The 57122-nt window shown below is 73.7% G+C and carries 48 protein-coding genes and 4 pseudogenes (2 of these 52 only partly in view); 33 read left to right on the top strand and 19 right to left on the bottom strand.

The window, feature by feature from the left end; genetic code table 11:
* From OG559_RS04535 to OG559_RS04520, 4 genes and pseudogenes are all read left to right on the top strand, one after another.
* Window positions 1–964: the 3' portion of a phosphate acyltransferase PlsX gene (locus OG559_RS04535; protein ID WP_405116381.1), read on the top strand. It extends 35 nt beyond the left edge of the window; the window shows 964 of its 999 coding nt (coding positions 36–999); its start codon lies off the left edge, out of view; its stop codon occupies window positions 962–964.
* Between the two features lie 103 nt (window positions 965–1067).
* A pseudogene (gene rnc, locus OG559_RS04530) lies at window positions 1068–1793 on the top strand (ribonuclease III); the annotation flags it as partial.
* A 196-nt stretch (window positions 1794–1989) separates the two neighbouring features.
* Complete coding sequence (gene mutM / locus OG559_RS04525) at window positions 1990–2847, top strand: bifunctional DNA-formamidopyrimidine glycosylase/DNA-(apurinic or apyrimidinic site) lyase (RefSeq protein WP_405112771.1); 858 nt, start codon at window positions 1990–1992, stop codon at window positions 2845–2847.
* A gap of 181 nt (window positions 2848–3028) precedes the next feature.
* Window positions 3029–4528 carry an MFS transporter gene (locus OG559_RS04520; RefSeq protein ID WP_405112769.1) on the top strand — a complete coding sequence of 500 codons (1500 nt, stop codon included), beginning with the start codon at window positions 3029–3031 and terminating at the stop codon, window positions 4526–4528.
* Between the two features lie 77 nt (window positions 4529–4605).
* On the opposite strand, the gene OG559_RS04515 is transcribed toward OG559_RS04520, so the two are convergent.
* Both OG559_RS04515 and OG559_RS04510 read right to left on the bottom strand, forming a co-directional pair.
* Window positions 4606–5451 carry an endo alpha-1,4 polygalactosaminidase gene (locus tag OG559_RS04515; RefSeq protein ID WP_405112767.1) on the bottom strand — a complete coding sequence of 282 codons (846 nt, stop codon included), beginning with the start codon at window positions 5449–5451 and terminating at the stop codon, window positions 4606–4608.
* 143 nt (window positions 5452–5594) lie between these two features.
* Window positions 5595–6896, bottom strand: coding sequence for a CAP domain-containing protein (locus OG559_RS04510; RefSeq protein ID WP_405112765.1), 1302 nt, complete (start codon window positions 6894–6896; stop codon window positions 5595–5597).
* A 355-nt stretch (window positions 6897–7251) separates the two neighbouring features.
* Here OG559_RS04510 and OG559_RS04505 point away from each other — a divergent pair, with 355 nt between their 5' ends.
* The 3 genes from OG559_RS04505 to OG559_RS04495 all read left to right on the top strand — a co-directional run bounded on the left by OG559_RS04505 (window position 7252) and on the right by OG559_RS04495 (window position 11989).
* Window positions 7252–7446, top strand: a complete 195-nt coding sequence (locus OG559_RS04505; protein WP_396669800.1) for a hypothetical protein — start codon at window positions 7252–7254, stop codon at window positions 7444–7446.
* A gap of 308 nt (window positions 7447–7754) precedes the next feature.
* Entirely contained in the window at window positions 7755–11369 is a 3615-nt protein-coding gene (smc, locus tag OG559_RS04500) for a chromosome segregation protein SMC (protein ID WP_405112763.1), read from the top strand.
* Window positions 11369–11989: an HAD family hydrolase gene (locus OG559_RS04495; protein ID WP_405112761.1), complete on the top strand. Its 621-nt coding sequence runs from the start codon at window positions 11369–11371 to the stop codon at window positions 11987–11989. Before smc ends, OG559_RS04495 begins: the two co-directional genes overlap by 1 nt.
* A 25-nt stretch (window positions 11990–12014) precedes the next feature.
* Here OG559_RS04495 and OG559_RS04490 read toward each other — a convergent pair whose 3' ends face one another.
* The 3 genes from OG559_RS04490 to OG559_RS04480 form a co-directional block, all read right to left on the bottom strand.
* The gene (locus OG559_RS04490; RefSeq protein WP_405112759.1) at window positions 12015–12536 is read right to left on the bottom strand and encodes a DinB family protein; all 522 of its coding nucleotides are present in this window, start codon (window positions 12534–12536) and stop codon (window positions 12015–12017) included.
* 308 nt (window positions 12537–12844) lie between these two features.
* Entirely contained in the window at window positions 12845–14350 is a 1506-nt protein-coding gene (locus tag OG559_RS04485; protein WP_405112757.1) for an N-acetylmuramoyl-L-alanine amidase, read from the bottom strand.
* A 230-nt stretch (window positions 14351–14580) separates the two neighbouring features.
* A complete protein-coding gene (locus tag OG559_RS04480; protein WP_405112755.1) occupies window positions 14581–16296 on the bottom strand; it encodes an alkaline phosphatase D family protein in 1716 nt (571 codons plus the stop codon).
* Window positions 16297–16442: 146 nt separating this feature from the next.
* On the opposite strand from OG559_RS04480, the gene ftsY reads away from it, so the two are divergent.
* From ftsY to OG559_RS04440, 8 genes are all read left to right on the top strand, one after another.
* A complete protein-coding gene (ftsY, locus tag OG559_RS04475; protein WP_405112753.1) occupies window positions 16443–17633 on the top strand; it encodes a signal recognition particle-docking protein FtsY in 1191 nt (396 codons plus the stop codon).
* A 7-nt stretch (window positions 17634–17640) separates the two neighbouring features.
* Window positions 17641–18504 (top strand): aminoglycoside phosphotransferase family protein, encoded by an 864-nt coding sequence (locus OG559_RS04470; RefSeq protein ID WP_396669809.1) that lies wholly within the window; start codon window positions 17641–17643, stop codon window positions 18502–18504.
* A gap of 496 nt (window positions 18505–19000) precedes the next feature.
* Window positions 19001–20413, top strand: coding sequence for an ammonium transporter (locus tag OG559_RS04465; RefSeq protein ID WP_396669810.1), 1413 nt, complete (start codon window positions 19001–19003; stop codon window positions 20411–20413).
* A 25-nt stretch (window positions 20414–20438) separates the two neighbouring features.
* The gene (locus OG559_RS04460) at window positions 20439–20777 is read left to right on the top strand and encodes a P-II family nitrogen regulator (RefSeq protein WP_387017112.1); all 339 of its coding nucleotides are present in this window, start codon (window positions 20439–20441) and stop codon (window positions 20775–20777) included.
* Window positions 20778–20792: 15 nt separating this feature from the next.
* Window positions 20793–23240, top strand: coding sequence for a [protein-PII] uridylyltransferase (locus tag OG559_RS04455; RefSeq protein WP_405112750.1), 2448 nt, complete (start codon window positions 20793–20795; stop codon window positions 23238–23240).
* Between the two features lie 193 nt (window positions 23241–23433).
* Complete coding sequence (gene ffh, locus OG559_RS04450; protein WP_405112748.1) at window positions 23434–24993, top strand: signal recognition particle protein; 1560 nt, start codon at window positions 23434–23436, stop codon at window positions 24991–24993.
* A 67-nt stretch (window positions 24994–25060) separates the two neighbouring features.
* Entirely contained in the window at window positions 25061–25225 is a 165-nt protein-coding gene (locus OG559_RS04445) for a hypothetical protein (protein ID WP_405112746.1), read from the top strand.
* Window positions 25226–25243: 18 nt separating this feature from the next.
* On the top strand, window positions 25244–26329 hold the full coding sequence (locus tag OG559_RS04440; protein ID WP_405112744.1) for an amidohydrolase family protein: 1086 nt from the start codon (window positions 25244–25246) through the stop codon (window positions 26327–26329).
* On the opposite strand, the gene OG559_RS04435 is transcribed toward OG559_RS04440, so the two are convergent.
* Window positions 26295–26894 (bottom strand): TetR family transcriptional regulator, encoded by a 600-nt coding sequence (locus tag OG559_RS04435; RefSeq protein WP_405112742.1) that lies wholly within the window; start codon window positions 26892–26894, stop codon window positions 26295–26297. The two genes, OG559_RS04440 and OG559_RS04435, sit on opposite strands and share 35 nt — an antisense overlap.
* A gap of 185 nt (window positions 26895–27079) precedes the next feature.
* Here OG559_RS04435 and proS point away from each other — a divergent pair, with 185 nt between their 5' ends.
* Entirely contained in the window at window positions 27080–28486 is a 1407-nt protein-coding gene (proS, locus tag OG559_RS04430) for a proline--tRNA ligase (protein WP_405112740.1), read from the top strand.
* 70 nt (window positions 28487–28556) lie between these two features.
* Here the strand turns inward: proS and fxsT are convergent, their stop codons facing one another.
* The 7 genes from fxsT to OG559_RS04395 form a co-directional block, all read right to left on the bottom strand.
* Window positions 28557–31547: an FxSxx-COOH system tetratricopeptide repeat protein gene (gene fxsT / locus OG559_RS04425; RefSeq protein WP_405112738.1), complete on the bottom strand. Its 2991-nt coding sequence runs from the start codon at window positions 31545–31547 to the stop codon at window positions 28557–28559.
* 135 nt (window positions 31548–31682) lie between these two features.
* A complete protein-coding gene (locus OG559_RS04420; protein ID WP_405112736.1) occupies window positions 31683–32927 on the bottom strand; it encodes an FxsB family cyclophane-forming radical SAM/SPASM peptide maturase in 1245 nt (414 codons plus the stop codon).
* Window positions 32924–33160 carry a hypothetical protein gene (locus tag OG559_RS04415; protein ID WP_405112734.1) on the bottom strand — a complete coding sequence of 79 codons (237 nt, stop codon included), beginning with the start codon at window positions 33158–33160 and terminating at the stop codon, window positions 32924–32926. Before OG559_RS04415 ends, OG559_RS04420 begins: the two co-directional genes overlap by 4 nt.
* Window positions 33161–33395: 235 nt before the next feature.
* Window positions 33396–36803: an SAV_2336 N-terminal domain-related protein gene (locus tag OG559_RS04410; protein WP_405112732.1), complete on the bottom strand. Its 3408-nt coding sequence runs from the start codon at window positions 36801–36803 to the stop codon at window positions 33396–33398.
* Window positions 36803–37732, bottom strand: a complete 930-nt coding sequence (locus OG559_RS04405) for an AAA family ATPase (protein WP_405112730.1) — start codon at window positions 37730–37732, stop codon at window positions 36803–36805. The genes OG559_RS04410 and OG559_RS04405 overlap by 1 nt, the downstream gene beginning before the upstream one ends.
* A gap of 117 nt (window positions 37733–37849) precedes the next feature.
* On the bottom strand, window positions 37850–39784 hold the full coding sequence (locus tag OG559_RS04400; protein WP_405112728.1) for a trypsin-like peptidase domain-containing protein: 1935 nt from the start codon (window positions 39782–39784) through the stop codon (window positions 37850–37852).
* Window positions 39785–39797: 13 nt separating this feature from the next.
* Complete coding sequence (locus OG559_RS04395) at window positions 39798–40142, bottom strand: CU044_2847 family protein (protein WP_405112726.1); 345 nt, start codon at window positions 40140–40142, stop codon at window positions 39798–39800.
* A gap of 142 nt (window positions 40143–40284) precedes the next feature.
* Between OG559_RS04395 and OG559_RS04390 the strand changes: the two genes are divergently transcribed.
* The 11 genes and pseudogenes from OG559_RS04390 (at window position 40285) to OG559_RS04340 (ending at window position 47241) form a co-directional block, all read left to right on the top strand.
* The gene (locus tag OG559_RS04390) at window positions 40285–40932 is read left to right on the top strand and encodes a DUF402 domain-containing protein (RefSeq protein WP_405112724.1); all 648 of its coding nucleotides are present in this window, start codon (window positions 40285–40287) and stop codon (window positions 40930–40932) included.
* Window positions 40933–41205: 273 nt separating this feature from the next.
* Window positions 41206–41703, top strand: coding sequence for a 30S ribosomal protein S16 (rpsP, locus tag OG559_RS04385; protein WP_405112721.1), 498 nt, complete (start codon window positions 41206–41208; stop codon window positions 41701–41703).
* Between the two features lies 1 nt (window position 41704).
* A complete protein-coding gene (locus OG559_RS04380) occupies window positions 41705–41938 on the top strand; it encodes an RNA-binding protein (protein ID WP_405112718.1) in 234 nt (77 codons plus the stop codon).
* Complete coding sequence (gene rimM, locus OG559_RS04375) at window positions 41938–42495, top strand: ribosome maturation factor RimM (protein WP_405112715.1); 558 nt, start codon at window positions 41938–41940, stop codon at window positions 42493–42495. The genes OG559_RS04380 and rimM overlap by 1 nt, the downstream gene beginning before the upstream one ends.
* 19 nt (window positions 42496–42514) lie before the next feature.
* Window positions 42515–43303 carry a tRNA (guanosine(37)-N1)-methyltransferase TrmD gene (gene trmD / locus OG559_RS04370; RefSeq protein ID WP_405112713.1) on the top strand — a complete coding sequence of 263 codons (789 nt, stop codon included), beginning with the start codon at window positions 42515–42517 and terminating at the stop codon, window positions 43301–43303.
* Window positions 43304–43444: 141 nt separating this feature from the next.
* A complete protein-coding gene (gene rplS, locus OG559_RS04365) occupies window positions 43445–43801 on the top strand; it encodes a 50S ribosomal protein L19 (RefSeq protein ID WP_161687914.1) in 357 nt (118 codons plus the stop codon).
* Between the two features lie 196 nt (window positions 43802–43997).
* Window positions 43998–44866 (top strand): annotated as a pseudogene (lepB, locus tag OG559_RS04360) (signal peptidase I).
* A gap of 9 nt (window positions 44867–44875) precedes the next feature.
* Entirely contained in the window at window positions 44876–45511 is a 636-nt protein-coding gene (gene lepB, locus OG559_RS04355; RefSeq protein WP_405112711.1) for a signal peptidase I, read from the top strand.
* A 61-nt stretch (window positions 45512–45572) separates the two neighbouring features.
* Window positions 45573–46115 (top strand): NUDIX hydrolase, encoded by a 543-nt coding sequence (locus tag OG559_RS04350; RefSeq protein ID WP_405112708.1) that lies wholly within the window; start codon window positions 45573–45575, stop codon window positions 46113–46115.
* Window positions 46109–46921 (top strand): ribonuclease HII, encoded by an 813-nt coding sequence (locus OG559_RS04345; protein ID WP_405112706.1) that lies wholly within the window; start codon window positions 46109–46111, stop codon window positions 46919–46921. The genes OG559_RS04350 and OG559_RS04345 overlap by 7 nt, the downstream gene beginning before the upstream one ends.
* Window positions 46918–47241 (top strand): DUF2469 domain-containing protein, encoded by a 324-nt coding sequence (locus tag OG559_RS04340; protein ID WP_007075222.1) that lies wholly within the window; start codon window positions 46918–46920, stop codon window positions 47239–47241. Before OG559_RS04345 ends, OG559_RS04340 begins: the two co-directional genes overlap by 4 nt.
* Window positions 47242–47257: 16 nt before the next feature.
* On the opposite strand, the gene OG559_RS04335 is transcribed toward OG559_RS04340, so the two are convergent.
* Window positions 47258–47455: a hypothetical protein gene (locus OG559_RS04335; protein ID WP_405112704.1), complete on the bottom strand. Its 198-nt coding sequence runs from the start codon at window positions 47453–47455 to the stop codon at window positions 47258–47260.
* A gap of 308 nt (window positions 47456–47763) precedes the next feature.
* Here OG559_RS04335 and OG559_RS04330 point away from each other — a divergent pair, with 308 nt between their 5' ends.
* Window positions 47764–48390 (top strand): murein hydrolase activator EnvC family protein, encoded by a 627-nt coding sequence (locus OG559_RS04330; protein ID WP_405116377.1) that lies wholly within the window; start codon window positions 47764–47766, stop codon window positions 48388–48390.
* 117 nt (window positions 48391–48507) lie between these two features.
* Here OG559_RS04330 and OG559_RS04325 read toward each other — a convergent pair whose 3' ends face one another.
* Both OG559_RS04325 and OG559_RS04320 read right to left on the bottom strand, forming a co-directional pair.
* Window positions 48508–49689 carry an aminotransferase class V-fold PLP-dependent enzyme gene (locus OG559_RS04325; RefSeq protein ID WP_405112702.1) on the bottom strand — a complete coding sequence of 394 codons (1182 nt, stop codon included), beginning with the start codon at window positions 49687–49689 and terminating at the stop codon, window positions 48508–48510.
* Window positions 49690–49762: 73 nt separating this feature from the next.
* Complete coding sequence (locus OG559_RS04320; RefSeq protein WP_405112700.1) at window positions 49763–50815, bottom strand: tyrosine recombinase XerC; 1053 nt, start codon at window positions 50813–50815, stop codon at window positions 49763–49765.
* Between the two features lie 687 nt (window positions 50816–51502).
* Between OG559_RS04320 and OG559_RS04315 the strand changes: the two genes are divergently transcribed.
* Together OG559_RS04315 and OG559_RS04310 are read left to right on the top strand one after the other, a co-directional pair.
* Window positions 51503–52897, top strand: a complete 1395-nt coding sequence (locus tag OG559_RS04315) for a hypothetical protein (protein WP_405112698.1) — start codon at window positions 51503–51505, stop codon at window positions 52895–52897.
* Window positions 52898–52996: 99 nt separating this feature from the next.
* Entirely contained in the window at window positions 52997–53269 is a 273-nt protein-coding gene (locus tag OG559_RS04310) for a hypothetical protein (protein ID WP_405112696.1), read from the top strand.
* 46 nt (window positions 53270–53315) lie between these two features.
* On the opposite strand, the pseudogene OG559_RS04305 reads toward OG559_RS04310, so the two are convergent.
* Window positions 53316–54108 (bottom strand): annotated as a pseudogene (locus OG559_RS04305) (DNA-processing protein DprA); the annotation flags it as partial.
* Window positions 54018–54326, bottom strand: a pseudogene (locus OG559_RS04300) (ATP-binding protein); the annotation flags it as partial. The pseudogenes OG559_RS04305 and OG559_RS04300, both read right to left, overlap by 91 nt.
* A gap of 5 nt (window positions 54327–54331) precedes the next feature.
* Here OG559_RS04300 and OG559_RS04295 point away from each other — a divergent pair.
* From OG559_RS04295 to OG559_RS04285, 3 genes are all read left to right on the top strand, one after another.
* A complete protein-coding gene (locus OG559_RS04295) occupies window positions 54332–55048 on the top strand; it encodes a hypothetical protein (protein ID WP_405112693.1) in 717 nt (238 codons plus the stop codon).
* Between the two features lie 203 nt (window positions 55049–55251).
* The gene (locus tag OG559_RS04290) at window positions 55252–55533 is read left to right on the top strand and encodes a hypothetical protein (RefSeq protein ID WP_405112691.1); all 282 of its coding nucleotides are present in this window, start codon (window positions 55252–55254) and stop codon (window positions 55531–55533) included.
* Window positions 55534–55629: 96 nt separating this feature from the next.
* Window positions 55630–56376, top strand: coding sequence for a TIGR02391 family protein (locus OG559_RS04285; RefSeq protein ID WP_405112688.1), 747 nt, complete (start codon window positions 55630–55632; stop codon window positions 56374–56376).
* 22 nt (window positions 56377–56398) lie between these two features.
* Here OG559_RS04285 and OG559_RS04280 read toward each other — a convergent pair whose 3' ends face one another.
* Window positions 56399–57122: the 3' portion of a hypothetical protein gene (locus tag OG559_RS04280; RefSeq protein WP_405112686.1), read on the bottom strand. 167 nt of this gene lie beyond the right edge of the window; only the last 724 of its 891 coding nucleotides appear in the window; its start codon lies beyond the right edge, outside the window — the gene reads right to left on this strand; its stop codon occupies window positions 56399–56401.

The raw sequence follows: 57122 nt of genomic DNA, 5'->3' as shown, positions 1-57122 counted from the left end.
CCTCGGCGGGGACGATGCTCCCGCCGTCGTGGTTGGCGGCGCTCTGTATGCCATGCGTGCCGACCCGGACCTGCACCTCCTGCTCGTCGGCCCCGCCGAGGTCGCCGACGGGCTGATCGGTGCCCTCGACCCGGTGCAGCGCACCCGGATCACGGTCCGGCCGGTGCGGGCCGCCGTCGGCATGGCCGACCACCCCGTCGCCGCCCGCGGCGACAGCACCGTGCGGGCGGCGGTCACCGCCGTCCGCGACGGGACCGCCGACGCGGTGGTCTCCGCCGGCGCCACCGGCGCCACCGTCACCGCCGCCGCACTGGGTCTCGGCCGCTGGCCACACGTGCGACGGCCGGCGCTGGTGGCCACCCTGCCGGCGGTCGCCGGCCCGGTGGTGCTGCTCGACGTCGGCGGCTCCCTGGAACCCGGCCCCGCCACGCTGGCCCGACACGCCGTGCTCGGTGCGGCCTATGCGGCCGTCGCGCACGGGGTGGCCGAGCCCCGGGTCGGATTGCTGTCCGTGGGGACCGAGGCAGGCAAGGGGGACCGGCTGCGGCGCACCGCCGATTCGATGCTCGCCGCCGTGTCGCTGCCCCACGAAGCGCGCTACGTCGGCCTCGTCGAGGGGTACGACATCGCCTCCGGCGCGCGCGCCGACGTGGTGGTGACCGACGGCTTCACCGGCAACGTGCTGCTCAAGGCGATCGAGGGCGCGTACGCGATGGCCGGCGGGCCGCCCGCCGGCGGCGGTGTCCCCCGGGCGGCGGCCCTGCTGGGGGTGGCCGGGACGGTGGTCGTCTGCCACGGCGCGGCCCGGGAGGACGATGTCGCCTCCGGCATCGCCCTCGCCGCCCACCTGTGGCGTCGGCGGGCCACCGAAACGGTCTCCGCGCTGCTCGATCGTGCTCCGCAAACCCCCGCCCAGCCCGGTGACCACGCCGATCGCACCACCGACACCGAGGTGAGCCTGTGACCGCCTGTCCCGTCCCGGCCCGACCGGCCGCGTGCTCCGCGCCGGCCCCGGGGGGCCCGCCGCGCGCGGCCCGCCCGGTCGCGAACGAAGAGGTAACCGCATCATGACCAACGACAAGCGGCGGCGGGCCCCCGTCGGCCACCTGGAGTCCGCCTTCGGGGTCTCGCTGAACCCGGAACTGCTGGAGCGGGCCCTGACCCACCGCTCGTACGCGTACGAGAACGGCGGCCTGCCCACCAACGAGCGGCTGGAGTTCCTCGGCGACTCGGTGCTCGGCGTGGTGATCACCGCCGCGCTCTTCCACAACCACCCCGATCTTCCCGAGGGGCAGCTCGCGAAGCTGCGGGCGAGCGTGGTGAACATGCGCGCGCTCGCCGAGGTGGCGCGTGGCCTGGGCCCGGACGGGCTGGGCGCGTACCTGCTGCTGGGCAAGGGCGAGGAGAGCACCGGCGGCCGGGACAAGGCGAGCATCCTCGCCGACACCCTGGAGGCCCTGCTCGGCGCGATCTACCTCCAGTACGGCCTCGACACCGCCGCCATCGTGATCCACCGGCTGTTCGACCCGCTGATGGCCGAGTCGGCCGGTCGGGGCGCCGCGCTGGACTGGAAGACCAGCCTGCAGGAGCTGACCGCCGCGCTGGGGCTGGGCGTCCCGGAGTACCGGATCGAGGGCACCGGCCCCGACCACCTCAAGACGTTCACCGCCTGGGTGGTGGTCGCCGGCAACCGCTACGGCGGGGCGGAGGGGCGCAGCAAGAAGGAGGCCGAGCAGCGTGCCGCCGAGTCCGCCTGGCGGGAGCTGACCGCCCAGGCCGAGCGGGACCAGGCCGAGCGGGACGCCGCCGAGCTGACTGCCCAGGCCGAGCGGGACGCCGCCGAGCGGGCGGCGACCGAACAGTCGGCGGCCGCAGAGGCCGGGACGCCGGCGGCGGTGGGGGCGAGCGCGCCCGGCGGGGCGAACGGGTCCGCCGCGAACCCGGCCGGCGGCAGCGTGCTGGACGTCCGGGCGGCCGACGAGGCGGGCCGTGCCTGAGCTGCCCGAGGTCGAGACCGTCCGGCAGGGCCTGGCCCAGTGGGTCACCGGCCGGCGGATCGCCACCGTCGAAGTGCGCCACCCCCGGGCGGTCCGCCGCCACCTGGCCGGCCCGGCGCACTTCGCCGACGTGCTGGCCGGGCGGACGGTGCGCGACGTGCGGCGGCGCGGCAAGTACCTGTGGCTGCCGCTGGACAGCGGTGACGCCATCGTCGGCCACCTCGGCATGTCCGGCCAACTGCTGCTCCAGCCGGCCACGGCGGCCGACGAGCTGCACCTGCGGGTCCGGTTCCGGTTCGCCGACGACGGCCCCGAGCTGCGCTTCGTCGACCAGCGCACGTTCGGCGGGCTGTCGGTCTCCGAGGGCGGGGCGGAACTGCCGGGGGAGATCGCGCACATCGCCCGGGACCCGATGGACCCGGAGTTCTCCGACGACGCCTTCGTCACCACCCTGCGCCGCCGGCGTACCGAGGTGAAGCGGGCGCTGCTCGACCAGACCCTGATCTCCGGGGTCGGCAACATCTACGCCGACGAGGCGCTGTGGCGGGCCCGGCTGCACGGCGCCCGGCCGACCGACGCGCTGACCGGGCCGACCACGCTGCGGCTGCTCGGCCACGTCCGCGACGTCCTCAGCGAGGCGATCACCGCGGGCGGCACCAGCTTCGACGCCCTGTACGTCAACGTCAACGGCGAGAGCGGCTACTTCGACCGCGTCCTCAACGCGTACGGCCGGGAGGGTGAGCCGTGCCGACGGTGCGGGACGCCGATGCGCCGCGAGGCGTTCATGAACCGCTCCTCGTACAGCTGTCCCCGCTGCCAGCCCCGGCCCCGGGGGGCGCTCCGGGGATGACCCTGGGCACCCCGGAGCGGCCCGACCGGCCCCGCCGCCCGGGGTGCGTCCCGTCGATGTGACGGCAGGATTAGCCGCCCGGTCCGCGGGGCATCTGGGCCGCCATGGACGTACAGCGCATGCCGGCGGTCGGCCACCGCGCCGATGCCCCGGACGAACCCGAATCCCCGCGGAGCCGGCCATGAGCGCCGACGTGCGGGCCGGCACGGTACGGACCAACGTGCCGGCCAGGCTCGACCGGCTCCCGTGGTCCCGCTGGCACTGGATGATCGTCATCGGCCTCGGCACGGTGTGGATCCTCGACGGCCTAGAGGTCACCATCGTCGGCAACCTCTCCGGCAAGCTGGCCGAGCCGGGCAGCGGCCTGAACATCACCCAGAGCCAGGTCACCGGCCTGGCCGCCGCGCTCTACGTGGCCGGCGCCTGCACCGGCGCGCTCTTCTTCGGCTGGCTCACCGACCGGTTCGGCCGGAAGAAGCTGTTCCTGCTGACGCTGGGCGTCTACCTGGTCGCCACCGCGATGACCGCGCTCTCCTTCGACACCTGGTGGTTCTTCCTGTTCCGGTTCCTGACCGGCATGGGCATCGGCGGCGAGTACGCGGCGATCAACTCCGCGATCGACGAGCTGATCCCGGCCCGGCACCGGGGCCGGATCGACATCATCATCAACGGCACCTTCTGGCTGGGCGCCGCGCTGGGCGCGCTGCTGACCGTGCCGCTGCTCAACGGCCTGCCCACCGGCGTCGGCTGGCGGGTGGCGTTCGGCCTCGGCGCGGTGCTGGGTGTGGTGGTCCTGCTGGTCCGCCGGCACGTGCCCGAGAGCCCACGATGGTTGTTCATCCACGGCCGGGGCGAGGAGGCCGAGCGGCTGGTCGACTCCGTCGAGCGGGAGGTGGAGCGGGAGACCGGCCGGAAACTCGACGCCGCCGACAGCTACCTCGAGATCCGCCAGCGCCGCAGCACCGGCTTCCTGACCATCGCGAAGACCCTCTTCGCCCGGTACCCGAAGCGCGCCGTCCTCGGCTTCTCGCTCTTCGTCGGGCAGGCGTTCCTCTACAACGCCATCACCTTCGGCTTCGCCCAGATCCTGGAGACCTTCTTCGAGGTGCCGCCGGGCAACAGCGGCTACTACTTCGCGGTGATCGCGGTCGGCAACCTGCTCGGCCCGCTGCTGCTGGGCCGGCTCTTCGACACGGTCGGCCGGGTGCCGATGATCGCCGGGTCGTACATCATCTCCGGCCTGCTGCTGCTCGGCACCGCGTGGCTGTTCCACGACGGGGTGCTCAGCGCGACGACGATGACCGCCTGCTGGTGTGCGGTGCTCTTCTTCGCCTCCGCGGGGGCCAGCGCGGCGTACCTGACGGTCAGCGAGATCTTCCCGATGGAGACCCGGGCCATGGCGATCGCGTTCTTCTACGCGATCGGCACCGCCGCCGGCGGCATCACCGGCCCGCTGCTGTTCTCGAAGCTGGTCGGCAGCGGCCAGGTCGGCGACACCGTGCTCGCCTTCGTGATCGGCGCCTCCGTGATGATCGTCGGCGGCATCGTCGAGTTGGTCCTCGGCGTCCGGGCCGAGGGGAAGTCGCTGGAGGAGTTGGCAACGCCGTTGAGCGCCGAGGAGTCCGGCGTGCCCCGGCAGCGCGGGGCGGACGACGCCGCGACCCCGGCCGCCACCGGCTGACGCGCCACCCGCCGCGACGCCGCTCCCGCCGTGACGCCGCTCCCGCCGCCCGGGGGCGGCGTTGCTGTGCCCGGGGGTCAGGGGGCGGCCGGGCACGGTGCCCGCCACGCGTCGAGCCGGCGGTCCTTGCGCATCGAGGCGAAGCCGTACCCGACCGTGGCCACGCAGAACTCGTCGGGGTCGCCGGTGTACTCGACGTGGAACACCGGCTTCCCGGCGTCGGCGAACGGCAACAGCTTGGCGCACCGGCGCAGCCGGACGCACTCCTCGTCGACCGCGAAGTCGAAGTCCGGCGCCAGCGCGGCCACCTGTGGCACGTCGCCCAGCAGGCCGGGGGAGAGGCTCAGCGTACGGGCCAGCGCGGCGACCCGCCGGTTGAACAGCAACTGGTCGTCGAAGTCCAGGGGGAGGCCGGGCCGGCGGGCGTACCCGTCGGCGTCGGCCAGCGCCACCGCGCCGAAGCCCTTGCCCCGGCAGAGCCGGAACCGGTCGGCGAGGATCGGTTCCAGCACGTCCCACCGCCGGACGTCCACCCAGCGGGTGTCCGGCCGCAGGCCCGCCCCGCCGCGCGCCGCCGCCGGGTACCGGTCGGCGTCCGGGTCCGTCCCGGCGTACGAGCCGACGGCGACCTGACAGACCAGCCGGCGGTCCCGGGCGCGCAGCGCCGCGGTCTCGGTGGCGGTGGTACGCACCGGGTCGAGGAGGAAGACGTCCGCGTCGACGGTGGTGTCGAGCGGCCCGGTGAGCTGCCACTGCCAGCGCCAGTGCCGGGCCGAGTCGGCCGGCCACGGGGTGGGCGCGCCCGGCGGGAGCAGGTCCGCCCGGCAGCCGTACGCTGCCGTGAGCAGCGTCACCGCGACGAGGGACCGCAGCAGCCGGCGTGGCCCACGCCCCACGCCGGGCGAGCGCAGCCGGATCCGCATCGGCAGCTCCCGGGTAGCTGGCGGCCCCCGGCCGCCCGGTCGGGCCCGCCGCCCCCACGTACCGCCTCGGCGGGCCTCACCCGGTGCAACGAGCGTGACCCCTGCGACGACTCGACCGGGTCGCAGGGGTCACGCTCGTTGCCTCAGCGCGGGGTGCCGAAGTCCTGCGTCCAGTACGGCCCGTTGCTGGTGGCCACGCCGACGCCGATCTCGGTGAACGAGCAGTTCAGGATGTTGGCCCGGTGCCCGGAGCTGTTCATCCAGGCTTTCATCACCGCGGCCGGGGTCTGCTGGTTCCAGGCGACGTTCTCGCCGTACGCGCGCCACGCGTACCCGACCCGGTCGAGCCGCTTGTCGACTTTACTGCCGTCGCTGCCGTCGTGCGACATCTTCCGGTGGTCGGCCTGGTCCTGGCTGTGCGCCTGGGCGGCGGCCGTCAGCTTGCTGTTGATCTTCACCGCGCCGCAGCCGGCCTTGGCCCGTTCGGCGTTGACCAGGTCGACGACCTGCCGCGCCTGGCTGCTGACGCCCGTACCGCCGACGCTGCGGGACGTCGTCGCCGGGGTGCTGCGCTGGTTGCTCCGCGACGCGGCGGTGGACCGGCTGGGCTCCGGCGTCGGCTTGGCGGTCCGACTCGGCGTGGCCGACGGGCGGGCGGTGGTGGGTGAGGCGCTCGGCGAGACGGCCGGCGCGGACGTCGCATCGGGGTCGGCCGGCGCGGCGGCGACCGGGCCGTCGGCAGCGGCCGGGTCGGTCCGCGGGTCGTCCCCGCCCGGCAGGGCCAGGGCACCGACGCCGAGGCTGACGACCAGGGTGGCCGCCGCAGCGGCCCCGCCGATCAGCAGCGGGCGCGGGAACCGGCGGGCCGGCCGGTGCCGCCCCTCGCCGTCGGCCGGAAGGTCCCCGGCCCGGCCTCCCCGGTGCGCCGTGAGGCCCGCCTGCGACCCGCCGGCCGCCGACGCGGCGGGCCCGACGACCGGCACGACCCGGGTGCGCTCCGCGTCCCCCGGCCCGCCGGCGGGCCGGTCGTGCCACGGTACGGTCGGCTGGTCGTGCCGCTGCCCGGTCGGCTGGTCGTGCCACGGTTCGGTCGGCTGGCTGTGCCACGGCTCGGCGTCGGGCTGCCACGGCTCGCCGTCCGGCCGTCGTGGCTCGCCCGCGGGCTGCCACCGACCGGTGGGCTCCTCCCGCCGGGGCTCGCCGCCCGGTCGCTCCCACCGTGTGGTGGGCTGCCGCGCCCACGGCCGGTCGTCGGGCCCCGCCCGGTGCGGATCGGCGGCCCACCGGTCACCCGGCTGGTCCGGCTCGTCCCCGAACAGGTACGCCGACCGCGGCTCGGGCCGGTCGGTCAGCCAGGCGGGCCTGCCGGCCGGGGATTCCTCACGCCGGCGGGCGCCCTCCGGGTCGTTCGGGTCGTTCGAGCCATACACGCCTGTCGCCTCCACGGGTCGGTTGCGGACCGGGCTGAACCTACGGGTGCGGCGCGAGCTGCGGCAACGTGGCTAAGGAAGAGTTAAGCGAATCCGGCTCGCATGGATGGCCGCTTCCGGTGATCCGAGGCGTACAGTTAACACGTCCGGACAGAGCGTGTCCGTGCCTGGTGGCAGCCCCCGACAAGTGGACCGGCAGACGTGGAGATGATCTACGGCCTGCGGGAACTTGACGAATGGCGGTTGTCGGCTCAATATGTAGGTGTCGCCAGTCGCGCCCGGTCATGCCCAGAATCGCTGGGAATGACAGCCGCGAACGAGTGGGCGCGCGTTGGCCGGTCTTTCTGGCAGCGCATATCAAGGAGTCAGTATGGCGAAGGCCCTCTATGGCCACGTAGGTGCAGCGCCCGATCGGCGTCTGCTCGACGAGGTCACCCGACTGCGGTCCAGGGTTCAGGCACTTGAGTTCGAGATCACGCGCCTGCGTGCCGAGAATGATCGGCTCGCGGCGGCTGTGGCGGAGGCGGACGATCTGCTCCGTCTGGCCGAGCCGGCGCTGACCTGATCTTCGGTTGTCGGGCAACTGAATCGCACCACGCAAAATCGCGCGCCGACACTTATGTGCCGGCGCGCCGCCATGTCCGGTCCATTCCCCGGCACCATTTCCTGATCTTGAATAATTGATCAAGCTTCGGTCCGGCGATCCGTCCGATCCGTACCGTGGACGCCCGGCGCCGGTCGCGACGCGCCGGTGGAGAACGGACGCCCGGGGCGGGTCGCGTGCGCGACCCCCGGCGCCGCCGGGTTAGTCTGCGGGTCACCAGGTCCGCGCAGCCCACGACGGTCGGCGACCACCGGACGAGGATCGAGAAGGTGTATCTCAAGAGCCTGACGGTGAAGGGGTTCAAGTCCTTCGCCTCCGCGACGACGCTGAAGCTGGAGCCCGGGATCACCTGCGTGGTGGGCCCGAACGGCTCCGGCAAGTCCAACGTCGTCGACGCCATCGCCTGGGTGCTCGGCGAGCAGGGCGCCAAGGCGCTGCGCGGCGGCAAGATGGAGGACGTCATCTTCGCCGGCACCGCCGGGCGGTCGCCGCTGGGCCGGGCCGAGGTCACCCTCACCATCGACAACACCGACGGCGCGCTGCCGATCGAGTACACCGAGGTCTCCATCACCCGCCGGATGTTCCGCTCCGGCGAGAGCGAGTACGAGATCAACGGCGACTCCTGCCGCCTGCTCGACATCCAGGAGCTGCTGTCGGACTCCGGCATCGGCCGGGAGATGCACATCATCGTCGGGCAGGGCCGGCTCGACGGGATGCTGCACGCCAAGCCGGAGGACCGGCGGGCGTTCATCGAGGAGGCGGCCGGCGTCCTCAAGCACCGCAAGCGCAAGGAGAAGGCGCTGCGGAAGCTGGACGCGATGCAGACCAACCTCAACCGGCTCACCGACCTCACCGCCGAGCTGCGCCGCCAGCTCAAGCCGCTGGGCCGGCAGGCCGAGATGGCCCGGCGGGCCGCCGCGATCCAGGCCAACCTGCGCGACGCCCGGCTGCGGCTGCTCGCCGACGACCTGGCCACCCTGCGCGCCACCCTGGACAAGGAGATCGCCGACGAGAGCGCCCTGCGCGAGCGGCGCGAGCAGATCGAGGCGGAGCACGTCGAGGTGCAGGGCCGGCTCGGTGAGCTGGAGGCGGCACTGGCGGAGGACGCCCCGCTGCTGGCTGCCGCCCAGGACACCTGGTACAAGCTCTCCGCGCTGTCCGAGCGGTTCCGCTCCATCGAGCAGCTCGCCCGGGAGCGGCTGCGTCACCTCAGCGCCACCGGCGACGACGAGCGCCCCGGCCGCGACCCCGACCAGCTGGAGGCCGAGGCCGAGCGGGTCCACGAGCAGGAGGAGGAGCTGCGGGCGGCGCTCACAGACGACCAGATCCGGCTCGCCGAGGCCGTCGAGCACCGGCAGGAGCTGGAACGGCAGCTCGCCGCCGCCGAGCGGGAACTGGTCGCGGCGGCCAAAGCCATCGCCGACCGGCGCGAGGGGCTGGCCCGGCTCACCGGCCAGGTGAACTCGGCGCGGGCCCGCACCACCAGCGCCGGTGAGGAGATCGACCGGCTCGCCGCCGCACACGCCGACGCCCTGGCCCGCGCCGAGCAGGCGCAGGCCGACCTCGACGCGGTGGCCGAACAGTCCACCGAGGCCGACCGGGACAACGCCGACCTCGACGCCCGGCACGCCGAGGCGGTCGCGGTGCAGGAGAAGGCGCAGGCAGCGGTTCGGTCCCTCGCCGACGCCGAGCGGGCCGTCGAGAAGGACGCCGCGACGCACAAGGCCCGCGAGGAGGCGCTCGCCACCGGGCTGCGCCGCAAGGACGGCGCAGGCGCGCTGCTCGCCCGCGCCGACGAGGTGCCCGGCCTGCTCGGCAGTCTGGCCGGGCTGCTCACCATCGCCCCCGGCCACTCCGCGGCGCTCGCCGCGGCACTCGGCGGGCTCGCCGACGCGGTCGCCGTCAGCGGCGTCGACGAGGCGGTCGAGGCGATGCGGCTGCTGAAGATCGCCGACGCCGGCCGGGCCGGCCTGCTGGTCGGCAGCCCCGCCGGGCCGGGCATGACCGGGCCGGCCGACGCGCTGCGCCCGCAGCTGCCCGAGCACGCCCGCTGGGCCCCCGACCTGGTCGAGTGCTCGGCCGAGCTGCGTCCGGCCGTGCACCGGGCGCTGCGCGACGTGGTGCTGGTCGACGACCTTGCCGCCGCGTCCGAGCTGGTCGCCGGGAACCCGGAGCTGCGCGCGGTCACCGGGGACGGCGACGTGGTCGGGGCGTACGCGGCGGCCGGCGGGTCGGCCAAGGCACCCAGCTTCATCGAGGTGCAGGCCGCCGTGGAGGAGGCCCGGACCAACCGGATGGCCGCCGAGCGGGCTGCCGCCGAGCTGCGCGACCAGCTCGGCGAGGCGCGCGCCGAGGTGGCCGCCGCGAAGGAGGTGGTGCAGCATGCCGCCGCCGCGAAGCGGGAGGCCGAGAGCCACCGCAACGCCGCCGCCCGGCGGCTCGCCGAACTGGGCGCCGCCGCCCGGTCGGCGAAGGCGGAGACCGACCGGCTCGGCGACTCCCGGTCCCGTGCCGAGGCAGCCCGGGAACGCGACCTGACCGCGCTGGCCGAGCTGGCGGAACGGCTCCGGCTGGCCGAGGCCACCCCGCTCGACGCCGAGCCGTCCACCGAGGAGCGCGACCAGCTCGCCGCGATGGTGCCGCGGGCCCGGCAGAACGAGATGGAGGTCCGGCTCGCGGTGCGTACCGCCGAGGAGCGGGTCTCCTCGATCGCCGGCCGGGCCGATTCGCTGCGCCGGCAGGCCACCGCCGAGCGGGCCGCGCGGGAGCGCGCGGCGGCCCGTCGGGCCGCCCGGGCCCGGGGCGCGGACATCGCCCGCGCCGTGGCCGGCGGCGCCCGCGAGGCGCTGGCCCGGTTGGCCACGACGATCGCGCGGGCCGAGGAGCACCGGGATGCCGTGGCCCGCGAGCGCGCCACCCGGGAGGCCGAGCTGTCCGAGGTACGCGGCGCGGCCAAGCGCCTCGGCGCGGAGCTGGAGCGGCTGACCAGCCAGGTGCACCGGGACGAGGTGGCCCGCGCCGAGCAGCGGCTGCGCATCGAGCAGTTGGAGGCGAAGGCCGCCGAGGACTTCGGCCTGGACGTGGAGACCCTGGTCGCCGAGTACGGCCCGCACCAGCCCGTACCGCCGACGCAGGCGGACGTGGCGGCGGCCGAGCGGGACGGGCTGCCGGTGCCCGACCCGGTCGCCTACGAGCGCCCGGTGCAGGAGAAGCGGGCCGCCAAGGCGGAGCGGGAGCTGGCCCTGCTGGGCAAGGTGAACCCGCTCGCGCTGGAGGAGTTCGCCGCGCTGGAGGAGCGCTTCAAGTTCCTCACCGAGCAACTGGAGGACCTCAAGGCCACCCGCCGGGACCTGCTCACCGTGGTCAAGGACGTCGACGAGCGGATCCTGGAGGTCTTCGCCAGCGCGTTCGCCGACACCGCCCGGGAGTTCGAGCAGGTCTTCACGGTGCTCTTCCCCGGCGGCGAGGGTCGGCTGATCCTCACCGAACCCGACGACCTGCTCGTCACCGGCGTGGAGGTGGAGGCCCGCCCGCCGGGTAAGAGGATCAAGCGGCTCTCCCTGCTCTCCGGCGGCGAGCGGTCGCTGACCGCGGTGGCCATGCTGGTGGCGATCTTCCGGGCCCGGCCCAGCCCGTTCTACATCATGGACGAGGTGGAGGCGGCCCTCGACGACGTCAACCTGGGCCGGTTGATCACGTTGCTGACACAGTTGCGGGAGAAGAGTCAGCTGATCGTCATCACGCACCAGAAGCGGACGATGGAGATCGCCGACGCCCTGTACGGCGTGACCATGCGCAACGGGGTGACCCAGGTGATCAGCCAACGGCTCAACCGGGCCGACGGGGACGACGAGCGGCGTGGCCGCGGCGAGGAGAACGAGTAGTGGGTCGGGAACGGGCGACGGCGCTCCTGGTGGATTTCGACGGCGTCCTGCGGCGGTGGGACCCGGCGGTGGCCGCCGGGGTGGAGCGGGAGTACGGCCTGTCCGAGGGCGTGCTCACCGAGATCGCCATGCATTGGGGGCGGCTCCAGCCGGTGCTGACCGGCAGGGTCAGCCACGCCGACTGGATGACCAGCGTCTCCGACGCGCTGACCGACTCCGTGGGCGACCCCGAGCGGGCCCGGGCCGCCGTCGAGCAGTGGCAGCGCTACCGCGGCGAGGTGGACCCGGAGGTGCTCGACTTCGTCCGCGAGGCGCGGGCCGGCGGTATCCGGGTCGGGCTCGGCACGAACGCCACCGACCTGCTCGACGCCGACCTCGTCGCGCTCGGCCTGGTCGGTGAGCTCGACGTGGTGGTCAACTCCTCGAAGATCGGGGTGCACAAGCCGGCGAAGGAGTACTTCCAGGCCGCCTGCGAGGCGCTGGAGACCCCGCCGGCCCGGGTGCTCTTCGTCGACGACGAGGACCGGGCGATCCGGGGCGCCCGCGTTGCCGGGCTGTCGGCGCTGCGCTGGAGCGGCCCGGCTGACCTGCGCTACCTGCGGGCTGCGCTGGCCTACTGAAGACGCGAGGCGGCGGCCGGGCCGGTCACTCGCCGGTGCGGCCGTCGATGCGCTCGCGGATCAGGTCGGCGTGGCCGTTGTGCCGGGCGTACTCCTCGATCAGGTGCACGTAGACCCAGCGCAGGTTGAACGTCCGGCGCTTAGGGCCGACCTCGGTGAAGGTCTCGTCGAGCGACCGGCCGGCGGTGGCGGCGCGGGCCAGCGCGACCTCCCGGTGGAAGGTGGCGAAGTCGGCCTCGGCGTCGGCGGCGCCGACGTCGAGGTCGGCGTCCGGGTTCTCCGGCGTGCAGTAGGGGTGGTCGATCCGCTCGCCGGCGAAGTCCTCCCGGAACCACGAGGCCTCCACCTCGGCCAGATGCCGGACCAGGCCGAGCAGGGTGAGCCCCGAGGGCTCGACGCTCGGCGTCCGTAGCTGCTCGGCGGTCAGCCCGGCGCACTTGAGCAGCAGGGTCTGCCGATGGTAGTCCAGCCAGCCCTCCAACATGGTGCGCTCGTCGCCGACGTAGGGCTCGGGGGTCCGGGTGATCTCCGGTGCTCGCCAGGTCATGTTGGCCATCCTCCCCGGGAACCCCGACATTTCACGATCGGGTTTGTCAGGGCGGCGCGGCGACCGACCAGCCGGCCAACGATGAGCCCGCGTACGGCGGGGGTCGGCCAGCGCGCCAGCCCCCGCCGTACGCGGAATGTTCCGATCGTGGTCCGGGTGCCGGTGTCAGCCCCCGGGCGGCGGGCGGCTCATCGGCCGTGCCTCCCCCACAGCGGGCCCGCGACATCTCGATCGCGGGTTCGCCGACGGGGGAGGCGCTTTCCCACCTTCACCCGGCGGGCCGTTCGGAGGATTCCCGAGGTGCTTCGTCAACGCCTGCCGACGATGGTCACCTGGGCGGAGCCTTCGGGCATTCCGGCGATGCTGACGCGATTTCCGGCGGCCGTGGTGGGGGTGCCCCTGCCGGGGAGCGGTTGGAGTGCGTCCCAGGTGCCGTTGGGGTGGCGGATCTTGTGGTAGATGCCGTTGTCGGCGCCGACGATGAGTATCTGGGCGGAGCCGTCGGGCATCGCGGTGATGGCGACGTCTTTGCCGGCTGCGGGGGCTGTCGTGCCGTAGCCGCTGATGGGTTGGAATCCGGTCCAGGTGCCGTTGGGGTTGCGGATCTGGTGGTGGACGATGTTGTTGGCGCCGACGATGAGGACCTGGGCGGAGCCGTCGGGCATGCCGGCGATGCTGACGTTGCTGCCGGCGGCCGTGGTGGGGGTGCCCATGCCGGTGAGTGGTTGGAGGCCGGTCCAGGTGCCGTTGGGGTTGCGGATCTGGTGGTAGATGTCGTTGTTCGCGCCGACCATGAGCATCTGGGCGGAGCCGTCGGGCATCGCGGTGATGGCGACGTCTTTGCCGGCTGCGGGGGCTGTCGTGCCGTGGCCGCTGATGGGTCGGAATCCGGTCCAGGTGCCGTTGGGGTTGCGGATCTGGTGGTAGATGTCGTTGTTCGCGCCGACGATGAGGACCTGGGCGGAGCCGTCGGGCATGCCGGCGATGCTGACGCGGCTGCCGGCTGCGGGGGCTGAGGTGCCGTGGCCGGCGAGTGGTGCGAACCCGGTCCAGGTGCCGTTGGGGTTGCGGATCTCGTGGAAGATGCTTCTGTCGGCCCCGACGATGAGCAACTGGGCGGAGCCGTCCGCCATTCCGGTGATCGCCATGTCGCGTGCCTCGCCGGGGGCTGTCGTCCCGTAGCCGGCCAACGGCTGGAACCCCGTCCACGACCTGTCCGGGTACCGCGCCTGGTGGTACATCGGGCCGACGCTCGGGTCGGGGCCCGGGCCGCCGCTCATGGCGGCTGCGACGTCGCGTCGCATCGCGTCGAGGTCGATGAAGGAGGGGTCGATCTTTCCGGTGGTGCTGGTCTCGCGGTGGCCCCGGGCGTAGCTGGCGTCGCGGCCCAGCGTGCGGAGCACCGCGGCGGTGGCGGCGACGGACGCGTTGTACTGGGCCTGGGTCATCGACTGGTTGACGCCGTTGTAGTCGATCTCCCACCCGATCAGCATCGTGTTGCCGCTGCCCGCGGGGATGGGTCCGCTGCCCCGGCTGTTGCCGGCGTGGTTGGCGCGGTTGGCGGAGATCAGGTGGAACACGCCGTTGTAGTCGACCAGCGCATGACACAGTGGACCGGGCAGGTCGGACCGGCCGTTGATGCAGACGCCCAGTGCCGGTGCCGGTCTGCTCGGGCTGGACGTGGCGGCGGTGTGATGCCACAGCACCCCGATCGGGGCGAACGAGCCGCTGACACCCCGCGAGCGCCAGTCTCCTTCCTCGACAACCGCGACGCCGGCCGCTCGCAGGACATCGGCGAGCCAGGGAATCCCCATGCGATTCTTCCTTCCACCCAAGGGGTGACCATGCCCTCACACAGCAAGGGCGGAGAGTGTTCTGACCGAACACGGGAAGATCATCGCTGTTGAATGTCTCGTTTTGGCATCAGTCACGCACTCGTCGCGGGTATGGGCAGGTCGGCCACGCCGCGGAGTGGAACAGGGCAAAGTCGCGATTCGATGCCTCACCGCGCCAACTGCCGAAACCCCGGGCGGTACGGCGGAGGTCAGCCGCCGGACGTGAGGCGCTGCCGCATCACCTCACGCAGGTGGCCCGCGCTGGTGGTGCCCTCGACGGTCACCTCGGCCGTCCGCCCGGCGTGGACCAGCGTGGCGACCGCGTTGCCGAAGTACGGCCCGGCCAGCCGCTTCCACCGCAACGGCGGGCGGCGGACCCCGGCGGTGCGGGCGAGGGCCCGGGTGGCCCCGGCCGGTCCGGACGACCAGCCCAGCTTCATCAGCGGGCGCAACCCGGCGGGCACCTGGTTGTGGATGGGCGAGCAGGTGAGCTGGTGCACCGGGGTGACCACGTCCGGGTCGTCGAACCGCGCCCGAGCCACGTACGAGTGGTGCACGTCACCGGAGAGCACGCTGATCGATGCCGGTGGCGCGTACGCCGGTCCGGCCCCGACCCGTTCGCCGGGCTCGCCGGGGGTGCCGCTGCCGATGCGGGCGAAGAGGGCGCCGAGCGCGTCGAACGAGCGGCGGAACGCGGCCCAGTGCTCCAGGTCCAGCGCCCGGCGCAGCTTCTCCGACAGCCGGGCGACCCGGTGCTGTCGGGAGTCGGCGAGCTTCTCGTTCCACGCCTCCACGTGGTGGATGCCCGGCGGCAGCAGCCAGGGCAGGGACGCGCCGACCACGAGGTGGTCGTAGACGCCGTGGGCCCGGTCGAGGAACCACGACCACTCGCCCGGGGGCAGCATCGCCCGCTGGTCGGACTCCAGCACCCGGCTGCACCGGTTGTCCAGCATGACCAGCCGGGTCCGGCCCAGGTCCAGCGCGTAGCTCCACTGGTACTGCACGGCCCGCCACCGCTCGGTGTCGTGGGCGAGGTCGGCCTCGGTGTCGACCCGCTGCCCGAACTCGCGCAGCACGCCGGTGGCGTCCCCCGCCTCGCTGACCTTGGCGAAGACCGGGTCGGCGGCGATCTCGTCGGGGGAGAGGTTGCCCAGGTGCTGGTAGACCCAGTACGAGGCGAGGCCGCTGCTGATCCGCTCCGCCCACCAGGGCTGGTCGCGCATGTCGGCCCGCCACTCGGCCGAGGTGTTCCAGTCGTCGATGATCTCGTGGTCGTCGAAGATCATCACGCTCGGGACCGTGGAGAACAGCCAGCGGATCTCCGGGTCCCGCCACGACTCCAGGTAGAGCTTCGTGTACTCGTCGAAGCTGACCACCTGGTCGCCCGGCGCGCCCTTGGGTCGCCGACGGCGCCGCTTCAGCAGCCGCCGGACCGTGGGGGAGGTCACGTCGGCATAGACCTGGTCGCCGAGCAGCACCAGCAGGTCGGGCTGGGCGGCGGCCTGGTCCGGCTCGACCATCAGCCGCCGGGCGTACGCGTCGAGCGCGTCCGGGGGCAGCTTGCGGGCGGTCGAGTGCTGGGTGGTCTCCCGGCAGGAGCCGAACACCAGACGCACCGGTTGGTCCAGGTCGTCGGCGGCCCGGGTGCGGATCACGCTGGGCGGGAAGCCGCTCTGCGGCTCCGGCCAGGCCACCTCGTCGTCGACCAGCACCTCGTACGCCGTCGCGCTGTCCGGGGTGAGCCCCGTCACCACGACGAGCGCGTAGTGGTGGTCGTACGCCGAGAAGGTGACCGCGGTGCCCTCGGCGCCGTCTGCCGTGCGGACCCGGACCGTCGCGGGCGCGCTGGTCTCCACCCAGACCGTGGCCCGCGTGCCGACGACCCGGCGCAGCAGCGGGCCGATGAGCAGGCGGGGAGCCGGCATGGGTGACCTCCAGGGTGAGCCGATCTCATCATTACTACCCGGTCGGCGGCTGCGCCAGCCACGGCTGGGCGAGCGTACCCGCAGCTCGGTTGCCCGCCGGGTGCGGTGGCTGGGACGCCGCCACCGGCATCTGACAGGATTTCGGCATGACGGAATACCTCCTCATCGCGCTCGCCCTGCTCGGCGTGCTGATCCTCGGCGGCCTCGGGCTGGTGGTGCCACGGCTGCGCCGGCGCCCCGAACCGCCGCTGCCGGAGACGGAGGTGGACACCCGGGCCGAGGAGGACCTCGCCGGGCCGCCCGTCGAGGCACCCGAGTCCGACCTCTCCACCGGGATCCTGGTCGAGCCGCCGCCGGTGGTGGAGGCGCCCGCGCCCACCGTCGAGGTGCCCGAGCCGACCGCCGGCCGGCTGGTCCGGCTGCGCTCCCGGCTGTCCCGCTCGCAGAACGCCTTCGGCAAGGGCCTGCTCGGGCTGCTCTCCCGCGACCACCTCGACGAGGACGCCTGGGAGGAGATCGAGGACAGCCTGATCACCGCCGACGTCGGAATCGACGCCACCCGGGACATCGTCGACCGGCTCCGGGAGCGGACCCGGGTGCTCGGCACCCGGTCCGCCACCGAGCTGCGAGCCCTGCTCGCCGCCGAACTGGTCAACGCCCTCGACCCGAGCCTGGACCGGTCGCTGCGGACCGCCCCGAAGGACGGCGTCCCGGCGGTGCTGCTGGTGGTCGGGGTCAACGGCGCCGGCAAGACCACCACCTGCGGCAAGATCGCCCGGGTGCTGGTCGCCGACGGCCGTACCGTGCTGCTCGGCGCGGCCGACACCTTCCGCGCCGCCGCCGCCGACCAGCTGGAGACCTGGGGCGGCCGGGTCGGCGCGGAAACCGTCCGCGGCGCGGAGGCCGCCGACCCGGCCAGCGTGGCCTTCGACGCGGTCAAGCGGGGCATCGACACCGGCGTGGACACCGTGCTGATCGACACCGCCGGCCGGCTCCAGAACAAGGTCGGCCTGATGGACGAGCTGGGCAAGGTCAAGCGGGTGGTCGAGAAGCACGGCCCGATCGACGAGACCCTGCTCATCCTCGACGCCACCACCGGCCAGAACGGCCTTGAGCAGGCCCGGGTCTTCACCGAGGTGGTCAAGGTGACCGGTGTGGTGCTGACCAAGCTCGACGGCACCGCCAAGGGCGGCATCGTGATCGCCGTGCAGCGCAAGCTCGGCATTCCGGTCAAGCTGGTCGGCCTCGGCGAGGGCAAGGACGACCTGGCCCCGTTCGACCCGGCGCAGTTCGTCGACGCGCTGCTCGGCACCGAGCCGCTCGCCCGGGACGCGTAACCTCGCAGTGACCAGTGACGATCGCGCCCACGCCGGATGGCGCGAGGACCGCCACCCGGCGCCGGGCCTCGGGAGACCGTACGTGACTTCGCAGGAGATCCCGCTGCACGGCGGGAACGTGAGCACCGTGGTCCGGGTGGGCGACACCGTCCGGCGCAACGCCGGCCCGTGGACCCCGTCCGTGCACGCCCTGCTGCGCCACCTGGAGTACGTCGGGTTCACCGGCGCTCCCCGGGCGCTCGGGATGGACGAGCGCAACCGCGAGGTGCTGTCGTACCTGGAGGGGGAGTGCGGGGAGTACCCCCTGGCCCCGCACTGGGTCACCGACGAGGCGCTGGTCACGGTCGCCACCATGCTGCGGATGTTCCACGACGCCCAGTACGGCTTCGCCCCGCAGCCCGGGGCGGTGTGGCGCTCGTTCGGGCCGCCGCCGCCGGACACCGAGGTGATCTGCCACCACGACGCCGCCCCGCACAACGTCATCTGGCGGCCGGACGGCACCCTCGGGCTGATCGACTTCGACCTCGCCTCGCCGGGCGCGCGGATCTACGACGTGGCGTACGCGGCGTGGACCTGGGTGCCGATCTTCTCCGACCGGGACTCGATCACGCTGGGCTGGAATCGCCCGGACCGGCCGCGCCGGCTGCGGCTGTTCGCCGACGCGTACGGGCTGATCCCGCGCGACCGGCACCGGCTGATCCGGACCATCCGCAAGCGCGTCGTCGACCACGTCGAGGGCATCCGCCGGATGGCCGCCGCGGGGGAGCCGGCGTTCGTCCGGATCGTGCACAAGGGTCACCTCCGGCGTCCCATGCGCGACCTGCGCCTGCTCGACTACGAACGCCACGCCCTGGAGTACGCCCTCCGCTAACCCCACGCCCACCCGCCCTGCGGCCCTGCGCCCGCGCGCCCTGCGCCCGCGCGCCCTGCGCCCGCGCGCCCTGCGCCCGCGCGCCCTGCGCCCGCACTTTCACGGAAAGAGTGGTCATTCCGCCGGGGATGGCCACTCTTTCCGTGAAAGTGCGGGGAGGACGAGGCAGGGCCTGGCGGTACTTCGACGCCTCGACCGCGTCGAACGGGCAAAGTCGAAGGTCGACCCGGCAGGGCGCGCATCCCCGGGGGCCTGCCAAGCCGGAGACCCTCACGACTCTGCCGGAGCCCCGGAGGGTGAGGGGAGATGGGAGGGGTGGGGTGGTGGCGGGGACGGTGAGGGGTTCTTCACACGTATGAAACACAGCGTCACGGGTTGGAAATCGACGGGTGACGGTGAAGGAAACAGGAGGCGACCAAGCTTCCGCGCAACCGGCGTACGGGCGACGTTGCCTCGGAAGCCGCGAAGGAGGGAACTTCACCTTTAGGAGGCCAGCGTGCCTGAAGCACCGACGATCGACGGCGCCAACACCGTTTGGCTGCTGGTTTCGACCGCGCTCGTGCTGCTCATGACGCCCGGGCTCGCGCTGTTCTACGGCGGGCTCAACCGGGCCAAGGGCGTGCTCAACATGATGATGATGAGCTTCTCCGCCATCGGGCTCATCTCTGTTCTGTGGTGGTTCTACGGCTTCAGCGTCGCCTTCGGGGCCGACGTGAACGGATTCTGGGGCGACCCGGGCGCGTACCTCGGCACCAAGACCTTCCTGGCCGAGACGGACCTGTGGGGCGCCACCGCGGAGAACCCCAGCGGCATCGGGGTCCCGCTCTACGTGTTCATGGCGTTCCAGATGGTCTTCGCGGTGATCACCGTCGCGCTGATCAGTGGCGCCATCTCCGACCGGGCCAAGTTCGGCGGCTGGCTGCTGTTCGCCTTCGGCTGGGCGACGCTGGTCTACTTCCCGGTCGCGCACTGGGTGTGGGGCGGCGGCATCATCGGCGGCGACATCCACGCGTTGGACTTCGCCGGTGGCACCGCGGTGCACATCAACGCCGGCGCGGCGGCCCTGGCCGTGGCGCTGGTGCTCGGCAAGCGGCTCGGCTGGCCCCGCGAGGGCATGAAGCCGCACAACATCCCGCTGGTCGCGCTCGGTGCCGGCCTGCTCTGGTTCGGCTGGTTCGGGTTCAACGCCGGCTCGGAGCTGACCGTCGACTCGGTCGCCGGGCTCGCGTTCATCAACACCCAGCTCGCCACCGCCGCGGCGGTGCTCGGCTGGCTCGCGGTGGAGTGGATCAAGGACAAGCGGCCGACCATGGTCGGCGCGTCCTCCGGCGCCGTCGCCGGTCTGGTCGCCATCACCCCGGCCTGTGGCTTCATCGCCCCCTGGGCCGCGGTCCTGCTCGGCATCGTCGCCGGCGTGGTCTGCGCGCTCGCCATCAGCCTGAAGTACAAGCTCGGCTACGACGACTCCCTCGACGTGGTCGGCGTGCACTTCGTCGGCGGCTGGATCGGGTCGCTGTGGCTCGGCCTGTTCGCCACCAACTCGGTCAACGCCGCGATCAGCGACGTGGTCGGCGCCTCCGACGGCCTGTTCTACGGCGGCGGCGTCACCCAGCTCGGCCGTCAGGCGATCGCCGGCCTGATCGTGACCGTCTGGTCGTTCGCGGTCGCCTGGGTGCTGGCCTTCGTGATCGAGAAGACCATCGGCTTCCGGGTCAAGCCCGAGGCCGAGGTCGAGGGCATCGACATCGCCGAGCACGCCGAGAGCGGCTACGACCTCTCCCCGGCCGGTGGCGGCGGCAGCGGCAGCGCGTTCGCGCTCGCCGGGATCGGGACGCCGGGCGGTACCGCCGGCACCAAGCCGGCCTCGGAGCAGCCCGCCGAGCCGGTCAGCGCGAAGGTCGCCGGTTAACGTTCCTGGGATGGAGGGGTTGGACATGAAGCTGGTGACCGCGGTCATCAAGCCGTACCAGCTGGACTCGGTGAAGGAGGCTCTGCACGCCCTCGGGGTGGCCGGGCTGACCGTCAGCGAGGTCCAGGGGTACGGCCGGCAGAAGGGGCACACCGAGGTCTACCGGGGTGCCGAGTACACGGTCGAGTTCCTGCCCAAGATTCGGGTGGAGGTGCTGACCGATGAGATCGACGTCGACAAGATCGTCGACGCCATCGTCGGGGCCGCCCGGACCGGCAAGATCGGCGACGGCAAGGTGTGGGTCACGGGCGTCGAGGAGGTAGTCCGGGTCCGCACGGGCGAACGCGGCCTCGACGCCCTCTAGGGCCGGAGTAGGGAGATGACCTCGTTGATCAAGAGGAATGCGTCGGAAAGCGTCGGCGACGGTGACGCAAACCTCTTGATCAACGAGGTCGTCGGCGTTGTCGGGGGGGTGGGGGAGAGGGCTCGGAGGGCTCGGGCGGGGGTGATCGAGCGGTGGCTGGGGGGACTGTTGCCGTGGCCGGGCGGGGTGGCGTTGGTGGCCGTGGGAGGGCTGGGGCGGCGGGAGTGTGCGCCTTACGGGGACCTTGACCTGGTGTTGCTGCATGCCGGGGTGGGCGGGATGGACGAGTTGGCTCCGAAGGTCTGGTACCCGATCTGGGATGCGGGGCTGCGGCTGGATCACTCGGTGCGTACCGTCGCCGAGGCGCTCTCGGTGGCCCAGGACGACGTCAAGGTCGCCCTCGGCCTGCTCGACGCCCGGTTCGTCGCCGGGGACCGGGAACTGGCCGACACGCTGGTCCGGACCGCCACCGACCACTGGCGGCGCACCGTTGTCCGCCGCCTCCCGGGCCTGCGGGAGATCACCACCGCCCGCTGGCAGGCCCACGGCGAGTTGGCCTTCCTGCTGGAGGGCGACCTCAAGGAGGCCGCCGGCGGCCTGCGCGACGTGGGCATCCTGCGGGCCATCGCCGCCGCCGGCATCACCGACGCGCTGCGCCCCGCTGTCCGGGCCGCCCACCTGCGCCTGTTGGACACCCGCGACGCCCTGCACGAGCAGGCCGGCCGCCGCATCGACCGGCTGGTCGCCCAGGAACGCGACGGGGTCGCAGCCCGGCTCGGGCTGCGGCAGCCCGGCGCGCCTGACGCCGCCGGGGGACAGCTCCAGCCCGGACCGGGGCCCGACGACGGCGACGCGCTGCTGCGCCGCCAGTCACACGAGGACCCGGCCCACAATCGGGAACAGGGGCCCGGCGACGGCGACGCGCTGCTGCGCCGGGTCGCCGGGGACGCCCGCACGATCAGCCACGCCCTCGACGACGCCTGGCGGGCCGCCGACCGGCTGCGCTCCGGCCGCCGCCGGGGCGTCGATTCCCGGCCGGTGCGCCGCCCGGTCGCCCGGGACGTCGTCGAGCACGACGGCGAGCTGGTGCTGGCCCGCACCGCCATCGGCGCCCGCCCCGACCCGAGCCTGTCGCTGCGGGTGGCCGCCGCGGCGGCCGCCACCCGGTTGCCGATCGCCCGGGCCACCTGCGAGTGGCTGGCCGCGTACTGCCCGCCGCTGCCGTCGCCGTGGCCCGCCGAGGCGCGCGCCGCGCTGATCACCCTGCTCGGGGCCGGTCCCGGCCTGGTGCCCGCCTGGGAGACCTGCGACCGGTACGGGCTGATCGACGGCTGGCTGCCCGAGTGGACCCGAATGCGCAGCCTGCCCCAGCACAACCCGGTGCACCGGTACACCCTCGACCGGCACCTCGTGCAGGCCGCGTACGAGGCAGGTCGGCACACCCGCGAGGTGGACCGGCCGGACCTGCTGCTGCTCGGCGCGCTCCTGCACGACATCGGCAAGGGGCTGCCGGGCGTTGGTGCCGCCGGGCGGGCCGGCGGGCAGGGGCCCGCCCACGCGGACCACAGCACCGTGGGCGCGCCGCTGGCCGAGGCCGTGGCCGCCCGGATCGGCCTGCCCGGGCCCGAGGTGGCGCTGATCGGCACGCTGGTCCGGCTGCACCTGCTCCTGCCCGACGTGGCCACCCGCCGCGACCTGTCCGACCCGGTGACCATCGCCCGGGTCGCCGAGCAGGTCGGCGACCCGAGCACCCTGGACCTGCTGCACGCCCTGGTCCGCGCCGACGCGGCGGCCACCGGCCCGGCCGCCTGGTCGGACTGGAAGGGCCGGCTCGTCGCCGAGCTGGTCACCCGGGTCCGCACGGCGCTGGACACCGGCGTGCTGCCCGCCCCGCCCGCCCCGGACCCGGCGCTGATCGCCGGGCCACTGCCGGTCGTACACCTGGCCGGGGACCGGGTGGCGGTGGCCGCGGCCGACCGGCGGGGGCTGCTCGCGACGGTGGCCGGCTGCCTGGCCCTGCACCGGCTGGAGGTGCTCGCCGCGGACGCCGCCACGGTCGACGGCCGGGCCCTGGTCGAGTGCCGGGTGCAACCCCGGTACGGTCTGCCGCCCGACCCGATCGCGCTCGGCGGCGACCTGCGCCGGGCGGTCGCCGGGGACGTCTCGGTCACCCAGCGCCTGCGCGGCCGGGCCCTCGCGGCGCGCGGCGGCGGGGCGGCGCCCCGGGTGGTCTGGCACCGGGAGGCGGCTACCGACGCGGTGCTGCTGGAGCTGCGCGCCGCCGACGCGGCCGGGCTGCTGTACCGGGTGACCTGCGCCCTCGACGAGGCCGGCGCCCAGGTCCGCGCGGCCCGGATCTCCACCCTCGGCGGCGATGTGGTGGACGCCTTCTACCTGGTCGGCGGGTGGCCCTCCGACGACGAGCGGGCCCGCCTGGAGGCCGCAGTCCTGGCCGCCGTGTGAGGGACCGCCGTGGCCACAGTGCGCGGCGGGAACGGCCGTCCCCGCCCTCGGGCCCGCCTCCCGTCGCCGCGATCCCGCTGCTCGGCGGCGGGGCCGAAGCGCGGGCGCGGTCGGCGGGCTACCCTAGCCATGGCCGGACACCTGAGCCCGGCCGCGTTGTGCCCGCCGGAACACTGACAAACGGGATGTTCGCGTGTTTGACACCTTGAGTGACCGCCTCTCCGGGATCTTCACCAAGCTCCGTGGCAAGGGTCGGCTCACCGACGCCGACATCGACGCCACCGCGCGCGAGATTCGCATGGCGCTGCTGGAGGCCGACGTCGCCCTGCCGGTGGTCAAGGGCTTCATCGCGAACGTCAAGGAGCGGGCGCGCGGCGCGGAGGTCTCCCAGGCGCTGAACCCGGCGCAGATGATCGTCAAGATCGTCAACGAGGAGCTGATCAACGTCCTCGGCGGCGAGGGGCGGCGGCTCCAGTTCGCCAAGCAGCCGCCGACCGTGATCATGCTGGCCGGCCTCCAGGGTTCCGGCAAGACCACCCTGGCCGGGAAGCTGGCCCGCTGGCTCAAGGCCCAGGGCCACCAGCCGCTGCTGGTCGCCGCCGACCTCCAGCGCCCCAACGCCGTCGGGCAGCTCCAGGTGCTCGGTGGCCGCGCCGGCGTCGAGGTGTACGCCCCGGAGCCCGGCAACGGCACCGGCGACCCGGTGCAGGTCGCGCGCGCCTCGATCGAGCACGCGAAGCGGTCCGCCCGGGACATCGTCATCGTCGACACCGCCGGCCGGCTCGGCATCGACGCCGAGATGATGCGGCAGGCCGCCGACATCCGCGACGCGGTCAACCCGGACGAGGTCATCTTCGTCATCGACGCGATGGTCGGTCAGGACGCCGTACGCACCGCCGAGGCGTTCCGCGACGGCGTCGGCATCACCGGCGTCGTGCTCTCCAAGCTCGACGGCGACGCCCGGGGCGGCGCCGCGCTCTCGGTCCGCGAGGTGACCGGGCAGCCGATCCTGTTCGCCTCCACCGGCGAGAAACTGGAGGACTTCGACGTCTTCCACCCCGACCGGATGGCCAGCCGGATCCTCGGCATGGGCGACGTCCTCACTCTGATCGAGCAGGCCGAACAGGCCTTCGACTCCGATCAGAAGGAGAAGATGACGGCCAAGCTGATGGGCGGCGAGCAGTTCACCCTGGAGGACTTCCTCGACCAGCTCATCGCGGTCCGCCGGATGGGCCCGATCGCCAACGTGCTGGCCATGATGCCGGGCATGGGGCAGATGAAGGACCAGCTCGCCGAGCTCGATGACAAGCACTTCGACCGGGTAACCGCGATCATCCGGTCGATGACCCCGGCCGAGCGCACCAACCCGAAGATCATCAACGGCTCCCGTCGGGCCCGGATCGCGGGCGGCTCGGGCGTCACGGTGATGGACGTCAACCAGCTGCTCAACCGCTTCACCGACGCGCAGAAGATGATGAAGCAGATGGGCGGCATGATGGGCCTGCCCGGCGGTGGCCGGCGCAAGGCGACCAAGTCGCCGAAGAACAAGCGCAAGGGCACCAAGAGCGGCAACCGGCCGCGCACCGGGGCCGGCGCCGGGATGCCGGGCGGCTTCCCGGGCGGCATGCCGCAGCTCCCGCCGGGTCTGGACCCGAACGACCTGGCCGGCGGGCAGGGGCTCCCGCCCGGCTTCAAGCTTCCGAAGATCGACTTCAACAAGCTCGGCAAGAGCGGCGACAACCACCCCCGCTGACACCCGTCAGTGACGATGGGCGACGGGTGCGGCGCTTAGGGTGGTCGACGCCCCTGGGGGAGGTGTCATGACCGCAGCTCGATCCTGCCCGAACGGCACGAGTGGACGCTCGACGACCTCGGCGACCTGCCGAAGGACCCTGCTCGTCACCGAGCTTCCCTGGAAGGTCTCCGTCGACCTGCCGGCGCCCACCACCCGCCGGGACGGGCTGCTCGCCACCGACGGGGTGTGATCGGGTAGGACTGTGTGCATGGCTCTGCATGTGCGCGGTGTGCTGCTCCCCGACGACGAGGTCCGGGATCTCTGGCTGGTCGGCGACCGGGTCACCTTCGACCCGGTGCCCGGGGCGGAGACGGTCGTCGACGGCGGCTTCATCCTGCCCGGGTTGACCGACGCCCACTGCCACCTCGGCATCGCCCGGGGCGGCGCCCCGGTCACCTCCCTCGACCAGGCCCGCGCGCTGGCCGGCGTCGACCGGGACGCCGGGGTCCTCGCGATCCGGGACGCCGGCTCGCCGTACCCGTACCCCGAGCTCGACGACGACCCGGAGCTGCCGCGACTGGCCCGCGCGGGCCGGCACGTCGCCCCGCCGAAGCGCTACCTGCGCGACATCGGCGTGGAGGTCGACGCGGCGGAGGTGGCCGCCACCGTCGCCGCCCAGGCCGCCGCCGGCAACGGCTGGGTCAAGCTGGTCGGCGACTGGATCGACCGGGGGGTCGGCGACCTCGCCCCCGCCTGGGACGCCGACACGATGACCGCCGCCGTGGCCGCCGCGCACGCCGCCGGGGTGCGGGCGGCGGTGCACACCTTCTCCGAGTCCGCCGTCGAGATCATGGTGCGGGCCGGGGTGGACTCGGTCGAGCACGGCACCGGGCTCAGCCTCGACCTGATCGACCTGATGGCCCGGCAGGGCACCGCCCTCGTCCCCACGATGATCAACATCGCGACGTTCGGCGGCATCGCCGAGCAGGCCCGCTCGAAGTTCCCCGGGTACGCCGACCACATGCTCGCCCTACGCGACCGGTTCCCCGAGGTGGTCCGGTCCGCGTACGAGGCGGGGGTGCCCATCTACGTCGGCACCGACGCGGGCGGCGGCATCGACCACGGGCTGGCCGCCGAGGAAATGCTGCTGCTGCACGAGCGGGCCGGCATGTCGGCGGTGGACGTCCTGGCCGCCGCCTCCTGGAAGGCGCGGGAGTGGCTGGGCTTCCCGGGCCTGGTCGAGGGCGGCCTGGCGGACCTCACGGTCTACCCGAAGGACCCCCGCCGTGACCTGTCCGTGGTCCGCACCCCCACCCGGATCATCCTCCGCGGCCGCCCCCTCCGAAGAGGGTGAGGGTCAGGTCGGTCAGGGACTGGGCGGTCCGGTCGACCGGGGAGCGGGGGAGCACGATGTGGCTGACCACCAGGCGGACGATGGTGTCGGCGGCGAACGCCAGGGCGGCCGGGTCGGCCGCCGGGAGGCGGACGGTGGCCCAGTCCAGCAGCGCTCCGGTCGCCTCGGTGAGCACCAGTTCGGCGCGGGTGGTCAGGTACGGCAGCAGCTCGTCCGAGCCGCCCCGGGCGCTGGTCAGGATCGCCTTGAGCAGCGGGTTGTCCGCCGCCGCGGCGAGGGTGTGCGAGATCGCCGCGTACGCCCCGGCCGGGATGTCGTCGCCGTGCGCGTCCAGGTTGACCCGCACGTCGGTGACGAACCGGTCCACCTCACGCCGGGCGAGGGCCTCGGCCAGCCCCGCCTTGCTGGCGAACTCGTTGTAGACCGTCTGCCGGCTCACCCCGGCAGCGCCGGCCACCTCGCCCATCCGTACGCCGTCCCAGCCGCCGGCCACGGTCTGCGCCCGGGCGGCGTCGACGATGCTGTTTCGCAGTCGCTGCCGGGCGGCGTCCCTGAACTCACCCATGGTGGTCGAAGTCTACGGCCGGGGCTGCCCGACCCGCCGCCACGGGCGGCCGGGACCGCCGCCCCGGCGAATGGCCCGGTGACGGTAGGCGGCGTGCCCATGGCGGCCGCCCGGCGGGTGGCCCGGGAACGGCATGTCGCGCCCGATGGCGGCCGCCCGGCGGGGGCCGCATAGGATGTGCGGTCATGGCACGCGTGCTCACTCCCCGAGCGGAGGACTTTCCCCGCTGGTACCAGGACCTGATCGCCAAGGCGAAGCTGGCCGACAACGGCCCGGTCCGAGGGACCATGGTCATCCGACCGGCCGGCTACGCCATCTGGGAGCGGATGCAGGCCGAGATGGACGCCCGGATCAAGGCGGCCGGCGCGGAGAACGCGTACTTCCCGCTGTTCATCCCGGAGAGCTACCTCAAGCGCGAGGCCGAGCACGTCGAGGGCTTCTCGCCGGAGCTGGCGGTGGTCACCCACGGCGGCGGCAAGCAGCTCGCCGAGCCGGTGGTGGTGCGCCCCACCAGCGAGACGGTGATCGGCGAGTTCATGGCCAAGTGGATCGACTCGTACCGGGACCTGCCGCTGCTGCTCAACCAGTGGGCGAACGTGGTCCGCTGGGAGTTGCGCCCCCGGATCTTCCTGCGCACCAGCGAGTTCCTCTGGCAGGAGGGGCACACCGCCCACGCGACCCGCTCCGACGCCCAGGCGTACGCCCGGAAGATCCTGCACGAGGCGTACGAGGACCTGATGGTCAACGTGCTCGCCATCCCCGTGGTGGTCGGCCTGAAGACCACCCGTGAGCGCTTCGCCGGGGCCACCGCCACGTTCACGTGTGAGGGCATGATGGGCGACGGGAAGGCCCTCCAGCTCGGCACCAGCCACGAGCTGGGGCAGAACTTCGCCAAGGCGTTCGACATCAGCTACTCCTCCGCCGAGGGCGGCCGGGAGCACGCCTGGACGACCTCCTGGGGCACCTCCACGCGGATGCTGGGCGGCCTGATCATGGCCCACGGCGACGACAACGGGCTGCGGGTGCCGCCGAGGCTGGCGCCGGTCCAGGCGTACGTGATGGTGGTCAAGGCCGGCGAGGGCGTCGGCGAGGCGGCGGCCGAGCTGCGCGACGCGCTGCGGGACGCCGGGATCCGGGTCGCGCTCGACGACCGCACCGACACCCCGTTCGGCCGCCGGGCCGTCGACGCCGAGCTGCGCGGCTACCCGGTACGCGTCGAGGTCGGCCCCCGCGACCTGGCCGCCGGCAACGCGGTCGTGGTCCGCCGTACGGACGGCTCGAAGTCGCCCACCCCGGTGGCCGAGGTGGTCGGCGCGGTGCTGGCCGCCCTGGAGACCGACCAGCGGGCGCTGCACGACCAGGCCCTCGCGCACCGCGAGTCCCGAACCGTCGAGGTCGCCACGCTCGCCGAGGCGATCGAGGCCGCGGCCACCGGCTGGGCCCGGGTGCCGTGGTCGGCGGTCGGCGTGGCCGGCGAGGCCGAGGCGAACGGCCAGGGCGTCACCGTGCGCTGCCTGCTGCGCGCCGACGGCTCGGTCCCGGACTCCGAGGACGAGCCCGACCTGGTCGCCATCCTGGCCCGCGCCTACTGACCCACCGCCTGCGAGTCCGGCTGTATCCGCCCGCCCGAGCCCGTCGACCGGGCGGGCTGAGCGGGGTGGCTCAGGTCGGCGGGAGCTCCACGTCGCAGTCCAGCCGGGTGCGGGCCGCCGCAGCCTCGGCCTCCGGGTGGTCCCCGCCGAGGGTGCGCTCGTAGCTCGCCATGGTGTCCCGCAGCAGCTCGCGGGCGCCCCCGTGGTCCTCGTCGGCGCGCCGGTCGCCGCTCAGGTTCGAAGCGCAGGCCAGGGTGTAGGGGTGCGCCGCGCCCCGGACCGCGCGCAGGCGTTCCAGCAACTCCTCGCCGAGCTGCCGCGCCGCCCGCACCTCACCGAGCGCCCGCAGGTCGCTGGCGAGGTTGGTGCCGCAGGCAAGGGTGTACGGGTGGTCCGGGGCGAGCGCCGCCGACAGCCCGGCCCGGGTGCGCTCGTTGAGCCTGCGCGCGCCCTCCGGCTCGCCGGTCAGCCGCAGGCAGATCGCGAGGTTCACGGCGGCGCAGAGCGTGTACGGATGCTCCTCGCCGGCCGTGTCGCGCAGCCGCTCCAGCGCGTCCTCGGCGCGGGCCCGGGCCCCGGGGGTCTCGCCGAGGCACCGCAGGTCGTTGGCCAGGTTGCTGGCGGCGGCCAGCGACTCGGCGTGGTCCGGCCCGAACCGGTGCCGGTGCTGGGCCAGGCAGCCGCTGGCCAACTGGTACGCGTCGAGGTAGCGCCCGGCCTTGCTGCGGGTGACCGCGAGGTTCTTCATTGACTGCAGCGAGTCCGGATGGTCGGGGCCGAAGAGCACCCCGTAGCGCCGGTGGACCTCCTCCTGGAGTTCCCACGCCCGGGCGTACTCCCCGCACTCGCGCAGGTCCCGGGCGACGTTGTTGGCGGAGAACAGCGTCGACCGGTTCTCCTCGCCGCCGAACCGGATCCGGTACCGGCGCAGCGCGTCCTCGTCGAGGGCGAGTGCGGCCCGGAACTCGCCCATCATCCGCCGGGACACCGCGTAGTTGTGCGCGGTGAGCAGCGTGCGCGGATGGTCGGGGCCCAGCGCCAGCAGCCCGCGCTCGTGGGCCCGGCGGTCCAGCTCGTACGCAGCCTTCCAGTCGCCGAGCCGGCGCAGGTCCGCCGCCAGGCCGTTCGCCGCGCCGAGCGTCTCCGGGTGCCCCTCGCCGAGGTCGGCGCGGGCCCGGGCCAGGTTCGCCTCATCCAGCGACCGGGCCTGCTCGTACTCGCCCCGGCTGCGCAGCGCGTTGGCCAGCGTGACGCTCAGCGCCACCACGTCCGGGTGACTCCGGGCGATCACCTCCACCCAGGCCGCCCGGGCCCGGGTGCCCAGTCGCTGGCACGCGGTGTACTCGCCCCGGGCGAAGAGGTACCGGCACAGGTTGATCACCAGGCCGCGGACCGCCGGGACGTCCGCGGCGGCGGCCACGTCGGCGGCCTCGGCGTGCACCAGCAGGTCGGCGTACCGGGGGCGGTGGACGATCTGCTCCGGCTCGCCCGGGTCGGCGGCGGCGAGCAGCCGTCGGGCCGTTCCGGCGTACGTGTGGCGCTCGGCATCGGTGAGCTGCTCCCGGAGGAACTGCTGGAAGACCCGGTGCAGCTGGACGGTCTCCCGGCCGTCGCGCTCGCCGATCCGGGCCAGCCCGTACGCGCCGATCTCGTGGAAGATGCCCGCCCGGGACATGGTGTCCCCGATCTCCTCGCCGAGCGGGGTGGGCAGCTCGACCGCCGGCCGGCTGCCGTCGGGCGGGCCGAGCAGCAGGGACATCGGCACCGGGTCCGGCCCCAGGAACGCGCACAACCGCAGCAGCTGGGCGGCGGACATCCGGCGCTCCCGGAGCCGGTTCATCGGCAGCACCCAGGCCATCACGACCTGCCGCTCGTACGACGAGACCTGGGCCTGGTTGAGCAGCGCGGTCATCCGCTGCTCGCTCTCGACCAGGTAGTCCCGCACGGGCAGATGCGAGGTCGACAGGTACCCGGCGCTGGCGTCGAGGGCGAGCGGCAGGTCGCCGAACCGGTCGGCCAGCTGGAAGGCGTCGTGCTCGGTCAGCCGGGGCGCCCGCCGACGCAGGAAGTCGAGGCTCTCCACCCGTCGGTAGACGTCCAACTCCAGCACGTCGGCGCGGGACCGCCAGGCCTCGTCCCGCGAGGTCACCAGCACGTGGCACCGCCCCCGCGGCGCCCGGCCGTTGGGCAGCAGCCGGGCCAGCTCGTGCGGGGCGGGTGCGTTGTCGAAGACCAGCAGCCAGTCGCGGACCGGCTCGCCCCGGCGCAGCGCCTCCAGCACCGTGTCGGCGGTCACCCCGAGGTCGTCGCTGATCCGCAGCCCGATCGAGGCGGCCAGCCCGGCCAGGTCGGCCCGGACCGTGGAGAGCTGCTCGCTGCGCACGTACCAGACCAGGTCGTAGCAGGCCGCGAAGCGGTACGCGTACTCGACCGCGAGCTGGGTCTTGCCGACCCCGGCCGGGCCCAGCACCGCGGTCGGCACCACCGCCGTCACGTCCCCGGTGAGCAGCTCCCGCAGCTCCCGCAGCGCCTCCTCCCGGCCGGTGAAGTTCGGGTTGCGGGGCGGGAAGGGCTGGCGCCAGTACCGGGGCTGGTGCAGCGGCCAGGGCACGGCTGACGACCGGCGGGGGGCCGGGGCGTCCAGCCCGAACAGGGCGAGCACCTCGGCGCGGGCGTCGGCCTCGTCCAGCGCGCCGAGCACCGGGCACTCGCCGGCGGCGAGGAACGTCGGCCGGCGCAGCCCGACCGCCACCGGGCGGAACGCGACCACCCGCTCGGCCCGCAGGGTGGCCACCGCCTCCGCCCACTCGGTGACCGAGCGCGTCCCGGCGCGCAGCAGCGCGTCGCTCAGCACCAGCAGCAGCCCGGCGGCGTCTCCGGCCGCGTCCCGCAGCAGCGCGGCGAGGTCGTCGGCGGGCCGGGGATCAAGCTGTCGTGGCTCGGTGCCGGTCCCGCCCTGTTCGAGCTGCTCGCAGAGCCACTCCGCCCACAGCCGGTCGGCCCCGGCATGGGCCAGAACGATCCGCGGCCGGCCTTCGGCGGCGCTGCGCTGAGCACTCATCGAGCCTCCCTGGTCCCGGCCGCCGGACTTCCGAGGCCCGGTTGGCGCGGCCCGACCGAGCTACGAGGATAGCCTTCCGCACCCTCCACATCACCCTCCGTCCGTCCTATCGGGAACCCGACACCGGCCGACGGGTCAGGCCGCGGCCGGGCCCGGTGCCGTCCGCTCCGCCGCCCGGGCGGGCCGACCACCGGCCGTCGCCCGCCCCGGCGGCCCGGCCGGCGCCGGCGGTCCGGGCGCCCCGGCGACCCGCCGGGCCAGGTGATCGATCAGGCGGTACAGGTCGGCGCAGTACACCGACGGGTTGTCGAAGCCGCGCCCGGCGCGGAACCGGTGCGGGTACAGGCCGCCCCCACAGATCCGGTGCACCGGGCAGGCCCGGCACGCCCCGGGCAGCCCGGCCGCGCCGCCCTGGCCGGCCCGCACCGCGGGGTGGGCCAGCGCCGCGTCGAACCGGTCGGAGTGCACGGTCAGCCCGGTCGCCGCGGCCCCCGGGTAGGCCGCCTTCAGCGTGTCCACCAGCTCGATCTCGCCGTCGGTCTCCACCACCACGAACGCCGCCGGGGACAGCCCGACGGACTCGACCCGGCTCGCCCCGCCGAGCAGCAGCACCAGGATCTCCTCCAGCATCCGCACGCCGGTCTCCCGGCGGGGCGCCGCGTACCAGCGCTCGAAGACCGCGATCAGCCAGTCGGCGTACGGCGTCGAGGCCGGGTCGTCCGGCCGACCCGGCGGCGGGTCGGTCCAGGTGCCGTGCGGCAGCAGGAAGTCGACCACCGGCGGGTCGAACTCCAGCAGTGCCTCGTAGGCGCGGACGGGGTCGGTGCGGAGGTCCACGGTGGCCAGCAGGCCGGCGAAGAGCGGCCGGTAGCGCGGCCCGGACAGCAGTTCCAGGGCGCGGACGGTGGCCGGGTAGCTGCTGCCGCCGTCGCGGCGGCGGCGGTGCCGGTCGGTCGCGGACCGGTCGCCGTCGAGGCTCACCCCGACCCGCACGTCGTGCCGCCGGAACGTCTCCAGCATGTCCCGGTCGAGCAGGGTCCCGTTGGTCTGCACCACGAAGGACAGCGTGGTCCCCGGCCCGGCGAGCCGGCGCAGCTCGGTCACCACGTGTTCCAGCCGGCGGGCACCGGCGAGCAGCGGCTCGCCGCCGTGCAGGACGACGCTGGCCTCGGCGACCCCGTGGTCGCGCAGGTGCTCGGCGATTCGCTCCCCGGTCCGCCGCACCACCTCGGCGCTCATCACCCGGGGCCGGCGGGCCCAGCTCTGGTCGGCCATCTCGTAGACGTAGCAGTAGTCGCAGGCCAGGTTGCACCGGCTGTGCACCTTCAGCACGAACTCCTGGAACGGCACCGGGGCCGCCGGAGGGCCGACGTCGGTCACCGGCCCCCCTCGTCCGCCCCGGGCCCGGCCGGGTCGTCCCGGTCCCGGTACGGCGCGGTGGGCACGCCGCCGTTCTGGTTGTTGAACCGGGCCACGACCGGCCCCCCGGCGCCCGCCTCGGCCCGGACCCGCCGGATCACGTGTCGGAGCACGTCGGTGCCGCTCTCCGCCAGCTCGTCGAGCATCTCCTCCGGCAGGATCGTCGGTGCGGACCCGAACTCGGCTTTCCTCATGCGCTCGGCCATCCCTCCGCCAAGTGCCGCAGGCCGCGCCCCGACGAGCGACCCAGCTATGAACGTCGATCCCAAAGGCCGAGGATAACTCGCGGGTGCTCGGTCGAAGGGCCCGTGCGAGCTGCGGCGGTCGGCGGCCCCCTGGAAGCGGGTGGCGGCGGGAAGGCGGGACGGACGTCCCGCCGGTCCTCGGCGGCCCGCCCAGGCGCGGGGGCCGATGGCGGGCCCCGGCCGGCTAACCGGCCCCGGCCAGCCGGTCCAGCAGCCGCCGGGTGGCCGCCGGGTCCGCGTCGTCCGCGCCGAGCGAACGGACCTGCCCGGCCAGCACGCCCCGCAGCTCCCGGCGGGCCCCGCCGAGATCGCCGAGACCGGCCAGCGCCTCGGCCGCCGCGGACCGGGCGGCGAGGGCCCGGCGATGCCCGGGGCCGAGCCGCTGGGCGAGGATGTCGGCCACCGCCCGCAACTCCTCCCGGGCCTCGGTGAACCGCTCCGCCGCCAGCAGCGCCCGGCCGAAGGCGACCCGCACCTCGACGGTGGGGGCACCGTCCGGGCCGTGGCGGCGGCCGTGCAGCTCCACCGCCCGGCGGTAGCACGCCACTGCGGCGGACCGCTCACGCAGCGCGAGCAGCGTCTCCGCCAGCAGGCGGACCCGGTCGGCCAGCCGGGGGTCGTCGGCGGGCGTGACGTCGACCGCCCGGGCGAGGGCCTGCCGGGCGGCGTCCAGGTCGGTCCGGGAGCCGAACCGGTCGGCCCGCGCCCGCAGCGAGTCGCCGAGGTCGGCCAGCCGCCTGCCGAGCTGAGCGCCGGAGGTCGGTGACGTCCGCACGGCCTCCTCGTACCGGGCGCACGCCTCCTGGATGTCGCCCGCGTCACCGGCCGCGTCGTACCGCAGCCGCAGGGCGTCGCCCAGCGCGGCGAGGTGACGGTGCCGGTCCGGGTGGAAACCGGGCACCGCATCGAGCAGCCGGCGGGCGGCGTCGACCAGCGCGTCGCGGTCGCCGTCCCGACCGTCCCGGTCGACGCGCAGCCGCAGCAGCCGGCCGAGGGCGGCCAGACACTCGACGTGCGTCACGTCGTCTTGGCCGCCGGCCGACACGGCGGCCCGTGCCGTCGCCACCGCCGCGTCCAGCTCGGCGGGGTCGCCGGTGGCGACGGACAGCTCGCCACGCGCCTCGGCGAGGCCGTGCAGGAGCCGGGCGTCGCCGTCCGGCCCGGAACGCTCGGCGGCCTCGGCGTAGAGGGCTGCGGCGCGGCGCAGCAGTTCCGGCTCGCCGGCCTCCCGGGCGGCGCGGCGTAGCAGGTCCGCCAGGCGTACCCGTCGGCTGTGCCGCCCCGGCGTGTCCGCCACGTCGCCGCTCACCGCGTCCGCCCGGGTCAGCGCGGTCCGGTCACCGGTCAGCGCGTACCGGCGCAGCAGCGCGTCGACAGCCCGCAGCCGCAGGTCGTCCCCGCCCGCCTCGGGGACCGCCCCGGCCGCCGCGAGGTAGAGCTCGACCGCCTCGTCGAGGTCGGCCACCGTGCCGAGCCGGTCGGCCCGGACCACCAGCGCGCGGGCCAGCCCGACGGTGCCGCGCCACCGCCCGGAGCGGGGGCCGTCGGGCGCGGCGAGGGCGCTGCGGAACAGGGCCACGGCCTCGTTCAGGTCGGCCGTGGCGCCGCGCTCGGTGCACAGCGACAACCGGACCTCGGCGAGGTCGAGCACCGCGTCGGGGTCGTCCGGCTCCGTGCCGCCGTCGGCCCACCGCCGCACCTGCTCCAGGATGGAAGCCGCCTCGACCAGGTCGGTGACGTCCCCGGTGAGCTGGAACCGGGCCCGCAGGGCGCGGGCGAGACCGGTCAGGTCGGTGCGGTCCGGGCCGGCGGCCGTCGCCTGCCGCAACACCCGGATGGTCGCGTCGATCCCGTCGAGGTCCTGCTCGTCCACGGGCGGGTCTGGCTCCGCCGTCACCAGAGAACTCGGCTTCGCCGTCACCCGGCGGACCGGGTGGTGGCCGTTGCCCGGGGACGGCGGGCCCGGGTCCGGCTCCCGCTGCTCGACGAACTCGATCAGCTCCCGGTGTCGACCGCCGAGCCGGGTCAGCACCGTGGCCGGGAGGCGGCCGAAGGACTCGCCGAGCCCCGCGTCGCCGGCGACCCCGGCCGGAGCGCTCAGCGCCGCCGCGAACTCCCGCATGCTGATCCCCATCTGGCGGGCCAGGAACCGGGCGATCTCGTGCCGTAGGCGCAGCAGGTCGGTGTGCAGCAGCAGATCCCGCAGCATCGGCCGGATGCCCTGGTGGAAGTCGAACCGCAGGTCTCCCGCCGGGTCGGGCTGCCGGACGAGCAGCCCACCGAGGAGCACCTCCGCCAGGTGCGCGGGGTGGGCCGGCGCAGCCGACGCCTGCTGCACCAGGCGCATGATCGGCAGTGTCACCGGAAGGTCCGCGAGCTGGGTGGCCAGCCGCAGCGCCTCCGGGCTGGCGGTGGCCAGGAACCGGCTCAGCCGCCGGGCCGCCTCGTCCTGCGGGGGACCGCCGACCGGCTCGACGGGGGCCGGCGGCCCGGGCTGCGGCGGCAGCGTGACCACCGCGTCGATCGTGCCGTCGCCGGTGCCGGTGAGCCGCGCCCAGCCGGCCAGCCAGTCCGGCTGGATCTGCAGCACCGGCACCGGGACGATCCCGCGCAGGCCCGCGCCGGGCCGCCACTGCCGGGGTACGAACCGGAGGCGGCGGTTGGCGCTGTCGCCCCCGGTCGCGGTGAGCCGGCCGCGCACCGGCACCAGGCCGCTGCGCCGCCACATCCGCTGGGGCAGCGGTTGCAGGATCGCCACGGTCTCGTGCCGGGCCCAGGTCTGCAGGGTGTGGAACATCGAGCCGTCGTGCCACTCCGGCCCGGCGCAGTCGCTGACCACGAGGATGAGCTGGCGCCCCCGCGGGTCGAGCAGTTCCCGCGTGGAGTGGCCGGGCACGCCGGCCGGGCCCACGGTGAGCCGCCGCCCGGCCCCGGACGGCAGCCGCACCAGCCGGACGTGCCGGAAGGCCCTCAGCCGGGTCAGCGCCGACTCCAGGTCGGCCACCAGCGGACGCCAGACGGCCATCGACGCCCCGCCGTCCACGGCGAGGGTCAGGTCGAACCACGGCTGGGGCGTCGGGCGCAGGACCGGCACCCACAGTCCCTGCTCGACGACCCGCGCCGCGGTGGCCTCCTCGTCGAGGGCGAGCGTGTTCGGGTCGGGCACCCGGCGGCGCAGCGGACGCAGGCTCCGGGCCAACGCCCGGGTGTCCAGGGCGGGGGGTGCCGGGGCGCGGACCGGCAGGCCCGCGCCGCCGCTTCCCGCCGGCCGTCCGGCCGGCCGGGGCACGTGCAGGCGTACCCAACGCACCGGGTCGGGCGCGTCTGTGCCGGCCACCCGCGACGGGGTGGGCCGGAGCCTTGTCCGGGGCGTCCGGGGCGTGGGGAGCCGGTTGGGTTCCGCCCCCTCGGGCGTCGGGTCCGGCGGTTCGGTCGGGTCGGCGTCCGCAGGGTCGGCCGGCGTCGGAGACGTTCCCGCTTCGGCCGGCGGACCGCCGCCGGGCAGGAACCGGGCCAGCCAGAGGGCGTCCGCGAGCTCCCGCGGCTGCACGTCGAGACCGCGCAGCGCACCCACCAGCCGGACCGTGCTCATCAGCTGTCCGGCCCCGCGTCGAGCTGCCGCAGCACCAGGTCCGCGAGCCGCTCCCGGTCCGGCCGCCCCCCGTCGGGTGCCTGGACGGTGAGGTAGATGGCGTTGAGGAGCTGGTCGGTGGCGAGGGTGCCGCGCTCCCGCCGGGACAGGAACAGCTCGACCAGGTCGGCCGTCTCGGCCGTCGGCTCGGTTCCGAAGTGCGCGGCGACGATCGCGGCGAGCTGCTCGGCGTCCGGCTGGCCCAGGTCCAGCCGCAGGCACCGGCGGTGGAACGCGGGGGAGAACTCGCGCTCGCCGTTGCTGGTCATGATCACGAGCGGGAACGCGTGGCAGCGCACCACGCCCTGGTGCACCGCCACCTGGTCCGCGCTGCCCTCGACCGGCAGTTCGACCTGCGGCTGGCTGGCGGCGATCCGTTGCAGCTCCGGGACGCGGTACTCGCCGTCCTCGAAGATGTTGAGCAGGTCGTTCGGCAGGTCCACGTCGCTCTTGTCGATCTCGTCGATCAGCAGCACCCGGGGGTGCTCGTACGGCAGCAGGGCCGTGCCGAGCGGCCCCAGGTGCAGGTAGCGGCCGATCGGCAGGTCCCCCGCAGTGCCGAGCTGATGGTGCAGGCTGGCCTCCTGGAGCCGGCCGATCGCGTCGTAGCTGTAGAGCCCCTCGGCGAGGGTGGACCGGCTGGTGATCGGCCAGCGCAGCACCGGCCCCAGGGCCAGCTCGTGCGCCACCGCGTACGCCAGGGTCGACTTGCCCACCCCCGGCTTTCCGGTGATCAACAGCGGGCGCCGCAGGTAGATGGCGGCGTTGACCAGCTCCAGCTCGTCGGGGCGGGGCTGGTAGCTGACCGCCCGGTGCAGCTCACCGAGCCGTCGGCCGGCCGCGCCGTCCGTGCTCGACGGCGGTGGCGCCAGGGGGGCGCCGTCGAACACCCGCCAGGGCGGGGGAGGCGGCAGCCGGAGTATCCCGGAGTGGGGACTCCCCGTGCCCCGATAGATCCACCAGTCCTGCAACGTCTTGTCCCTCCTGTCGGCCGGCCCGCGCCGGTCTCACCACTGCGCGTCGAGCGTCGAGGGGTCCCGGAAGCGCCGGAACGGGTCGTCCCAGAGCAGGACCAGCCGGTGCCCGCAGTGGTCGTCGTCGCGGGCCGCCACCGCCGCGGCGCGCAGCTGGCGGACGTCCAGCGGCAGCGACCCGATCGGCCGGCGGCGCAGCCGGGACTCCAGGTCGGCCAGGAACGCCACCCCCCGGCAGGCGCCGGTGCCGCCCGGGGCGGGGTGCCGGTCGCAGCCCGCCCGGCTCCACAGCGCCACCGGCGCCCCGGCCCGCACCCCGACCTCCAGCAGCGTGCGTTGGGCCGGGTCCGTGGTCGGACCGGGCAGCAGCACGCCCCCGGGATTGGTCGTGGTGAGGTGGGCGTAGAACCAGGTCGGATCCGTCTCGGCGCGGCAGTCGACGGTGGCGAAGGACATCCCCTCCGCCGACGCCGACAGCGCCTCCCACCGCTCCTCGGCCTCCGGCCCGGCCGCCCCGTCCTCGCCGTCGTCGGCGATCCGCACCAGCACGGGCCGGACCAATCCGAGCGGGGCGACGTCGTGCGGGGTGAGGACCCACTCGTCGATCGGCAGGTCGAGCAGCTCCGGCGGCAGTGCCAGCTCGACCATCACGGTGCGGCCCCAACCGAGCTGGCGGAGCCCGACGTGCAGCTCGCGGCGCAGGGCGGCCTCCAGCTGGGGCAGGGCCATCGGCTCGTCGTGCTGGGCCAGGCAGCGCACGTCGTCCCGGCTCCGGTAGACGGACACGGACAGCAGGTAGCGCCGCTGGTCGTGGCCGGCGGGGGTGACCTCGACCAGCACCGACGACCGCTCCCCCGACGGCACCCGCTGGGCGGGGAGCAGGGCTGGCCGGTGCTGCGCGAGCTGCGCCCGCTGGCCCAGCCGGAACGCCAGGTCGTCGACCCAGTCCTGGAGCCGGCCACGCTCGGTGGCCGGGCAGCGGGGGATCAGCGCGGTGGCGAAGACGAGCAGCGGGTGCAGCTCCCCGCGCCGGGCCCGCGCGACGTCGTCGAGGGCGCGGACGACGTCGCGCCGGTCCAACAGCGGCTGGGTCGGCGTCGGCGCCCACCGGCCGCACGCCCGCTCGTAGAGCTGGTGCGCGTCGTCGGCTGCCGGCAACCGGGCCAGGATGCCGCGCACCTTCGCCTCCTCGGCGGCCCGCAGCACCGGCAGCTTCGCCCCCGGGTCCAGCAGCTCGGCCACCTCGGGCGCGGTGGCGGCGGCACGGCGGGCCCGCAACCGGTCCACGGCGTGGGCCCAGGAGCCGTCGGAGCCGTGGTGCCGGTCGTGGCCGCGCCACAACTCGCGCAGCAGGGCCACGGGCAGCCCGCGCAGCTCGCCGAGGGGCACGGCCAGCCCGCCGTACGGGTCGCCGGGGCTGCGGGCGGTCTTCACCACGGCGCACACCTCGCCGCTGGTGAGGTCCACGATCGGGCTGCCGGAGCTGCCCTCGGCCAGCTCGTCGTCGCGGACCCGCAGCGCCGTGGCACCCCGGATGCCCTGCCGGCCCGCCGAGAACAGCCAGGCCGAGGTGGGCTCCGCGGTGCCGTACGCCCCGGCGAAGCCGAAGGTGTGCAGCGGTGCGCCGTCGGGCGGCGGTTGCTCGCCGAGCCACACACAGGGGTGGTCGGCGGGTGCGTCGGCCACCCGGAGCACCGCGAGGTCGGGCAGGGGCCAGATCGACTGACCGCCGGTCGAGGCCGGGGCGGCGTGTACGACCCGGGCGCTCAGCGGCTGGCCGCCCCAGCGCACCGGCAGCGTGGCGCCCTCCCGGCCGTTCACGACGTGCGCGCAGGTCAGGGCATAGCCGGGGGCGACGAAGAAGGCTGTGCCGCCGCGGATGCCGTCGCCCCGGGGCACCTCGATCACGGTGGACCGCAGGGCCCGGCTGATCTCGTCGAATCCGTCGGCGATCAGCGGGACCCCCATGACGTGCGGCCCCTCAGCCGTTCGTGCCCGTGGGCGCCGGGCGGTCGTCGGCCTGGCCGGTCTGCCAACCCAGGGTGATCTTGAGGTTGGCCTCGGCGCCGGCCTCGGTGAGCACGCTGAGCACCCGGCCGGTCTTCGCCGACATGGTGACCCCGAACTCCACGCTGACCGAGTCGGGGCGGGCGTCGCGCAGCCCGGCGCGGACGCTGCCCGCCACCCCCCGTACCGTCTCCAGCAGGCCCTCCAGGCGGTACACCTGGTCCTCCCGCCAGCCCACGTCGGTCGGGCCGGCGGTGCCGGCGACCCGGACCCAGACCGTCTCACCACTGGGCAGCTCGACCCGTACGTCCTCCGACACAGGCCCGTCCTTCCGCTCGGCGACGCGTGTCCATCACACCGTAGCGATTCAGCGACGGGGATCGACAGCCCGAAACGGCCGATCGGGTGTCGGAACAACGGCGCACCGGCCGCCCGGCCGAGCCCCGGTAGGGTCGGCGCCCATGACGTTCTCGCCCGGCCGGTTGATCATGCATCGCAACGTACGGCACGGCCGGATCGGTTGGGTCCGGGCCGGGCGGGTGGTCAGCGACGACGAGCGTGGTCTGCTCATCTTCGTCGCCCGCGACTCGCCGGGGGCCCACGAGGTCACCGAGGCCGGCCTCGGGATGCGGACGATGCCGTTCGCCGAGTGGGTCACGTCGTCGTACCGGCTGGCGCTCGGGCGGTGGAACGGGCCGTCGGTGCTCAAGTTCCTGCCCGTGGGCGCGGCCCACTCGGTCTGGTGGTTCTCCGACGACGACGGGCGCTTCGCCAACTGGTACGTCAATCTGGAGGAGCCGGGTGTCCGCTGGGACGACGGCGACGTGGTCGGGGTGGACATAGTCGACCAGGACCTCGACGTGGTGATCCGGCCGGACCGCAGCTGGGAGTGGAAGGACGAGGAGGAGTTCGCCGAGCGGCTGGCCCTCCCCGACGACTACTGGGTGGCCGACGAGGCGGCGGTGCGCGCCGAAGGGCTGCGGATGATCGCCCGCGCCGAGGCCGGCGAGTTCCCGTTCGACGGCACCTGGTGCGACTTCACCCCGCCGCCCGAGTGGGAGGTGCCGGAGAAACTGCCGGCCGGCTGGGACCGTCCGCCGGCCCGCTGAGCAGGCGCCGCGAGTGGCTGAACAGTCGGACAAAGGGTCCGAAGGGGCGGTATCCGGCAGTCGGGCGAGTGACCTGGCCCGCCGGTGTGAAGGATCCCGGCCCGATCTGGCAGAATAGGTCGCTGGTATCCGGCGCGCGTCCGGCGCCCTCTAACCCGAACGCGTCGCCAGTCCACCGAGCAGTCTCCGGCCCAAACCCCACTGTGCCGGTCGGCGCTCACCCGTGCACCGCCCGTGTTGGGTCGGTGAGATCGCAACAGGAGCGAAACAACCGTGGCCGTAAAGATCCGGCTCCTGCGGATGGGCAAGATCCGCAACCCGCAGTACCGCATCGTCATCGCCGACTCGCGTACCAAGCGTGACGGCCGGGCGATCGAGTTCGTCGGTATTTACCAGCCGAAGGAAGACCCTTCGGTGATCGAGGTCAAGTCGGAGCGGGTCCAGTACTGGCTGTCCGTCGGCGCGCAGCCGAGCGAGGCCGTGCAGCGCCTGCTCGAGCTGACCGGCGACTGGCAGAAGTTCAAGGGCCTGCCGGCCCCGCCGCCGCTGAAGGTCGCCGCCGAGCGCGTCGACCGCAAGGCGGCGTACGAGGCCGAGGCGAAGGCCGCCGCCGGCCTGACCGAGGCTCCGGCGAAGCCGGCCAAGAAGGCCGCCAAGGCTGAGGCTGCGGCGCCGAAGGCCGAGGCACCGAAGGCAGAGGCACCGAAGGCTGAGGCTGAGGCGCCGAAGGCCGAGGCGCAGCCCGCCACGAACGCTGGCGAGCAGGCCTGACATGCCACTGCGTCCGGCGCTCGAACACCTGGTCAAGGGCATCGTCGATCATCCGGACGACGTCCGGGTCCGGATGGCCGACTCCCGTCGGGGCAAGCGGCTGGAAATCCGCGTGCACCCGGAAGACCTCGGCACGGTGATCGGGCGGTCCGGCCGGACTGCCAAGGCGCTGCGCCAGGTGATCGGCTCCATCGGTGGACGTGGCGTGCGCGTCGACATCGTCGACTCGTACTGATGCGGCTCATCGTCGGCAGGATCGGTAAGCCGCACGGCCTCCGCGGTGAAGTCACCGTGGAAGTGCGCACCGACGAGCCCGAGGCACGCTTCGCGCCCGGCTCGGTACTCAGTACCGAGCCGGGCGCGGCGCCGCCTGCCAACCCCGCCCCCGGCCCCGGAGTGCCGTTCCGGGTCCCGGCCGAGCTGACCGTGGAGTCCGCCCGCTGGCACCAGGGGCGGATGCTGGTCGTGTTCGAGGGCATCCTCGAACGCGATGTCGCCGAGGCGCTGCGCGGCACCCTGATCGGGGTGGACAGCGCCGGCGTCGCCCCGCCGGAGGACCCGGAGGAGTTCCACGACCACCAGCTCGTCGGCCTCGCCGTGGTCACCCCGGGCGGCGAGCCCCTCGGCGAGGTGGCCCGGATCGATCACGCGCCCGCGTCCGACCTGCTGGTGTTGCGCCGCCCGGAGGGACGTACCGCGCTCATCCCGTTCGTCAAGGCGATCGTCCTCGAGGTGGATGTCGCCGGCGGACGTGTCGTCGTCGACCCGCCGGCCGGTCTGTTCGATCTCTAGACCGCTGGAGCACCCGCGCATGCGCGTCGACGTCGTGTCGATCTTCCCCGAGTACTTCACTCCGCTGGACCTCTCCCTGATCGGTAGGGCCCGGGCCAACGGCGTGCTGCGGCTGGCCGTACACGACCTGCGAAGCTGGACCCACGACGTGCACCGCACCGTCGACGACACCCCCTACGGCGGCGGGCCCGGCATGGTGATGCGGCCCGAGCCGTGGGGGGCCGCGCTCGACGCCCTCGCCCCGGCGGAGCTGACCCCCGACGGCCTGACCCTGCCCCGGCTGCTGGTGCCCTCCCCGGCCGGGGAGCCGTTCACCCAGGCCATGGCGCACGAGCTGGCCGGCGAGTCGCACCTGCTGTTCGCCTGCGGCCGGTACGAGGGCATCGACCAGCGGGTGCTCGACCAGGCCGCCACCCGGATGCGGGTGACCGAGGTGTCGCTCGGTGACTACGTGCTCTTCGGTGGCGAGGTGGCGGTGCTGGTGATCCTGGAGGCGGTCACCCGGCTGCTGCCCGGGGTGCTCGGCAACGCCGGGTCGCTGGACGAGGAGTCGCACGCCCACGGGCTGCTGGAGGCGCCGATGTACACCAAGCCGGCGGCCTGGCGGGGGCACGAGGTGCCGGAGGTGCTCCGCTCCGGCGACCATGGGCGGATCGCCCGCTGGCGGCGCGACGAGGCGCTGGCGCGCACCGCGACCCGCCGGCCCGACATGTTCGCCGCGCTCGACCCGGCGAGCCTGGACAAGCGGGACAGAGCGGCCCTGGATCGGGCCGGATTTCAGCTGCCGCCGGGGAATGTGGCAAAGTAGGGGGGTTGCCGCAACCGTCCGCGCCGTGGGCGGCTGCGAGGATTCCCGACCGGGGCCGCCCGTCGGTCGCCACCCGGGGATCAGAATCACCCATCCGCGCACCGACTGACGGTGCGCCGTGAGCCTCACGAGGACACAGCGATGAATATCCTGGACGCCCTTGACGCCCAGTCGAAGCGGGTCGACATTCCCCAGTTCCGTGCCGGTGACACCGTCAAGGTGCACGCGCGGGTCGTCGAGGGCAACCGGTCCCGTGTCCAGATCTTCCAGGGCGTCGTCATCCGCCGCCAGGGTGACGGCCTGCGCGAGACCTTCTCGGTCCGCAAGGTCAGCTTCGGTGTGGGCGTCGAGCGGACCTACCCGGTGAACAGCCCGGGGATCGACCGGATCGAGATCGTGACCCGCGGTGCCGTCCGTCGCGCCAAGCTCTACTACCTGCGCGAGCTGCGGGGCAAGAAGGCCAAGATCAAGGAGCGCCGCGAGAAGCAGTCGAGCTGACTGCTCGCTCGCCACACCGCCTGAGCTACGCGGATGTCGTACGGGCCAGCCCCGGTTACGCTGTTCGCACGGGCACAGGCGGGCATCGGCGCGTCGCGGCGGCAGCTGCGGCCACAGATCGTCCCACTACCGCCCGTGGGGCCTCGACGAGGCTCCCGGGCGGTAGTGGCATTTCTGCGGACCGGGGAGTGGCCAGGTGCGGACGCTTGACGAGGACGACGCTGTCGATCCGTTGCGCCGGCGCCCCCGGCGCCCGCGCCGGCAGATGCCGCTCTGGCAGGAGCTGCCCCTGCTGCTGATCGTCGCCTTCTGCCTGGCGGTGCTGATCCGCACCTTCCTGCTCCAGGCGTTCTTCATCCCGTCCGGGTCGATGGAGGACACCCTGCTCATCGGCGACCGGGTGCTCGTCAACAAGGTCGTCTACGACGTGCGGGACCCGCAGCGCGGCGAGGTGGTGGTCTTCCGGGGCACCGACAGGTGGGTCGCCCAGCAGGCCCAGGAGCCCGAGCCCGGCATCGCCGGGAAGTTCGCCCGCACGATCGGCGACATGGTCGGGCTCAGCCGCCCCGGCGAGAAGGACTTCATCAAGCGGGTCATCGGCCTGCCCGGCGACCGGGTGAAGTGCTGCGACGCCCAGGGCCGGGTCACCGTCAACGACATTCCGCTCGACGAGCCGTACGTGATCCGGAACTCCCCGCTGGACCTGCCGCCGAATCCCACTGAGTGCCGGTCGCGGCGCTTCGCCGAAGTGGTGGTCCCGCCCGGCCAGATCTTCGTGATGGGCGACCACCGGCTGGTCTCCCAGGACGCCCGCTGCCAGGGCCCGGTGCCGATCGACAACGTCGTCGGGCGGGCGTTCGTCGTGGTCTGGCCGTCCTCCCGGTGGGCGTCGCTGTCGGCGCCGGACACCTTCGCCGGAGTCGCCAGGCCCGTCACGGCTGCCGGCGACCCCCTGGCCCCCACGCGCCCCACCGGATCGGGCGGTGTGCTGCTGCTCCTCCCGGTCTCGGCCGCGGTGTCCGCCCTCGCGCGTTCCGGGCGGTCCGGGTGGTCGCGGCGACGTAGGCTCCACCCGTGATTGACGAGCAGACCGACAAGAAGAGCGGCTCCTTCTGGAAGGAGCTGCCCATCCTTCTGGGCGTGGCGATCCTGGTCGCGGTGCTGGTGCGGGCCTTCGTGCTGCAGACCTTCTACATCCCGTCACCGTCCATGGAGAACACCCTCCAAATCGACGATCGGGTGCTGGTCAACAAGCTGGTGTACGACTTCCGGTCGCCGCACCGCGGCGAGGTGATCGTCTTCAAGGCGCCCACCGAGTGGAGCGGCAACCCCGACGGCGAGGACTTCATCAAGCGGGTGATCGGCGTCGGCGGCGACCACGTGGTCTGCTGCGACCCGCAGGAGCGGTTGGTGATCAACGGCAGGCCGCTCGACGAGCCGTACATCTACTCGGCAGCCGGACAGCAGGACAAGCCAGCCGACCAGGAGTTCGACATCACCGTCCCGAAGGGGCGGCTGTGGGTGATGGGTGACCACCGCTCGGCCTCCGGCGACTCGCTGGAGCACTGGCAGCAGTCCGGCCAGAACATCCAGAGCGCCACCATCCCCGAGGACCGGGTGGTCGGCCGCGCCTTCACCGTCTTCTGGCCGGTCGGCCGGGCCACCTGGCTCACCGTCCCGGAGTCGTTCGACGGCATCCCCAACCCCTGATCCGCCCGCCGACCCCCGGGTGGGCGTGGGCGACGCGGGCCGGGTCTGGCAGGCTGGGAAGGTGACCGTCTACACCCCTCGACGTGCGGCGCGCGTGTTGCTCGTCGACGACACCGACCGGGTGCTGCTCTTCGCCAGTTGCGACCCGGCGCGGCCCGAGCACCGGTACTGGCTCACCCCCGGTGGCGGACTGGAGCCGGGTGAGTCCCCGGCGGCCGGCGCCGCCCGGGAGCTGGCCGAGGAGACGGGCCTGCGGCTGGCCCCGGCCGAGCTGGGCGAGCCGGTGTGGCGGGAGACGATCCGGTTCCCCTTCGATGGCGTGCGGTATCAGCAGGAGCAGGAGTTCTTCCTGGTCCGGGTGCCGTCCTGGGAGGTGGACACCGCCGGCTTCAACGCCGTCGAGCGGGCCAGCGTCTCCGGGCACCGGTGGTGGCCGGCCGACGAACTGGCCGCCACCACCGAGCGGTACTACCCGGCCGACCTGCCGGCCCTGCTGCGCCGGGTGCTGGCCGCGCGGCCCGACGCGCCGACCCCGCCCGACGCGCCGACCCCGCCCGCCGGGTCCGCCGGGGCCGTCCCTGCGGCCGGAGGTACGCCGTGCTGACCCCGCCGCGCACAGTGGTCCGCCGGGAGGCCGGGCTGTACGCGCTGGAGCGCGCCCTGCAACGCCGAGGCTTCCGGCACGTGGCGGGCGCCGACGAGGCCGGCCGGGGCGCCTGCGCCGGCCCGCTGGTCGCGGCGGCGGCGGTGCTGCCCGAGGGGCGACGCGGCGAGATCGACGGGCTGGCCGACTCCAAGCTGCTCACCCCGGCCAGCCGGGAGCGCATCTACGAGCAGGTGGTCACCCGCGCCCTGGCGTACGCGGTGGTGGTGATCCCGGCCGACGAGGTGGACACCCGCGGCCTGCACGTGTGCAACCTCGCCGCGATGCGCCGGGCGCTGGCGTCGCTGGACACCCGCCCGGACTACGTGCTGACCGACGGCTTCGGCGTCGACGGGCTGGACGTGCCGGGGCTGGCGGTCTGGAAGGGCGACCGGGTGGCCGCCTGTGTGGCGGCGGCGAGCGTGCTGGCCAAGGTCACCCGGGACCGGATCATGGTCGAGCTGGACGGGACGTTCCCCGACTACGGCTTCGCCGAGCACAAGGGCTACATCACGGCGGAGCACACCGCCGCTCTGCGGGAGCACGGGCCGTGCCGGGAACACCGCTTCTCGTACGTGAACGTGGCCGCCGTGTCCGGCCTGGACGGGCGGCCACCCAGGTCCCGCCGACCGATGGGTGCGCGCCCGGACGAGCCGATGGAGCGCTTCGGGGCGTCAGGAGGTACCGTCGGCGTGGCGTTGGGCGAGCAGCCCCGACCTCCCGCGCCGGTGGGGGAAGATGTGGTCATGGAAGGCGGAGTGCGATGAGCGCGGAAGATCTCGAGAAGTACGAGACCGAGATGGAGCTCCAGCTCTACCGGGAGTACCGCGACATCGTCCGCCAGTTCTCCTACGTCGTGGAGACGGAGCGCCGCTTCTACCTGGCCAACCAGGTGGACCTGCACGTGCGCAACTCCGACGGCGAGGTCTACTTCGAGGTCGAGATGCACGACGCCTGGGTGTGGGACATGTACCGTCCCGCCCGGTTCGTCAAGAACGTCCGGGTGATGACGTTCAAGGACGTCAACGTCGAGGAGCTGGAGAAGCCCGACATCTCCCTGCCGGCCGACTCCGGCTTCGGCGGCTGACGGTCCTTCCGGCAGCTCACCCGCGTCGACCGGTCCGGCGCCGGCCGCGCGTCCCCACCGCCCGGCCCCGCCGCACTCCGTCGGCACCACCGCGCCGGCCCGCGCCCGACGGCACCGCCGTGGTTGCGGGCGGCCAGCCGAACTCCTCGATGCTGATCGCCTCGTCCGGCCCGGCGAACCGGGAGGGTCGGCTGACGTCGTCCACAGTGGTCATCACGCGCTGCCCTGGTCCGGGCCGGTGGCGTGCCGGGGTGCCGGCCGCGACGCACCGGGTCTGCGTGGGCCGGGCCGACCGGCTGGGCCATAGCAGATCATCGGTCCGGACGAGGGCTGTCCACAGCCCGTCCGGCCGTCCACAGGCGAGCGGCCTGTGGCGGCGGCGCGTCCCGGGATTCCGGCACGCTGCCGGGCATGTGGACGAGGATCGGGGCCGGTGGCTCAGGATGGGGCAGGACCGGTGCCGGCGGGCGGCGGGCCCGGGGGGAGGGCGCCCGCAGGCCGGCGCGACCGGCCACGGCGGTGCTGTCCGTAGCGGCGCTCTGCGCGGCGGTCCTGACCGCCGGGGCCGGTCCCGTGGCTCCGCCGCAATCCGGCGCTGCCGGCGTGGTGATCGTGTCCGGTGTCGGGCCCGGCCCCGTCCCGCCCGGTCCGCCCGGTGTCGGGCCCGGCCCCGTCCCGCCCGGTGTCGGGCCGGCGGCAGCGCCCGACGCAGCGGCCCGGGCGCGGCCTCCCACGCCGGACGCGCGGTTCCGGTGGCCGCTCGACGGCGCCCCTCGACCGGCCCGCCGCTTCGCGCCGCCCCCGCAGCCGTGGCTGCCCGGCCACCGGGGCGTCGACCTGGTCGCCGTGCCGGGCGCCGTGGTCCGGGCCGCCGGGTCGGGGGTGGTGCTGTTCGCCGGCCCGGTCGCGGGTCGTCCCGTGGTCACGGTCGGGCACGCCGCGGGGCTGCGGACCACGTACGAGCCGGTGCGGCCGGGCGTCCGTGCCGGGGACCGGGTGGCCGCCGGGGCGCCGTTGGGCCGGTTGCGGCCCGGGCACCTGGGCTGCCCCGAGCCGGCCTGCCTGCACTGGGGGCTGCGCCGGGGAGCGGAGTACCTGGACCCGCTGGCCCTGCTCGGGCTCGGCCCCGTCCGGCTCCTGCCCACCTGACCGCCCCCGCCGCCACGGTGTCGCCTTCCCGCCCCCGCCCTCACGGTTGCCGTCGCCCTTGACCTGGTCGGGGCGGCCCGTGACGTGCTCGCACGCGGTCGCCTGTGCGGTCGCCGGTCAGCGCCGGGTGAGCAGCGCCGGCAGCCGCGCGGCGAGCCGCTCGTACTCGTGCGGCGCGTTGTAGACCTGGCCGCACAGCCGTAGCCAGCCACGGTCGTTCCAGGACATCACCGCCACCTCGGTGGACAGCTCCTCGGCGATCCGGCTCCGCAGGGCGCGGGCGTCGTCGAACGTGGCGGCCAGCCCGGCCGGCAGCGGGACTACCCGCATCGCCACCGTCGGCCCGCCCGGATCCGGCAGGTCGGCCGGTGCCACCCCCAGCGCGTCCCCCACCACCCGCTGCCCGTACGCGGCCAGCGCGGCGTCGTGCGCCCGCACCCGGTCGACGCCCAGGCTGCGCAGGGTCCAGACGCCGGCCGGCGCGGCCAGCCACGACGTGTAGTCCAGGGTCGCCTGCCACTCGACGTTGCCCGGGAAGCCGGTCCCCTGTTCCCAGGAGACCACCAGCGGTTCCATCCGGTCCCGCCACGACGGGGCCACCACCAGCACGGCGGTGCCGCGCGGGGCGTACCCCCACTTGTGCAGGTTGCCGACCCAGAAGTCCGCGCCGATGTCCCCGACGGGGGTCGGCAGCATGCCCGGCGCGTGGGCGGCGTCGACGAGCACCGGCACCTCGTGCTCGTGGGCGGCCCCGACGATCGCCGCGGCCGGGAAGAGGCGGGCGGTGGCCGAGGTGAGCTGGTCGACGACGAGCAGCTTCGTCCGTCCGGGCCGCAGCCCCGCCCGGACGAGCTGGACGACCTGCTCGGCCGTCGCGGTCAACGGCACGTGCAGGGTGCGGTGGGTCGCCCCGGTGCGCCGGCACTCGCGGTCGACGGATAAGCCGACCGCGCCGTAGCCGTGGTCGGTGGTGAGCACCTCGTCGCCGGGGCGCAGGCCGAGCGACTGGAGGACCACGGCGACGCCGGTGGTGGCGTTGCCGACCAGCGCGGTGCCGTCGGGGTCGGCGCCGAGGAAGGCGGCCAGGTGCCGGCGGGTGTGGGCGATCCGGTCCACCAGGCTCGGCCCGAAGAAGCGCAGCGGGTTGGCCTCCATCTCGTCGCGGAGCCGCTGCTGGGCGCGCTGCACCCCGATCGGCACCGCGCCGAACGAGCCGTGGTTGAGGTGGCTCACCGCCGGGTCGAGGGAGAAGAGCAGCCGGGCGCCGGGGATGGGCTCGGGCGGCTGCGGCGCGCTCATCCCATGATCGTAGCCCGACATCCATCGACGGTGCCCCCCAACGACCACGCGACGGCGGCGGCCGGCTTCCGGCTCAGGCGCGCGGGTGCGCCTGCCGGTACGCGGCCCGCAGCCGCTCGACCGAGACGTGGGTGTAGATCTGCGTGCTGGCCAGCGACGCGTGGCCCAGCAGCTCCTGCACCGCCCGCAGGTCCGCGCCGCCCTCCAGCAGGTGGGTGGCGGCCGAGTGACGCAGGCCGTGCGGGCTGGTCCGGGGCAGCCCCGTCGCCTCCGCGTACCCGGCGACGACCCGTCGGGCGGTAGTCGGGTGGAGTCGGCCGCCCCGAGCCCCGAGCAGCAGGGCTTCGCCGGACTCCGGGCCGGCGAGGACGGTCCGCCCGGCTCGTAGCCACTCGTCCAGTGCCCGTTGCGCCGGTACCCCGTAGGGCACGGACCGCTCCCGGGAGCCCTTGCCGAGCACCCGGACCACCCGGCGGGCGTCGTCCACATCGGCGGTGTCCAGGCCGCACGCCTCACTGATCCGCACCCCGGTCGCGTAGAGCAGCTCGAGCAGAACCCGGTCCCGTAGCACCACGGCCCGCGCCGCCTCCTCGTCGGCGGGAGCCGACGGTGTGGCGGTGGAAGGATCCGGCTCCGCCAGGAGACGTTCGCCGCCACGCCCTTCCGTCCTGGTGGCAGGGGCCGGGGTTGTCGGGCGGGAGACCGGGGCCTCGATCAGGGCGGTCACCTGGTCGGTGCGGAGCACGGTCGGCAGGTCCCGGTGGGCCCGGGGGCTCGCGAGCGGGGCGGCCACGTCGGTGGGCAGCAGGCCGGCGCGGTGGGCCCACGCGCTGAACGTGCGCGCCGAGGCGGCCCGCCGGGCCATCGTGGTCCGCGCGGCCCCGGTCGTCCGCTGCTTCGCCAGCCAGCTGCGCAGCACGCCGAGGTCGAGGTCGGCCACCCCGACGCAGCCCATCCGGGCGGCGTGGTCGAACAGGGAGACCAGGTCGCCGACGTACGCCCGGACGGTGTGCGCCGAGCGGTTACGCACCCGGGCCAGGTGGTCGGCGAAGTCGTCCACCGCCTCCCGCAGCGCCACCGGAAGGGCCGCGTGCGTCTCCCTCGTGCCGCGCTCGGCGCGGTTCACCGGGCGCCTTCCGGCCTACCCGCCGCGCGGTACCCGCCCAGCCACTCCCGCTGGAACGCCTCGGCGAGCCTCCCACCGCCGACCGGGTCGGCCGACCGACCGGGCCGTGCCCCTCCGTCGCCTCGCACCGGCTCAGCTTACGAGCGTCCCGCCACCCGGGCAGCACGACGGGCCGGCGGGGCGGGGCCGGCGGGGCTGCGGAGCGACTGAGCGACGCGGCTGGCCCTACGTCCGCGATGACGCCGACCGGCCGTGCCGAGCAGGCCACGCGGCGGACCGGTCCCGGCCGGGTCGTCACGGCGGCGGGTCCGCGATGGAACCGGGGGTGCGGGCCGGAGGGGTGCCGGGAGCGCTGGCCGGGCGGGCTCGCCTCGGTTGTGTCAGCCCCACCTCATAGAATTCACGTCGGCAGAAGGCCCTGGACGCACGTCGGGAAGCCCGGCCAAAAAAGTTTCAAGATTTTTTGCCGGTACCCCGCTCTGACGGCCTGGAGGAGTAGGAGAACCACTCCAGACACGAAGGAGCACCATGAACGACAACGACGCGGCCGCCGCCGAGAACCCCGACTCGCCCACCCCGCCGGCCCGCACGGGGACTCCTCTGGCCCGCGCATTCCAGCGAGCGGCGGCCGCGAACCCGAACCGGGCAGGTGTCCCGCTCGCGGCCATGTTCCCCCAGGCCACCGCGATGACCTCGGCCATGCCCCGCATCGTGGTGTCGCCGCCCAAGGTCGTGGTGGTCCGTCGCCGGCAGCAGGCGATGTCCCGCAGCGCCGTCTTCCGGGCGCATCAGCGGCTGATCGACCGCCGGCTCACCCGCAGCGCCCGCGAGGCCGCTGGCCGAGCCCGTCGCACGCCGAGCCGCGACTCGCGCCTTCGCGGAGCCATGCGCGCCGGTTGGGCCGGAACGGCCGAAGGCAGGCAGTCCTTCCTGGACGGGATAGCCCTCTCGCTGAAGGTGCTGGACCAGATCACGGACATGGTCAGCCCGCTCGCCTGGGTCGAGGAGTTACAGAAGACGCTCCAGAGTCTGGTCCGCCCGCTCGCTCTGTTCGAGAAGATGCAGGAGACGCTCCAGAGCCTTGTCCGGGCCCCGATGTTCGAGGCGCTGCGTCGTATCCAGGAGCAGATCGCCGCGGCCGCCTGGCCGGCGTTCAGCGTCCCCCAGCGCTTCCGGGACGCGGTGACCAGCAGCGCAAGTTGGTTGATCGGCGCGTTCCGGCACACGCGGGAATGGGCCTCGGGCTTCATGACCTACCAGGCGAAGCTGCGACAGCAGATCAGCTCGATGGTCGCCTCCTGGAGCTGGAGGCTGCCCGACCTCACCGAGGTCATCCGGCCGATCGCGGAGGGCATCGTGACGATCGTCCGCGACATCAGGTGGCCTGAATTCAGGTGGCCTGACTGGTCGGCGGCGACCGAGACGCTCTTCGCGCTGGCGGTCCGCGCGGTCTTCTGGGCGGCCGTCCGGGTTCGCAAGGCGATCCTCCATGAGGAGAACAGCGAGGAGATCGTCCGGGAGTTCATGCTCGAGGTCCTGGATCTTTTCCCGAAGGGCCAGCCGCACATCGAGGCCGCGAAGGAGGCCCTGCTCGAGGACGCCTGGTTGAAGGCGGAGCCGGAGAACGTGAAGAAGGTGCTGCTCAAGCGGATCAGGGAGCTCCACCGCAACCATCGACTGATCGGCAACACCGAGCTCAGGCACCGCCGCATCGTGTCCCTGCACATGCCGTTGGGTCAGGCGGGCAGCGACAGCGACGTGGTCCTTACCCTGGCCGAGGCGCTGGCCGCCCCGCGCTCCGTCGAGGATCTCGTGCTCAGCTTGCCCGAGTTCCGCGACCCGCGCATCGACCGTGTCCTCGACAAGCTCAAGCCCGGAGAGCGGGAGGTCGCTGACCTTTACGCAGGTCACGACGGCATGACCTGGGAGCTGGCCGCCGCGGCGGCCGGGCAGCCGCCGGCCTTCGGCGAGCGTGTCCGCAGGAAGTTGGACCGGTTGGGCAAAGACTTCACCAGCCGGCAGGCCGGCGAACTCCACGTCCCCACCACAACGAGGCCGAGGACCAGGCCAGCGTTCGGCTGAGCTCGAACCGCCTGCGGCGGATGCCGCCGCTCGCGACCCGCGAACGGTCGCGAGCGGCGCCCCCAGACTCTTCTCGCTCGTTCTCTCCGGAGGTTCTCCATGCCCGCGAACGCGGATGGCTCCCGTACGCCCAAAAACCGCAACACGACCCCGAAGGACCAGGCCAACCCGAGCATCAACCGCAAGGTAAAGGTTGCCGCCGGCGGCGGCTTCGGGACGTTGTTGGCCTCGTCGCTCACCCAGGTGCTCGGCTTGGTCCCGCCCGGCCTCGAGACCAAGTTCCACGGCGGTCTCGCCTTGGTCGCCGTGACCGGCCTGCTCTACTTGGCGCTGCCCCGCAAGGCCAAGATCACCCTGGAATGGGAACGATGAGCACAGACCGTTACGGGGTTCGCGGAATCGGCCACCCTCAGTTAGTCCGGAAAAGGAACCGGGGACGGAACGGCTCGGCGCCCGGCATCCACTCGCTGACCAGCAACCCGGTCTCGGCGATCCGGTCGAACAGGGCCGCGTTGCCCATCGGGTAGGGCTGGTCGATCCCGCAGGCGAGCACCGCCACCGTCAGTCCGCCGGCGTTGAGCGCGCCCCGGTGCGCCGCGGCGTCGATGCCGAAGGCTCCTCCGGAGACCACCGTCCAGTCCCGGTCGGCCAGCCCGTAGCCGAGCTCGGTGGCCACGTGCAAGCCGTACCCGGTGGCGGCCCGGGCGCCGACCACCGCGACCGACCGGTCCAGCGCCTCCCGGAGCGGCCAAGCGCCGCGCGTCCAGAGGCAGAGCGGGGGCGCGGTCTCCCGGTCCACCCCGCCGGTTGGCGCCCGGCAGGACCATCCGGCGCAGGTCCTCCACGCGCGCCGGCCACTCCTCCTCGTCGTCGGGGGTGACGATCCGGGCACCCAGCCGCTGCGTACGGGCCAGGGCGTTGGCTGCCACGGCCCGGGCGTCCCCCTCCCGGGACCGGGCCGCCACGGCGGCGCGCAGCCACTCCTCGGGCGCCCCGCCGTCGAGCAGCAGGTCCAGCGCGCCCGCCGGGCCCAGCTCGTCGACCAGCCGGTGTACCGACCAGGTGCCGGGCTCGGCGAGCCAGGTCAACGCCACCCGGGCCAGCAGGTTCTCCTCGGTGTTCACGCCGCGTCCCCCGTCCTGAGCTGGATGGCCTCCCGGACGTCGTCGGAGTGCGGCCGGTCCCGCCCGTCGAGGTCGGCGACGGTCCATGCCATCCGGATGATTCGGTCGAAACCGCGCGCCGACAGCGAGCCGGAGTCGAGCCGGCCCCGCAGCTCGCGGGTGTCCCGTTCGGGCAGTCGCCAGGGTGGACGGCGCAGCCGGGGACCGGGGACCTCCGCGTTTACCCGGCAGCCGGTACCCGCCCAACGCTCGGCGCCGGCCCGGCGGGCGGCGGCCACCCGGGCCGCGACGGCGGCCGACGGCTCCTCGGTTGATCAAGCCCTGGGACGCGGGTGGCATCGGTCTACGCGGCGCGACCGCCTTCACCATCTTCACCGAGGTCGATTGCAGTGCGCCGGGGTTTTGGGAACGGGCAACGGAAACCGTCAACGACCTGTTCACGCAGTCCGAGCAGTGGCAGGTGAAACGCGCCTTCTGGACGGGACAGGCTGCTGGTCAGCCGGTTATTTACCCGCGTCTCGCGGGCAACACGCAGATCGTTGAGGCCGGCACGGGCGTCCTGATGCAGCCCGCCGCCTCAGTCGTCGTCACGGGCGCCACACTCGATGTTGTGGAAGGCATCGGCCGCCTGGAGGCGGAGATGGCCGACTGCTACGACGGCGTGGACATGCTGCATATGCCGGTCGAGTTAACACCCGCGCTGACCAACGCGAACATGCTCGTGCGTGACGGATCTTGTTACCGAACTCCCAAGGGGAATCTGGTCATCCTCGGTGCCGGCTACCTGGGCACCGCGCCGGACGGCACGCAGCCGGTCAGCTCGGTCTACGTCTACGCGACCAGCGCGCTGATGATCTACCGCAGCGCACCGACGGTGCAGCCGCGCGTATCGTCCTTCAGTTGCACCGAGAACACGGTCAAGGCGATCGTCGAGCGCACGTACCTGATCGGCTGGGACTGCTGCCTCAAGGCGGTCAACATCTCGCTGGGCGGCGTGCCGAGTGGCGCAGCCGGAAGGGGCGAGTAGCGATGAACGGGGCAGTGACCCGAGAGGATGCGCTCCCCTGGTGCACCTCTGGTCTCCCGTGTCCGCGCTGTGGGTGCGCGTACCTGTGGGTAGCCAGTCCAGAGCAGGTCGCAACCATGATGCGTGGCCCTGCGACGGGACAAGAGCTTTCGAGCCCTCTTCAGGACAATGCGCCAGCTCGTTGGACTTGCCGGGGATGTCGTGTGTTTGCGGATATCGACGCACTGGCCGAACAGCTTGTGGGCATTGACGGCTCGCGGCCTGAGTGGTCGATGGACGCCCTCACCGCGGCCCAGCGCATCGGCCTCACCTGGTACGAGAACCGAGACAAGTCGCGGGATGGCCGCTGCGACCTCACCCTCACGCCGTTCGCCTACCTGAGCCTAAACGAGCTACGGCGCAAGGAGTACGAACTGTTCCCGAAGCAGGACATGTGGCGGAGCAAGGCAATCTGGCAGCGACTGGATGACGAGGCAGGTCGCTGAAAGTGACCGCACCGGAGCGGGCAGGGCGTTTGCCCCACCAAGCCAGTACGAGAAGTCGATGGGATTTGCCTGGTCTGGGATATATCCTCGGTGCCCATGAACAGGAAGTGGGCGGCCGGCGAGGTTCGAAAGTTCATCCGCGATCTTGAGTGGTATACGCGCGCCGATCGACTGATATCGGGAAATTGCGACGGCAAGCCCGCACTGTTGGATTTTTGGCAGCGTGATAGCGACATCATGCAGCGCTGGCCGATCGTAATGCAGATCCTCAAGCTCGTTCCATCACCCCTCTCAGAGGTTGTTCAACTTGCAAGAGGGAGAGACAACATCCTCATCGTCTTCCCGGTGCGCGATGTCTGCCTTCCTGTCCTGGGCCTTTTGGATCGGGCGGCCGAGATTGAAGAGAACCTGGCGCCGGATAGCCCTCAGCTCGCCGCCGATCGACTACATACTTGGGTTTGGGACGCAGCTCGCACTCTATGGGAGACCAGACATTACCGCGCCGCCGTTCAAGCCGCCGCCACCAACGTGAACGCTCACGTGCAGAGTCTTGTCGGTCGACGTGACGTCTCCGACTCGAAGCTCATGGCCGAGTGCTTCTCAGAAAAGGATCCAGAAGGCGGGAAGCCTCGACTCCGCTGGCGAGGTGACCCTTCAGACGAGGGCGTCAAAAGCATGAATGGCGGGATGCGAAGCTTCGCGCAAGGCGTGTTCGCAGCGGTACGCAACCCTGCTACCCACAGACTCGACGAGTTGACCGAGCACCAAGGGCTGGAGCGGCTTGCTGCCTTCAGCTTGTTGTCGCACCTGATCGACGACTGCGAACTCGCCACATTGGACTAGTGCAGACGTCTATACACGGACGCTACGGCTTCTTGCGTAGCACTCCCGTCGAGAGCCACTGGACCAACAGCACAGCGAGGTGCACGGCTGCCTCAGCCTCGTCCTGGTTCTGCCGACGCGACTTCGGAGCGCCGCCATGCCGGGAAAGCTGAGCCTGCCACAGCGTCTCCATCATCGAGACAATCGGTTCGACACCACCGGGTTGGCCGTCCTTGCCTGGTAGCGCCAACTCCCACTTGTCCGGCGCGTTCTTGCCCAGGTGACCGATGACGGTGCCGAGAGTCGCGGTACCCGCCTCGGCCTTCTTCTGCTCGACGAGGGGGCAGGCAACCTCCTCCACGGCGCGGATCGCCTCGTTGAAGACCTTGTCCGGCTCTGGGTTCAGGCCGTAGGCGGCCACCCATGCAACGTGCAGGTGGTCGGCGGCGGTCTTGGTCGTGCTCGCGATCGCCCTATCCGCGGCCCGCTGGGCCGTCTCGTCAACTCGTCGGACGAGACACCGGCCGTCCAGGTCGAAGCGGTACAGCGACGCACCGTCCATCAGGGTGTCCTGAAGATCACGAATGATGTTGACGAAGGTATCGATGTGCCAATCGCCACCGAATTCCCCGGAGCCCTCTTCAAAGGCACCCCACCCGGGGTGTAGCTGGACGGTCGCATCTACGACCGTCAGCAGGCCCATGCCGGCAGGTTGCCTCAGGAGCTGATGCGTCGGCGTCTTGTAAGTGCCGGAATCATGCGCCTGC

Origin of the sequence: Micromonospora sp. NBC_01405, assembly GCF_045040155.1 — a bacterium.
Classification (GTDB): domain Bacteria; phylum Actinomycetota; class Actinomycetes; order Mycobacteriales; family Micromonosporaceae; genus Micromonospora.
The sequence above is the reverse complement of the archived record's forward strand: the minus strand, read 5'-3'. Positions and strand labels throughout refer to the sequence as shown.

Bases quoted from the DNA above. Each gene is read 5' to 3' on its own strand.
- trmD (WP_405112713.1), top strand. From the start codon at position 42,515: ATGCGCGTCGACGTCGTGTCGATCTTCCCCGAGTACTTCACTCCGCTG.
- OG559_RS04415 (WP_405112734.1), bottom strand. From the start codon at position 33,160: ATGAGGAAAGCCGAGTTCGGGTCCGCACCGACGATCCTGCCGGAGGAG.
- OG559_RS04485 (WP_405112757.1), bottom strand. From the start codon at position 14,350: ATGGGGATTCCCTGGCTCGCCGATGTCCTGCGAGCGGCCGGCGTCGCG.
- OG559_RS04340 (WP_007075222.1), top strand. From the start codon at position 46,918: ATGAGCGCGGAAGATCTCGAGAAGTACGAGACCGAGATGGAGCTCCAG.
- OG559_RS04325 (WP_405112702.1), bottom strand. From the start codon at position 49,689: ATGAGCGCGCCGCAGCCGCCCGAGCCCATCCCCGGCGCCCGGCTGCTC.
- OG559_RS04335 (WP_405112704.1), bottom strand. From the start codon at position 47,455: ATGACCACTGTGGACGACGTCAGCCGACCCTCCCGGTTCGCCGGGCCG.
- OG559_RS04380 (WP_405112718.1), top strand. From the start codon at position 41,705: ATGCCACTGCGTCCGGCGCTCGAACACCTGGTCAAGGGCATCGTCGAT.
- OG559_RS04435 (WP_405112742.1), bottom strand. From the start codon at position 26,894: ATGGGTGAGTTCAGGGACGCCGCCCGGCAGCGACTGCGAAACAGCATC.
- fxsT (WP_405112738.1), bottom strand. From the start codon at position 31,547: ATGAGTGCTCAGCGCAGCGCCGCCGAAGGCCGGCCGCGGATCGTTCTG.
- OG559_RS04390 (WP_405112724.1), top strand. From the start codon at position 40,285: ATGACGTTCTCGCCCGGCCGGTTGATCATGCATCGCAACGTACGGCAC.
- OG559_RS04455 (WP_405112750.1), top strand. From the start codon at position 20,793: ATGACCTCGTTGATCAAGAGGAATGCGTCGGAAAGCGTCGGCGACGGT.
- OG559_RS04400 (WP_405112728.1), bottom strand. From the start codon at position 39,784: ATGGGGGTCCCGCTGATCGCCGACGGATTCGACGAGATCAGCCGGGCC.
- OG559_RS04460 (WP_387017112.1), top strand. From the start codon at position 20,439: ATGAAGCTGGTGACCGCGGTCATCAAGCCGTACCAGCTGGACTCGGTG.
- OG559_RS04480 (WP_405112755.1), bottom strand. From the start codon at position 16,296: ATGCCGGCTCCCCGCCTGCTCATCGGCCCGCTGCTGCGCCGGGTCGTC.
- OG559_RS04440 (WP_405112744.1), top strand. From the start codon at position 25,244: ATGGCTCTGCATGTGCGCGGTGTGCTGCTCCCCGACGACGAGGTCCGG.
- rplS (WP_161687914.1), top strand. From the start codon at position 43,445: ATGAATATCCTGGACGCCCTTGACGCCCAGTCGAAGCGGGTCGACATT.
- rimM (WP_405112715.1), top strand. From the start codon at position 41,938: ATGCGGCTCATCGTCGGCAGGATCGGTAAGCCGCACGGCCTCCGCGGT.
- OG559_RS04285 (WP_405112688.1), top strand. From the start codon at position 55,630: ATGAACAGGAAGTGGGCGGCCGGCGAGGTTCGAAAGTTCATCCGCGAT.
- OG559_RS04520 (WP_405112769.1), top strand. From the start codon at position 3,029: ATGAGCGCCGACGTGCGGGCCGGCACGGTACGGACCAACGTGCCGGCC.
- proS (WP_405112740.1), top strand. From the start codon at position 27,080: ATGGCACGCGTGCTCACTCCCCGAGCGGAGGACTTTCCCCGCTGGTAC.
- OG559_RS04315 (WP_405112698.1), top strand. From the start codon at position 51,503: ATGACCTCGGCCATGCCCCGCATCGTGGTGTCGCCGCCCAAGGTCGTG.
- OG559_RS04490 (WP_405112759.1), bottom strand. From the start codon at position 12,536: ATGACCTGGCGAGCACCGGAGATCACCCGGACCCCCGAGCCCTACGTC.
- ftsY (WP_405112753.1), top strand. From the start codon at position 16,443: ATGACGGAATACCTCCTCATCGCGCTCGCCCTGCTCGGCGTGCTGATC.
- OG559_RS04505 (WP_396669800.1), top strand. From the start codon at position 7,252: ATGGCGAAGGCCCTCTATGGCCACGTAGGTGCAGCGCCCGATCGGCGT.
- OG559_RS04310 (WP_405112696.1), top strand. From the start codon at position 52,997: ATGCCCGCGAACGCGGATGGCTCCCGTACGCCCAAAAACCGCAACACG.
- OG559_RS04445 (WP_405112746.1), top strand. From the start codon at position 25,061: ATGACCGCAGCTCGATCCTGCCCGAACGGCACGAGTGGACGCTCGACG.
- OG559_RS04410 (WP_405112732.1), bottom strand. From the start codon at position 36,803: ATGAGCACGGTCCGGCTGGTGGGTGCGCTGCGCGGTCTCGACGTGCAG.
- OG559_RS04515 (WP_405112767.1), bottom strand. From the start codon at position 5,451: ATGCGGATCCGGCTGCGCTCGCCCGGCGTGGGGCGTGGGCCACGCCGG.